A 54,839-nucleotide genomic window follows, 5' to 3' on the forward strand; every position below is an offset into this window, starting at 1 on the left:
AATGGAGGTAGATGATGCGTTGCGTGAGGCAAATTTTGATATCTACGAATGTTTTCGCGATGATCTGGTCGGTACGTCAGTCGGGTGAAGAATCCGAGGACCAGATTCTTCGACGAATACTCGCTGACTTTGTCAGTGATCCCAGAGCAAACTTGAAGAATGAGCAAACCGTAGGCATCATGGACCGAAGAAATGAAGTGCATTTCTCCGAAGGTTTTGAAGTTTTTCGGAACATGGCCGGAAAAGAAGTCTGTGCTGTTGTGCAAGGCGGGGAATGGTGGATCAAAGGGACCCAAACCAGAGCGGCTAGTCTAAACGGGTTAAGTCGAGCACTTTCTCGGAACAACGAAAATGCTTGGCAGGTATGGTTTTACCTAGACGACCACGGAAAGCGCGTTCCAGTTTCGTCGCTGCGGCCGAGGAAAAAAAGATCCTTAAGTAGGGGCGACCGTCCCATGATGGAAAAGTCGAGGCCTACACTTCCGACAGTCCGTTGGTGCGATGATGTTCGAGAAGCGCTTCGCGTCTTGGGTGGAACGGCTCGTTTGGATGACATATACGTGACTGTAGAAAAACAGCGTTCGCAAGCCGGGCGATCAACACCGACTTCACTGCCTGCCGTAGTTCGCAAAGAACTTGAGCAAAGATCCTCCGATTCAGAAGCCTTTTTAGGTGGAGATGATTGGTTCAAGATCGCCGGTGAAAAAGGGGAAGGAATCTGGTCTTTGCGGTTCCATTCAGATTAGAACAACCAAAGGCTGGTGCCTAATTCTTCCCGAACTTCCGGTCCCGCCCCGCCAAGAGCCTTAGCCGCAGCGCGTTCAGCTTGATGAAGCCTTCGGCATCTTTCTGGTCGTAGGCGCCGTGGTCGTCTTCGAAGGTGACAATGTCTTCCCGGTACAGAGAATAGGGGCTGGAGCGACCGGTGAGGTAGGCCTGACCCTTATAGAGTTTCAGCGTCACTTCGCCCGTCACCCAGCGCTGGGAATGGTCGATGGCGGCCTGCAGCATTTCGCGCTCCGGGCTCCACCAGAAGCCATTATAGATCAGCTCCGCATAGCGCGGCATCAGTTCGTCTTTCAGATGGGCCGCGCCCTTGTCGAGCGTGGCCTGTTCGATGCCGCGATGCGCGGTCAGCAGGATGGTGCCGCCGGGCGTCTCATAGATGCCGCGGGACTTCATGCCGACGAAACGGTTTTCGAGCAGGTCCAGCCGGCCAATGCCGTGCTTCTTGCCATAGGCGTTCAGCGCGGTGAGCAGCGTGGCGGGGGACATCTCTTCCCCATTGATGGAAACGGCGTCGCCGCGCTCAAAGCCGATCGTGATGATCTCGGCTTCGTCAGGGGCGTCTTCCGGGCTGATCGTCCGCATGTGGACGAATTCCGGCGCAGGCTCGGCCGGGTCTTCCAGCACTTTGCCTTCGGAGGAGGAGTGCAGCAGGTTCGCATCGACGGAGAAGGGGGCCTCGCCGCGCTTGTCCTTGGTGATCTCGATGCCGTGCTGTTCGGCGAAGGCGAGCAAATCTGTGCGGGATTTGAAATCCCAGTCGCGCCACGGAGCGATGACCTTGATGTCGGGGTTCAGGCCGTAATAGCCCAGCTCGAAGCGGACCTGGTCATTGCCCTTGCCGGTTGCGCCATGACAGACCGCGTCTGCGCCGACCATGTCGGCAATCTCGATCTGGCGTTTGGAGATCAGCGGGCGGGCAATCGAGGTGCCGAGCAGGTAGACGCCTTCATAGACGGCATTGGCGCGGAACATCGGGAAGACGAAGTCGCGGACGAATTCCTCGCGCACGTCTTCGATGAAGATGTTCTCCGGCTTCACCCCGGCGGCGAGCGCCTTGGCACGGGCCGGCTCCAGCTCCTCGCCCTGTCCGAGGTCTGCGGTGAAGGTGACGACTTCGGCGCCGAATTCCGTCTGCAGCCATTTCAGGATGATCGACGTGTCCAGTCCGCCGGAATAGGCGAGCACGACTTTTTTCGGAGCGGAAACGGACATGAATTTGTACCTTGTTCGGGGACCTGCTGATTGCGGGGATGCAATAGGAGGGAAAGCCCGCGATTACAAGCGTTGCGCCGGGACCGGGCGTTCACGAGAGTCTCACAAGACTCTTTGGCGGAAGGGATAGTTTGATCCCGGTTAACGCGATATAGTCGGGCCGTTAAGGTTAAGGTAGGCAGCTGGGGGTTAGATAGGGTCATGCTTGAGACGCACATGACAGATCGGCGCGAGCCCGTTTCCGTACTTCCCGAAGCCCTTCGCCGTGCCGTCCTGGACTGCACGGACACGCGCGCCGATGCGCCGCGCCAGAGTGTGGCGGAGGCCTCTTTCCGCGACCGGCTTGAAGCGCGCCGCGCGGTGCGGACCCAGTCCACGCTGGCCATCACATCCGGCATTCATTATCCAACACTGGACGCAGGCCGTAACCGCCCCGCGCCGATGCGGGCGGCCAAGCCGAAACGGCCTGTGAATGCGGTTGCCGAGCCGCAGATGCGTGTCACGCCGATATTGATGCGGGCCGTGTCGTCCATGGGCGGCGCATTGCCTGCGATCACGCTGTCGAATGGGCTGACCCTCGGCGGCGGAGACGGCGATGATGCGTCCGGCATGGGCGCGCGCATGGCCAAGCTGTCGCAGATCATGTTTGCGGGTCTTGCCGTGCTCGGCTTTGCGGGCCTGTCTTTCATGGCGGCTGACAATGCGCTGAACGGCGCTGACGGGGCCGATGGCGACGAGGATGCCGCCGCGGCTGCTGAAACACATGCCGCGCTGAAAGCGGCAACCAGCCAGCGGATCACGTCCAGCCAGGCGTCTGCACTCGCTATGGCGAGCGCCTCCGCGCCCGCCGATGGCACGGCCCAGCCCTGGTTCGACTACAAAGCCATCGCCTCTGACATTGCCGCACGCAATGAAGTGCATAGTGAAGCCCAGCGCGTTGCCGCTGTGGCCGCCTCTGCTGAAGCAGAACGCCGCGCGGCTGCGGCCATTGCCGAGGCGGAAGCGCAACAGCTTGCCGAAGAACAGCGCCTTGCGCGTCTTGCCGAAGCGACACGGCTTGCAGATGCCACTGCCGAGAAGCGCCGCCTTGCCGAGGAAGAAGCCGCACGGGTGGCGCGCATGGAAGCGATCCGCCAGGCCAAACTGGACGCAGAGCAAGCTGCAGCTGCGCGCGCCGAGGCGACGCGCCTTGCCGAACTGGAAGCGCGCCGCATCGCGCATGCCGAGACCGAAGCCCTGAGGCTCGCCAATATTGAAGCTGACCGTCTTGCCGAGGCGCGCCGGGTGGCTGCTGCGGAAGTGCAGGCGCTGCGCGCACCGGTTCAGTATGTGTCGATGGCGAATGCGGTCAGCTTGCCGGTGGCGCCAACGCCGCAGGTCAAGCCGCTGGTCCGCACACCCAAGGCCAAGCCCGTGGCGACCTGGGCAGCGTATAGTGGCCCAATGCCAACCACGGCCTCGCTGAAACTGTCAAAGCCCCTTGTCCTGGTTGCGCAGACACCCGTCGAGCGTGCTGCGCCGCCCGCCCTCAAGCCCAATGGCGCGCATGTTCGCGCCTTTGACCGTCCGCAACCGGTTCGACAAGCCTCTCAAAAGGTCGAAGCCTTCATGGCCGAGCGGGTGCAGCGCACCGCTGATGCGCCCGTATCCGCGGCGGCCCTCGAAACCTTGCAGGCTGAATTCCTGTCCATCGTGAACTCCGCGCAGGATGGCGCGGTTTCCACGATTGCGTTGCCACAAGGCGGCCAGATCGAGATTACGGTCGAGCAGACGACCATGCGCGAAGCGAGCCGGCCTGTGCTGAAGACGGTGAGTTATTCGGTCAGCGAATATAATGCTGTGCAGCGTTCGGTGACGGCGCAGGTGGATCGCAGTGTTGCCCTGACGTGCCGGGATATTTCCTATGTCATTCCGGGCAAGGAGCGCGGGCGGTTCGCGGCATGCGAGTCGGGCAAGGGCGAGTGGCTGATCTCGCGGGCGAGTGAAGAGTCCAAATCAAGCATCTAGGCGTTTGGCCATGTCCTTGTGATGGCGCTTGGCGCGCTTGATCAGGTGTTTCTCCACCACGCGGAAATTCTTGCGGTGTGACCGGAAGAAGAAGTCGAATACGTCGCCCGCCAGTGGGACAGAGCCGAGGACCACGTCGACGACCAGATTCCAGATAATGTGTATGTGCGCCGTGATGGGCAGTTTCAGCCGGGCCGCGGTGCCGAGGGCATAAAGGCCAGCTGCGCCAGTGACAGCATCGCCTGCGACGGGGATAATGCCGAGCAGGGAATCGAGACCAAACGGCACGCCGGCAATCCTGAAGCGCGTATCCATTAAGTCAGAGAACCGGTCGAAGCCGGCGATCTCGTCGGCGACAGTGCGCCCATTGGGCAGGTGCAGCGATTCTGCTTCTTCCTGGCTGATCCGTGATGGCATGTCATTTGTCCCCTTATTCCAGTGTCACAGTGACCCAATATTGCGCCGCGCGTCAAAGCCTGTTGAATGGCGCGTATGGATGATACGCATGTCTACAAATTGCTGACCGACGACCAATGGCGTGCTGCCGAGGCCTCCGGGGTGACCAATGTGCCGCTGGACCGTGACGATGGTTATGTGCATCTGTCCACGGCGGCGCAGGTCGGCGAAACGGCGGACAAGTATTTCAAGGGTCTCAAGGACGTGCGGCTGGTCCGCTTTCCCGTGGACCGTTTGCCGCCACTCAAATGGGAAACGAGCCGGGGTGGGCAATTGTTCCCGCACCTCTACGGGCGGTTGCAGATTGCCAAGGCCGATGCGGTTTGGCGGCTTGCGCGTGCAGAGAATGGCGCCCCGCTCATGCCAGAGGATTTGAATGATGAGCCTGACTGATCTTGGCGTTGCCGTAATCAAGCTGTTGCCGCCGGAAGCGGCGCACACAACAACGATCCGTCTTCTGAAGGAGCGCCTGGGCGTGCCGGTCAATCCGCCGGCAACCCATCCGACGCTCGCAGTTAAGCTGCCGAAATCAGGACTCGTCCTGTCCGGGCCGGTGGGTCTTGCCGCGGGATTCGACAAGAATTGCGACGTGCCGACCGCCATGTCGAAATTTGGCTTCGGCTTTGTAGAGTGCGGGACCGTCACGCCGAAGCCCCAGGCGGGAAATCCGAAGCCGCGCCTGTTTCGCCTAAGCGCTGACAAGGCCGTCATCAACCGGATGGGGTTCAACAATGCAGGTCTCGACAATTTCGTCGCGAACCTCAAAGTGTATTCCGGTGCCGTGCCACTCGGCGCGAATGTCGGGGCGAACAAGGAGAGTGACGACCGAATTGCGGATTATGTGCGCGGTGTCGAGTCCGTTGCGCCCCATGCGGACTATATCACGGTCAATATTTCCTCGCCCAATACACCGGGCCTGCGCGGCTTGCAGGACAAGGCATCGCTCGAAGCTTTGCTGATGGCGTGCGGTGCGGCTGAGCGTGCGGGCAAGCCAGTCTTCCTGAAAGTGGCGCCGGATCTCGACCCGGAAGCCATTACAGATATCTGCGGCGTTGTGCGCGGACCGGGCGCATGGCTGTCCGGCCTGATCGTTTCCAACACGACGATTGCGCGACCGGACAGCCTGAAGAGTGCTGACAAGGGTGAGGCGGGGGGCCTATCTGGCGCGCCCCTCATGAAGCCCTCCACGGACGTGCTGGCAAGTTTCGCGCGTGAACTGAAGGATGAGTTTGATCTGATCGGGGCAGGCGGCATAGCCAGCGGGGCCGATGCGTATCGCAAGATTCGGGCAGGGGCCCATGCGGTCCAGCTTTATTCTGCGATGATCTATGAAGGGCCCGGTCTGGCCGAACAGATCAATCGCGAACTTGTCCGCCTGTTACAGGCGGACGGTTTCACGACGCTGGCTGATGCGGTCGGGAAAGATCTCTGAACAGGCGCGGCACATAGGCGCCAAGCGCAGCCGCACGAAACACATACATTGTCAGAAAAGCTGCCCAGACACCGGTATTGCCCCAGGCCGGACGCAGCAGCATGTCGGCGCCGAGATAGAGCACAGCTGAGATGACTCCCGCATTCCGCAGGGCGCGGCCTTGGGTCGTGCCAAGGAAAAGCCCGTCCAGCTGCCACGCAGCGATGCCGAGCAGGGGGACAGCGGCGCACCACGGAAGATAGGCCAGCGTTGCGGCGCGCGCCTCTGGATCACGAATGAAGGTTTCGATCACCCAGCCGCCGCCGAAAAGATAAAGCAGCGAGATCGCTGCGCCGGAGATAAGGGCGAACTCTGTTGTCAGGCGCATGGCCCGGGCAAGCCGTTTGCCGTCGCGCGCGCCATAGGCTTCGCCAGCTTCTTTCTCCGCCACGAAGGCAAATCCGTCCAATACAAAGGCGGCGACGGTAATGAACTGGAGCAAGACTTCATTGCCGGCCGTCACCGCAGTGGAGATCAGCGTGCCGGAGCGGACAAACCAGGCAAAGCAGAAGACCAGCGCCAATGTGCGGATCATGATGTCGCGATTGGCCGCAAACGGCGCGGTGAGCTTGTCCCGGTCCAGCAGGCGGGCATGGCCGCGGAAGGCAGGCGCGACAAGGATAAGGCCGAAGATCAGCGCGACCCATTCAGCGATGGCTGTGCCTGCGCCAATCCCGGTCGGCCCCCAATCGAGGCCTGCGACGAACCAGGCATCCAGCCCGGCATTGGTGCCATTCATCACGATCTGGAAGGCGAGCATCTGGCCGGTCTTGCCAGTGCCGAGCATCCAGCCGGTGACGGCGAGGCCCATCAGATATGCGGGCGCGCCCCAGATGCGTGCATTGAAATAGCCCTTGGCAAGGGACTCGACGGTCTGAGTCCCTTCGAAGGCCGCGAACGTGCCTATCTTCAGAAGAGGAGAGAGCAGGAAAAGCGCCACTCCGATCGCGCCACCCAGCATGAGTGCGCGCAGGAGGATGGCGCGGGATTCGGCTGTGTCGTGCTGGCCATTGGCCTGCGCCGTCAGGCCTGTGGTCGACATGCGCAGGAAGCCGAAGCCCCAATAGATGAAACTGTAGGCCACAGCCGCGATGGCGACGGCAGCCAGATCTGCCTTGTCCCCGAACCGGCCCATGATGGCCGTATCAACGACGCCCGTCGTGGCGGTCGCGGCTTGCGCCAGAATGATCGGCACGGCGAGGGAAATGACTTTTCCGCGGGTCAGCATGACCGCCCGCTTAGCGTGATTGCCGGGTGGGGGCGAGGCCTATTCCGGGTGCAGCGCTGTATAGAGTTCACGCGCCTCAGGCAGCGCTATCAGGAGATAGAGCGGGAAGGCAGCGGTGATCAGGATCAATACAACAGGCACGAAGCGTGCGGCTTCGGGCAGGCGCAGCTCGTCCTGAATGGCCGACACGCATGTCAGCATCAGGCTTGCGAGGGCCAGCCCGGCAAGCGTGTCGCTCGGCCAGTGCGCACCAAGATAGATTCGAGAGACGGCGATCATGATGGCGAGCACACCAAAGGCCAAGGCGAGGAGACGGCCGGGAAGCTTGCGGAATACGGCCAGCGCGAGCAGGGCCAATGCGCCATAGATGAGCGCTGAATTGGTGGCATGCCCGCTCGGAAAGCTGAAGGATTCAACGCCGCCATAGAGATCGACTGTGGGTCGGGGACGGGCGATCGTCATCTTCAGAAATTTCACGATGAGCGGCATCAGTGTGAAGGCCGTGCCAAAGAGCAGGGCTTCGCGCCACGCCTTTGCAGCCAGCAGGGCCAACACGGTCGTGAAGGCCACGAAGACAAGAAAGCGAGTGTTCCCGAGCGCCGTGACGGCGAGCATCAGCAGGTTCAGTGTTTCGGTGCGAAGGGCGGGCACTGCGTCCGTGATGGCACGATCAAACGCCTCAAGCGGCCAGAGGCCGGCCTCGCCCAAGGCGAGACCGGCGAATACAAGCAGGCTGAGACTGGCGCACAGCCATTGCGTTCGGGAAAAATGCATGAGGCTTGAATGCCTCACACATCATCCGGTTCCAAGCCCTAGCGGCGGTTCATCACCATCTGGAATATATCGTCCACGGCATTGCCGTCGCCATCTGCATCGAGAAGGCCGCCGAGCATACCCATCGCGCCGGTCTGGGCCTGAGCCTTGGATTGTCCTCCCAGAAGGCCGCCCAGCAATCCGCCGATACCGCCTTGCGCAGGTTGAGGCTGCTGGCCGCTCAACATGCCGGCAAGTGCGCCCGCCATGTCAGGCTTCTTGGTCTGCTTGGAAAGCGAGGCCATTGCCATGGACGCAACCATGGGCAAGACGGATTTCAGGACCTGTTCGCTGAGGCCGGTTTTCTGGGCAGCCTGCGCGGCGACCGCTCGGCTGGTGTCCTTCGACCCGAGCAAATGGCCGAGAATGGCATTGCCATCGGCGATGGCGTTCGGTTGAGCCAGAGATTCCGGCTGGTCGAGATATTGCTCATGCTGGCCGTTCTGCAGCGCGCCGAGCAGGGATTGAAGCCCGCCGGGCTGTTGGACATTACGCTGAAGACCACCGGCGATGGCTGGCAACAGGGCCTTGATAGCCGCTTGCGCCATGTCCGGCTGCAGGCCAGTCTGCTGCCCTACCTGTTGTACGGCAGCGCCATTATTCGTTTGTGTCAGCATGTCAAAAAGGTTGATCCCAGCCATTCCCGTCTCCGTTCAGATTTAACTTGGGTTATACGTAACAATCGATTGTTGAACGCAAGATGACTGGACGGGTGGGAATGTCAGCTGGGTTGAAAAGCGCAGTCTATACCGGGTCACGGGCGCGGAATATTTCTTCGTCCAGTTCGCCCTCCCATTTCGCCACCGCCGTCGCAACGGTGAGATCGCCCGTCACATTGGTGACGGTGCGCATCATGTCGAGGATGCGGTCGAACGGGAACAGGACGGCGATGACGACCACAATCTGTTCCGGCGTGGCCCCGATCACGCTGAGCGTAGTGGCGGCAAGGAACAGGCTGACCGAGGGAATGCCGGCTGTGCCGATCGAGACGAGCGTCGCCATCAGGATGATGGTGAGATACATGCCGGCCGTCATGGGCGTGCCCATGGCCTGGGCCGCGAACAGGGCAATCACGCCCTGATAGAGTGCGGTGCCGTCCATGTTGATCGTCGCGCCGAGCGGCAGGACGGAAGAGGCGACCGGCTTGCCAATGCCCAGGTTTTCCCGCGCACAGGAAATCGTCATGGGCAGTGTGGCATTCGAGGAAGATGTCGAGAAGGCGACGGCCTGCGCGTCGACCGCGCCGCGGAAGAAGGGGATCAGGGGCAGGCGTAAGCCGCCCCGAATGATCAGGCCATATGTGATCAAGATGTGCAGGATACAGGCGAGATAATGGGTGAGCGTCAGCTTGCCGAGGAAGACAAGAATGTCGAGGCCGCGCTCGCCAAGCACCCAGGCCATCAGGGCGAAGACGCCGAATGGTGCTGTTTCCATGACGATCAGCGTCAGCTTCATGACGGCTTCAGCCGCGCTGTTGATGACATTTGCGAGTGGCTTGCCGGCTTCGCCCGTCATCAGGATGCCGATGCCGAGCATGATGGCGAAGAAGATGATCTGCAGCACGTCGCCATTGGTCAGGGCTGCGACCGGATTGGTCGGGATGATGGAGAGCAGCGTATTCATCAGCTGTTCGCCGATGCTGCCCGGTTGCGGGTTTGCATCGAGCCGGGCTTTGGCCTCGGCAATGTCAGCCGCTGAGGCAATCGAGAGATCAAAGCCCGCGCCGGGCTGGATCAACGTGCCCATGAGCAGGCCGAAACTGACGGCAATGACCGTGGTGCCCATATACATGAGCAGGGCGCGCCCGCCGAGGCTGCCGAGCTTTTTGGGATCACCCATGGCCAGCACGCCGGACAGCAGCGTGGTGAAGATCAGCGGGACAACCAGCATCTTGATGAGGTTGATGAAGGCATCGCCAATAGGCTTGGCCCAGGTGGAGACATTGGCGCTGGCGGCTTCCGGGCCGAGCCCATAGCGAAGGCCAAGGCCGACGAGCGCGCCCAGAACCAGACCTGCGATCACCCGTTTCCAGAGATCAATGCCAAACCACCATTTCATAAGCTGCTCCTGCCCCGTCTGTAGCGCCCGACGGTACGGCGCGCTGCCGGGGAAGGCAATCGCGCGGTGCGCATTCCTGCAGCTTGCCAGTCGGATGATGAAAAGCCTATCAGGCAGGATGCAGTCTTCCCTGCCCTACTTGCCGATTGATGATGTGCTGGCCGAAATCTGCGCGGGCCTGCGCGACCATGCGCGGCTTGTGCTCGCGGCGCCGCCCGGCGCAGGCAAGACGACGCGCGTGCCCCTGGCGCTGGCGGGCCTGCTCGGCGAAGCCCCCATCATTGAAGGCAAGATCATCATGCTGGAGCCACGGCGCATTGCGGCGCGCATGGCGGCGCAGCAAATGGCGAATTCTCTTGGAGAGAAGCTCGGCCAGTCGGTCGGCCTGACGACAAGGGTGGACCGAAAGGTGTCTGCGGCGACGCGGGTGGAGGTGATTACGGATGGCCTGTTCACGCGGCGCATCCTTTCCGACCCGGAATTGGCAGGCGTCGGCGCGGTGATTTTTGACGAATTCCACGAGCGTAGGCTGAATTCGGATTTGGGACTGACGCTGGCGATGGAAGCCCAGGGCGCTTTGCGCGACGATCTGAGAATCCTGATCATGTCGGCCACGCTCGATACGGAAAAGGTATCCAGCGTGCTCGGGGCTCCGGTCGTGGAGAGTCAGGGGCGGCAATATCCCGTGGAGTCGAAATATCTCGGCCGGTCGCAGGACCGGATCGAAGACCGTATGGCAGCTGCTGTGCGCAAGGCGCTGCGCGAAGAGGAGGGCTCGATCCTCGCCTTCCTGCCCGGCGCGCGGGAAATCCAGCGAACGGCCGAACAGCTAGAGACCGTGCCTGACAAAGTGCGCGTGGCCCCTCTGTTCGGCGCATTGAGCCCGGCAGAGCAGGATGCGGCCGTGTCACCGGCGCCGGAAGGAATGCGCAAGATTGTGCTGGCGACGGATATTGCGGAGAGCGCGCTGACCATTGAAGGCGTGCGGATCGTGATCGATTCCGGCCTCTCGCGCGTGGCGGAAGAGGCCGCCGGCGGGCTGGGGACGCGTTTGTCCACCGTGAAGGCCTCGCGTGCGTCAGTTGATCAGCGTCGCGGCCGGGCGGGGCGATTGTCGCCGGGTGTCTGTTATCGGTTATGGGATGAGGCGGCGACGCGGGGCCTGATGGCCGCGCCGGTTCCGGAAATTCTGAAAAGTGATCTCTCCGGGCTCGTTCTCACCCTCGCGGAATGGGGCGAGCGAGACGCAACGCGTCTGACCTGGATGGATGCGCCGCCTGCTGGACGGCTGAAGGCGGCGCAGGAACTGCTCTCGACGTTAGGTGCCATTGATGAAACGGGCGCGTTGACGGTGCTTGGCTCTGAAATGGCCCGCCTGCCCTTGCCACCCCGGCTGGGTGCCCTGGTGGCGAGCGCGCCGAACGCGGAAGCGCGCGCGCTGGCCGCGGAGATTGCCGCTCTTGCCGGGGAGCGGGGCATGGGCGGAAATTCACCGGATCTGCGCGACCGGCTGGCCGGGTTCCGCCGCGATGGCTCGCCGCGCGCCCGCAGCCTGAAGGCGCAGGCGAAAAGCTGGGGGAAGGGGGCTGCGCCGGGCGGGGATGTGGCGAAACTTCTGGCGCGCGCCTGGCCGGACCAGATTGCCCGCAAGCGCCCCGGCAGTGCGGGCAGCTACCTCATGGCGTCAGGGCGCGCAGCCATGCTGCCGGAGACCGAATCGCTGGCGAAGCAGGATTGGCTGGTGATTGCAGACCTTGGCGGCGCAGCGAAAGAGGCGCGGATTTCGCTGGCCGCGCCGATTTCAGAGGCGGACGCGCTGGAAATTGGCGGCATCGTCTCCGAAGACCGGGCCAGCTTCGACCCAAAGACCGGAAAATTTGCCGCGCGGCGGGTGAAGGCGCTCGGCGCGATCATCCTGTCGGAAAGTCCGCTGCCAAAGCCGAGCCCGACTGTGGCCGCCCGCGCGATGCTTGAGGCAATTGCGGAAGAGGGCTTCGAAGCCATCGGCGCAGGCGATGTGGTGCGCGAAACACTGGCCCGGATTGCAATGCTTGAAACAGCCGGGTGCTTGGATGAAACGGGTTGGAACACAGTGAAACTGGTTGAGACGGCAAGCGACTGGTTGTTCCCCCTGTTGAAACGGAAAGGTGCGCAGGTGCCTGCGCCCCATGCGGTGCGCGAAGCCCTGATCGCCTCGCTCGACTGGCAGGTGCAGGAAGCGCTGCGCAAGGAGGCGCCGCTCAGCCTGTCGCTGCCGTCCGGCCAGACGGCGCAGGTCGATTATCTCGATGATCGCGCGCCGCTCATATCTGCGCGGGCGCAGGCTTTTTATGGGTTGGGTGACCACCCGAAACTGGCTTCGGGGCGGGTGCCGGTAACCGTGGAAATGCTATCGCCGGGCATGAAGCCTGTCGCCACGACACAGGATCTCGGCCGGTTCTGGGGAGTGGGCTATCTGGACATGGCCAAGGACATGCGCGGGCGGTATCCGAAGCATGACTGGCCGTCCGATCCGGCCTCCGCAAAGGCCCATGAAGGGCGCACAAAGAAAAGATTGTAAGGAACCGGGCGGGGGAGGTGGCGTTTCTGTTTGCATAGTCACTTATGGAGACGACCATGAAAATCGCCAGCCTGACAATGATTTCTGCCGCAATGGCAGCCCTGGCGGCCCAAGCAGAATTGCCCGCTCCGCCGCAGGAGCCGGTCACGTATGAAACGGCCCCCGCTGCCTGCGCTGTCGAGGAATTCACGATCTATTTCGAGCGGGGTGTTACCCAGCTTGGCGATCAGGCTGAAGCGGTTCTGGATGCTGTGGCTGCGGATTCAGCTCAGTGTGAATACTTCCGGATTGAAGTCGCCGGCCATGCAGATGCGACCGGTCCGGAAGACGTCAATCAGCGTGTTTCCGAGGACCGTGCCGAAGCTGTCATGGCTGCTCTGGAAGCCCGCCGGATTTCTGCTGAGCAGATTGGTGTCATGCCGAAAGGCGAGGCCAGCGCCTATGCGGCCAATGGCCTGGTCGAGCCGTTGAACCGGAAAGCGACGGTCCGTCTCGTTCCGGTTTCCGCGAACTCGCGGGATTCCTAGAAGTTCCTAATGAGGGCGGCTCTCGGCTGAGTCGCCCCATTCCATGCCCATATTCTTCTTCATCCAGTCTGCAAATGTTGCAGGCTTTTCGAGTGTCTTGGGGTCGAGTGTTCCGTAAGCGACGAGCGGACCATCGCGACCCTCAAGCCGGACGCCTTTGACGCGCTGTGTGCCTTCGGTCCAGTCGGCATGAGTGGAGGGATCGAGCAACAGCATGACCTGCTGGCCGCCTTTGCCCTCTTCATCCCGGCCAAAGACCAGGCCGTATACTTTCTCCCGACCGAACAGCCCATGGCTGGATGCCTGGCGTTTGCCGTCCAGCAGGACTTCATCCCAGAGCAGGTTCCGTCGCCATTGAAGGACGTGCATCTGCTCATCTTTCACGATCTTGATATCGACATGGTGCAGGGACAGGCGAACGATCTCGGCGTGCATGGCTAATCTCCAAATTATCGAAAAACGATAATGTCAATTATGCGCAGCGTCAAGGCGTCTCGAATGGGCAGGGGGATTGGTAGGTTACTGCCGCGTCGGTGCCCGGATGGCGGAAGATCAACTCGGTCGCGTGCAAGTGCAGCCGGGAGGTCATGTACAAGGCATCATCATGGGCATAGAGGTCATCGCCCAGGATTGGATGCCCCAGCGCGGCAAGATGGACGCGGAGCTGGTGAGTGCGTCCGGTGAGGGGTGTCAGCTGAACCCGTGCAGCTTGTGCGTGGCGCGTCAGGACCTGAAATCTGGTCTGGCTCGGCTTTCCTGTTTCATGGTCCACTTTCTGGCGAGGCCGGTTGGGCCAGTCATTCACAAGCGGCAAGTCAATCAGGCCGGCATCCTCGACGGGCGGCTGCCAAACATCGGCGAGGTAGGTCTTGTGCACACGACCTTGTTCAAATTCAGCGGACAATGCGCGCTGCACATGCTTGGATCTGGCAAACAGCAACAAGCCACTCGTCGACATGTCCAGGCGGTGGACGGTCAGCGCGTCGGGATAGGTTTGCTGGATACGTATGCGCGCGCAGTCGGCCTTCTCCGGACCACGCCCTGGAACAGAGAGCAGTTCGGCCGGTTTCTCCGCGACGATCAGCCAGTCATCGACATGAAGGATCGTCGGCATTTCGGCCGGGGGTGTGTAGGGGGATGTCAAACCAATCCTGCTCCGTTGGAACCAGACCCCCACACATACGTTTGCAGGGGGACGCCTTCGCTCTGGGGGCTGACTGATAAAGGAGTTATGGAAATGAAAAAGCCACTTATTGCAATTCTGTTCGGTCTTGGCGCATTCGGTCTCGCAGCCTGCGACACCAATGAGGGCCCTGCTGAAGAACTCGGTGAAGAAATTGACGACGCTGCAGACGAACTCGAAGACGAAACCAACTAGTCCGGTTTCTCTCGACAAAGAAAAGCCAGCCTTTCGGGGCTGGCTTTTTTTATGGGGCTGTTTTGGGCGGACGTTTCTAGCTGGAGCGCGCAGATGCGGCTGTTACCTCGGCTTTCTGGTGATTGACATTCTTGGCTTCCGCAAAACTCTTCGCATCCAGATCCATCACGTCGACGATTTCGCGCGTGATCGGGTTAAAGAGCGCGATGCGGTGGCCGAATCGCACGGTCTGGAGGTTCGGCTCTTTCAGGGAACCCTCGAGAATGATTGGAAACTCAGCACTCGTCGCAGGGACTTTTACAGGCAGTATCATGCCGGGAACGATGGAATCTTCCAGCGGCGATGCGCTAAGGCAGATGCCACGTTTCTCAATGCCAATCTCGCAGTCGCGCCCCTGAAGGGAGAAGTCGCGATCATAGATGGCAAAGTCGGCTTCCTGAAAATGATCCACCGGCGTCACGTCAGGCCGGGGCAGGCTCGGCTGTAGCACAACAGCCAGTCCTGCAGCGGCCGCAGCGCCTGTTGAAAATAAAGTAGAAACAATGGTTTCGGGGGTCATGGTGTCCATCCAGCTATCTGGTGGACCAATGCATTCACCCCGGCTTGGTTCCAGCAAATGTGTCGGGACGTGTCATTCGTGCGGCGCAAGTGTGAGGCGAAAGACCGAGCCCGCGGGGCCAGTTTCAGCCAAGACCAATTCGCCGCCCATGGCTCGCGCCAGCTCTCTAGCGATGACAAGCCCAAGTCCGCTGCCCGTTTGCCGGGTCGTGCCGGCAAACGGGGTGAACAGGTTCGCTGCGGCCTTCTCCGGCATGCCAGGACCCGTGTCGGAAAAGACGATTTCATTGGTCTCTAAGCTGACGAAGATGCGGGAAGGGTCAGACCCGGCCGCTGACATGGCTTCGGCGGCATTTCGGAGCAGGTTTGCGGCGATGCGATGCAGGTGGTCAGGATCGGCCATCACATGTTCCAGCATATGAACATTGTTGACGAACTCGACCGATGGCCAGGCGGCGAGCGCTTCGTCGGCGGCCTCATCGAGCGCCTGTCGCAATTCAACCTGCTCCAGTTCTGCCGGCTGGGGCGTCGCCTTGCCATAGTCCAGCGTTTCGGTTGCCAGTGTGATTGCGCGGGTGAGCGCGCGCTCGAGTCGGGGGGCAGCCTTCTGTACACGCACGTCGTCCGAGCGGGCCAGGGAATCCGAAACCAGCTGGGCTGATGCCAGTGAGTTGCGGAGATCATGGTTGATCTTGGCCACTGCGGTGCCAAGTTCGGCCAAGTGAGAGCGCTGCCGGAAGCTTTCAGCCACGGCGCTCTCCATGTCGGCCAGCGCATTCTGGGCCCTGCCGATTTCGTCGCGCCGTTTGGTGTGAGGCAGGCGACGGGTCCATGAGCCGGGATCCATCCTGAATTGTTCGACGCTCAGCGTAACCCGCTGCATGGGACGCACGACGAGGAGGTGGAGTAAGACATAGATGATCGTGGCGGCGGCAAGTGCGATCAGCAGGGAAAGAGCGGCAATGCGGCGTGCATAGGCCAACAGCGCGGATTTCATCGGTGCGTGCGGCATCAGAACTTCGATGACCCGGTCTTCGTTCACGCCCTGCGCGGTGACTACCAGCACACGGTCATCCGGTGCGAAGAACGCGCCAAACGTATTGGCGACGCGGTTCGTGGATGTTGCCTCTCGCAGGTCGAGCATATGCATGTCGCCATCCAGAGGCATTTGGGCTGGCAATAGCTGGAAACGCATGTCGTCTTCCATTTCGGTGACGGCCCAGACTTCGGCATATTTGAGGAGCTCTGCCGACAATTCTTCGGAAACCGATCGGTCCGGCGCAGCTTCGAGGGCGAGGGATGCGATCCGGGCGGCTTGAACGCGTTCGGTCAGCCAGCTCGTACGGAAACCGGATGCACTCGGCACAAAGATGAAGGCTTCGACGACCAGAATGGCGAGTATGGTCAGGCCAAACAATCGAAATGAGAGGCTGTCGAACCAGCGCGCCCCGGCGCGGGTTTTCGTCAGAGCCGGCGGGGGCAGGTCGGCGGTGTCGTTCACACCGCCTGAACTAGCCTAGGGGATACGTTGGAGCAAGCCGACGAGTCGCTTTGCGCTCTTTCCGAACACAACATCGGCATAGTGCGCATTGGCAGCGCGTTTCACCCCTTCGGCCCGGGTAGGGTAAGGAGAGATGAAATTGGTCAGTTCCTTCACGCCAAGTCCATTGGACATGGCCACAGAAACCAGTTGAAGCAAGTCTCCGGCCTCCTTGCCGACGATTGACGCACCGAGCAGTTTGCCTTTGCGCACAATCAGTTTCACTTCGCCGTCTGTGTCAGCTTCGGCAATGGCGCGGTCGCTCTCCTCGAATTGGAAGCTCGGCGTCGTGATATCGTCTCCATGCTTTTCGCGGGCTTCGGCTTCTGTCAGACCCAGCTGGGCGACTTCCGGCGATGTGTAGGTGACGGCGGGCACCGGCAGGCTGTCTGCTTTTGTCCGCTGCTTGAAGAAGGCGCGGCGGGCAAAAACCGAGGCGTGCCAGCCAGCGATATGCGTGAATTGTTCGCGGCCGGCGGCATCGCCCAGCGCCCAGACCCGGCGGTTTGAGGCTGACCGTAAATTGTCGCCGACAATAATGCCCTTTCGGTCATGATCGACGTCGCCCTTGTCGAGATCCATGCCGTCAAAAACGGTCTGGCGACCGACGGCGACGAGCAGGTGTGATCCTTCGACCGTCCAGGCCTCGCCGTCCTTTGGCTCTGTGTGGACGCGGATGGTCTTTCCGTCCTGTTCAACCTTCGTAGCCTTGTAACCTTCCAGAAGAGTGACGCCTTCGGCGCGCAGGGCTTCGATGGCGATCTCGGCGTGGGCACGGTCGGATCGACCGAGTGCCTTGCCCATCTCGATCACGGTGACCTTGGCACCGAGCCGGACAAAGGCTTGCGCCATTTCCATCCCGATTGGACCGCCGCCGAGGATGACAAGGTGTTCGGGAAAGTCCGGCAGGTCGAAAATGGTTTCATTGGTCAGGTAGGGTGTGTTGGCGAGTCCTTCGATTGGCGGAATGAAGGCACGAGACCCTGTGGCGATGATGATGCGCCGGGCCTTTACCCGCGTGGTCGGGGAGATGACGGTGTCTGGGCTGGCAAACTTTGCATGTTCGCGGATAACCGTGCAGCCAAGGCCTTCAAATCGTTCCTGACTATCGACCGGCGCAATGGTCGCGATGGACGTGCGCACGTGCAGCTTCACCTTTTCCCAATCGATTCTTGGCGGTGTGGTCTCGATACCGAACTTGCCAGCCTCGCGCACTTGGGCGGCGGCCTTGGCAGCGCTGAGCAGGGCTTTCGACGGGACACAGCCGGAATTCAGGCAATCACCTCCCATCTCGCCTTTTTCATACAGCACGACCGAGAGCCCGAACTGGGCTGCACCAGCCGCAGCCGACAGGCCAGCTGACCCAGCGCCGATAACGACAAGATCGGCTTTCATCTCGCGCATCGGGGCGGCGCCCGGCGAATGCGGCGCAGGGGAGGTCGCGACCTTGTCTGGATCCGCCGATCCGGCGAGCGGTGCACGGGCATTTTGGTCGGCATTGTCGGACATCAGGCAGCCTCTTCAATCTGGTTGGCCTTCTTGGGAAAGAACTTCTTCCACGCGACGGGTAACAGGGACACAACGCCCAGGGCGATCGCGGCGGGAAGCAGGTTCTGGAAAACGGAGGCAAGATCGGGATCTTCGCCCTTGGCGAACGTCGCGCCGAGCCCTGCGCCGACCCAAGTATAGGCGATCACACCCGGTATGATGCCGAGCGCCGTCGTGATGGCATAATCTCGATACTTGGCGCCGAGGATGGCAGGCAGGATATTGGCGACAGGGAACGGCATGGCCGGAATGAAGCGCATGGCAAACATATAGGCCATGGGGCTGTTCTGGAATTCGGTCCGGACCTTGTCGGCATAGCCGCTTGCGATCTTCCGCATGAAGCTGCCCAGCGAAGTCTTTGCTGCCAGGAAGAGCAGGCTGGCGCCGAGGGTTGCGCCCACCACGGTGGCGAGCGTGCCGCCGGCGAGGCCGAACAGGAAGCCCCCACTGATCGTGATCCACAGTGCGCCAGGCAGCATGAAGACTGTGCTGGCTGCATAGACGCCCACATAGGCGGCAATGGCCAGGATCAGGTTGTCTTCAACGAACGCGCGTAGCGAGGCCTGCTGCTGGCGCAGTGTCTCAAGCGAAAGATAGTCGAACAGGCCGAAGAACCATGCGGCGATCAGGCCACCCGCAATCAGGTAGAGGGGCCACAGGCGCAACCAGAGCGGGCGCGAAGCGTGTTGGGTTTCTTCGGTCATTTGGCAGGGTCCGTCCGGGTATCATTGAGCGACCAGTCATAGGTGTAGCCGCGGATTTTGGGCGTAGCGCGGATATTCTCGGCGAGCGCCGGCTCGGCATATTGAAGCAGGTGTTTGATAACGCCATCTTTCGATCCGCCGAAGTCGACCTCAAACCATTTGTAGATAGACGATACAGTAAGTCCGCGGTTTCCGACCGTTACACCACGAGGGTGATTGATGTAAGCACGCGCAGCGGCGTCGAGGTCTGCATCAAGTGTGTTCGCCGTCCAGGCGCGAGTGAGCAGGTTCGGGCAGCCATAAGAGGCGCAATTGATGGCGTAATGGACGCGCGAGTCCCCGAAGCGGGGGCGCAAGATGTCGTGCTCAATGGCATCGAGCGAGACTTCGCGGCCGCCAGCCATTACGGTCACTTTCTTCCAGGGCCCCCCGAACAGGAAACCGTCGCGGATCGAATCCAGCGGGTACTTCTCCGCGATGTAGCGAACCGTCACAGCATTGTAGAGATTGGTCCATGCAGCGAAGGTGGCATCGTCCGTGCCTGCCAGGTCACGCGCCTCAAAGCTGGCAATATAAGTGTCGAGCGTCGCGCGGTCGGCGGTACTGGCAGAAAGCGCGGCATAGTCCACGCGGTTCACGCCGTCCGTGCTTTCATGGACATAGGTTTCAAGAAGCTGGGTCCATGCGTCATTTCCCTGCGCCACACCGGGCAGGGCGAGGCAGCTGGCCAGAGCCAGGCCAACGAGCGGGCGAACAAGAAAGTGGAGATCAGGCATAAGCATCGGGTCTGAAGTATGGGGCGAAAGATGCCCCCGCATAGCCTGATGCCTGGAAAAGATCGCGTCACGACTGCGTGCGCCGGGCTAACGCCCTCGTGAGGGAGATGTCAGCGACTGCCTGCGCTGGCGTGCGCGTCCAACTCCATCCAGTCCCGGAAGGGTAGGTTGTAGACCATATCCATGACCTCGAACCCTATCCCATTGGGGCGGCGAGAGCTCGAGTTCCAGAGAATGACGACTCCGGTGTCGCGGTCCGGATCGAACAGGATATAGGATCGGTAGCCTTCCACCGCGCCGCGATGGCCAACCACCCGGTCGCCCGCCTCTCCGTATTTGTAGACGCGCCAGCCAAGCGCGTAGCGGGCATCCCGGACTGTACCCCGATAGCGTCGGGACATGCCCGATTGTTCGCGCCGCGTGTAAATGCGCGGGGTCTGGAGCAGTTCGAGGGCGGAATCACTGAGGATATCCGGCAGCAATCCCATATGCGCCCGGGCATAGAGCGCAAGATCGCGGATCGAACCGTTCACGCCGCCGGCTGCAGGGACGTTGTAATAATCGTCATTCACGATCTTCTTGCGCGGTGGGCCGGCCGCGCGGCTGTTTTTTGAATGCGGACGGGCCCAGGACCGGGAGTTTTCAAGCCCGGCGCGACCGATGCTGGCCGTTACCATGCCGATGGGTTTGAATATTGAGGTCTCTACGGCATCAGCATAGCGCGACTGGGTCACGTCCTCGATCACTTCGGCGATGCTGTCATAGGCAACATTCTGATAGGTGTGACAGTCACCAATCGGACAGATGGGCTTCAGCGATTTCAGGCTGTTGCGAATCTCGGCTGGGTCCCAACCATCTTCCAGCCGCGTATCATAGGCATTTGGCAGGATACCCAGTCGGTGCGAAAGCACATCTTCGAGCGTCGCCGTGGTTTCACCGCCATTGGGAAGTCGCAGCGTGGTTGCGTATTTCGATACCGGGTCGGTGATGTTCAGGCGCGCTTCTGTCGCAAGGATCGCGACTTCGGTCGCGGCCACGCCTTTGGACAAGGATGCCCAACGAAACACCGTCTCGTCTGTAACGGGCTCTCCGCCCGACTGGGTGATGCCATACCCTTTGGCAAAGGCGACCTCGCCCCGGTCGATCACGGCAACAGAGAGGCCGACAATGTCTTCATCTGCGGCGAGCCGCGTCAGCCGGGCATCCAGACGGTCATAGTCTATGAACTGTGCGTGCGCTGTGATGGGAAGCGCGATCATGGCCAACAGGCACGGGATGGCAAAGCGTGGAAACCGCATTGGACCTCTTCGAACTCTTTTGCCCAGCCTCAGCGTGCAGAGTTCACAAGACTCTCTGGCCATGTAAAGAGTCTTGGGCGCGGAGAGACAGATTTATTCGGTTCTGGCTGTCGGTTCGGCTTGACTTCGAACCTCTGCTGCCTGTATTGGCCCCTCTTTCCGAGATTCTTAGCTTTCAGAGCAGACCCATGAAACGCACTTTCCAGCCAAGCAACCTTCGCCGCAGCCGCACCCATGGTTTCCGCGAGCGCATGTCGACTAAAAACGGCCGCAAGGTGCTGGCACGTCGCCGCGCCAAGGGCCGCAAGTCACTGTCCGCTTAAGGCGGCAGGCCACGGACCGTCTCACGCAGGCGGCAACAGGCCATGACCAGCAAAACAGATAAAACCGAATTTGAGGTCGCCCGTCTTCGCGTGCGACCTCAATTTCTTTATGTGCGTCACGGAAAAACCGAGCGGCGCAAAGCCCTTTTGGTGCAGGCGCGACGCCGTAAAGGGGCCAGTCCGGGCGCGCATGCCGGCGCTGGATTTACCGCCACCAAGAAGATCGGGAATGCGGTCATTCGCAACCGGGCGAAACGGCGCTTGCGCGAAGCGGCGCGTGTTCTCTTGCCGCAGCATGGAAAACCGGGGTGGGATTATGTCTTCATTGCACGTATGGACACCGCTGACATTGCGTGGCCGCGTTTGCTTGACGATATGGAAAGCGCGCTGATAAGCCTCGCCGCTGATTAACCCCTGCCGCCGATTCCGGCGTGCTCACAAGATTTGCCGGGATCCCGCCAGATGGAAAAACCTGACCAGCGCAATTTTCTGATCGCCATGGTCGCGATGATCGCGTTCGTTTTTGCCTACCAGGCCTTCATCATGAAGCCCGCCCAGGAAGAATTCGAAGCCAATCAGGCCGTGCGCGAGGCCGAGCAGCAAACCGGCCCGACAGTGGCCTCTGATGCGCCGGCGATTGCTGAAATCAAGCCGGTCGAGGAAGCGCTGCAGGATGATGCCCGCGTGCCGTTTGATGCCGCCTCTGTGGATGGGTCGATCCGCCTTGCTGGCTCGCGCATCGACGATCTCAGCCTGAAAAAGCACTACCTCACTGTCGACAAGGAACAGGAAGTTCGCCTGTTTCGTCCGGAAAACACCGAGTTTGGATATTTCGCCACCTGGTATTGGGCGGATGGATCGAAATTGGTCGCAGGACGCAATTCGCCCTGGAGCCAAGTCGGGGAAGGGCAGCTGACGCCCGGCAATCCGTTGATACTGCGGCTCGAGACAGAAGGCCTCGTCATCGACCGGGTGATCTCTGTTGATGAGGACTATCTCTTCACCTTCACGGATACGGTCACCAATAATTCCGGCGAAGCGCGCCAGCTTCGCGCGATTGGCTCGATCGAGCGGCATGGGGATTACAAGGAATTCCTTGAGACAACCGATCCGGGCTCCTCGGCCAAGAACGGCCTTGCACATATGGGTCTGATGGGCGTCGTGAACGGCGAACTGCGCCTGAAGAAATACAAGCCCTTGTTCCAGTTGAAGGACATCAAGGGCGAGACCAGTGAAGGCACGTTCCCATCTGACCAGGGCGGTTGGTGGGGCCTGTCGGACATGTATTGGCTGGGCGCGCTCGTGCCCCAACAGGACCAGTTCTTTGCGGGCCTTGTTGACAAGCGCAAGCTGTCACGTGGCCAGCCGCTGGAAGTGCGCACGGAATCCGCGCCACTGACGATTGCGCCCGGCGAAAGCCAGACCATGGCCAACAGCCTTTATGCCGGTGCGAAACGGTTTGACGTGTTGCAACAGTATCAGAACGAACTGGGTATTCCCCGAATGGTGGATGCCATCGACTGGGGCTGGGCCTTCTTCCTGACCAAGCCCTTCTTCTATGCGCTGGAATGGCTGTCCGGCATTGTGGGCTCGTTTGGCTGGGCGATTCTGGCCTTCACGGTTCTGATCAAGCTCCCGCTCGTGCCGCTCTACAATCAGAGCTACAAGTCCATGGCGAAAATGAAGAAGCTGCAAGAGCCGATGCAGGAAATCCGCGAGCGCTTCAAAGCCGATCCGCAGCGCCAGCAGCAGGAAGTCATGAAGCTGTACAAACAGGAAGGCGCGAACCCAGTCGGCGGCTGTTTGCCGATCCTGTTCACGATTCCCATCTTCTATGCGCTCTACAAGACGCTTTATGTGACCATCGAGATGCGCCATGCCTCTTTCGGCTTCCTGAAGGATTTGTCGGCACCTGATCCCACGGCCATCGGCAACCTGTTCGGTCTCATCCCGTGGTGGTCAGCCGCGGACATCAAGGCGATTCCGATCATCGGCATCATCATTGGTATTGGCATCCTGCCAATTCTCTATGGCGTGACCATGGCGGCCATCCAGACTCTCAGCCCGCCACCTCCAGACCCGACACAGCGCCGGATCATTCAGGCCATGCCGCTGGTCTTCATGTTCGTGTTCGGCGGATTTGCGGCAGGCCTTGTGATGTACTGGGTATGGTCAAACCTGCTCTCCTTCGCGCAGCAATATTTCATCATGCGGCGGAACGGTGTCGACACCGAGATTGGCAAATTTGTCAGCCGACTTGTGCGCGGCAAGAAGAAAGCGGCGGACTAGTCTGATGGAAACCGGAGACGCCTTCAGTGAAGACGCGCTCGAAGCGGGCCGCGTCCTGTTCGCCGGGTCGGTCGTGTTTGTCAAAGGCGTGGTGGACCTGAAGGGCCTGCCCACAGCGGATCGTCCGGAAGTCTGCTTTGCGGGGCGGTCCAATGTCGGCAAGTCATCGCTCATCAACGCGCTGACCAATCGCGCCAAGCTGGCGCGGTCTTCTGCGGAACCCGGCCGCACGCGCGAGATCAATTATTTTGACCTCGGCGAAGGCCGCATGTTCCTCGTCGATCTGCCGGGCTTTGGCTATGCCAAGGTCAGCCGGACACAGGCCGAGGGCTGGATGCGGCTGACACGCTCCTATCTTCGGGGCCGTCCGTCGTTGCGCCGGGTGTTCCTGTTGGTCGATTCTCGCCGGGGCCTGATGGACACTGACGAGGAGGTTATGACCATGCTCGACAAGTCGGCGGTCACCTATCAGATCGTCCTGACCAAGGTCGACAAGATGCAGAAGTCCGAAGTCGAAAAGCTCGTTGAAGAGATCGCCGGCAAGCTGAAAAAACGCGGCGCGGCGCATCCAGTTGTTCGCCAGACTTCGTCTGAGAAGGGGTGGGGCATCCCCGAACTTCGCGCCGAAATCGCCGGACTGGAATAGCGCCACGAATTGAGATTACATGTGCGCCGGAGAATAATCTGGAGCCGTGCATTCATGCCAATCGAGATCAAAGTTGATGACGTGACCAGCCCTGCCATGCTGGCCCTTCTCCAGACGCACGCGAATTTGATGTTGGCATTATCCCCTCCGGGCAGTTGCCACTTCCTGCCTGCGGAAGGATTGCGGGCACCGGACGTGACAGTCTGGTCAATGTGGGACGAGGAAGTTCTCGTTGGGTGCGGGGCACTGAAGGAGTTGCCAGGCGGTGTGGGCGAAGTGAAATCCATGCATACGCGTTCGGACCTGCGCGGGCAGGGGCATGGCCGCCGCATGTTGGAACACATCATGGCCGAAGCAGAGCAGCGCAACTATTCGGCGCTGTATCTGGAAACCGGGTCCATGGTCGGATTCCTGCCAGCACGGCGCATCTATGAGGCGTATGGCTTTGTCTATTGTTCGCCATTTGGTGACTACACGCTTGATCCGAACAGCGTGTACATGCATCGGGCCCTCTAGAATTCGAGTTTGTCACGGCGGCGATCCGCGCTAAAGGGGCCCGCATGACAGACCAGATTTCCGCTGCGCAATTCACCGCCCAGACGCTCTCAGAAGCGCTGCCCTATATCCAGCGCTATGCTGGCAAGACAATTGTCGTGAAGTATGGCGGTCACGCCATGGTGGACGAGCGCCTGTCGGCAATCTTTGCGCGCGACGTGGTTTTGCTGAAAACACTGGGAATTCATCCCGTCATCGTGCATGGCGGCGGGCCTCAGATTGGCAAATTGCTGGACCGGCTGGGCATCGTGTCCGAATTCAAGGGCGGCCTGCGGGTAACCGATGAAGCGACGATGGAAGTGGTCGAGATGGTCCTGTCGGGGCCTATCAACAAATCCATTGTGCGGGCGATCAATCAGGCGGGCGGCAAGGCCGTTGGCCTGTCCGGGTCGGACGGCAATCTGATCCAGGCCGAGAAGGCCAAGAAAACCGAACGCGATCCGGACAGCCATATCGAACAGGTTCTGGACCTTGGATTTGTGGGTGAGCCGACTGCAGTGGATACAAGCGTGATCGATGCGCTCCTGAAGTCCGACTCCCAGTTGATTCCGGTGGTTGCCCCGGTCGGAGTCGGCAAGGATGGCCATCGTTACAATGTGAATGCAGACACATCTGCCGGCGCGCTGGCCTCGGCACTGGGCGCCAGCCGCCTGTTCCTGCTGACAGATGTCGCTGGCGTGCTCGACAAGCAGAAGAATTTGATGCGCGAGATTGCCGTGGACGCCATTCCTGACCTGATCGCGGACGGCACAGCTGCAGGTGGCATGATACCGAAGCTTGAAACTGCGGCCCAATCCGTAAAACATGGGGTCGGGGCGGCAGTGATCCTCGATGGGCGTGCCCCGCACGCCCTGCTCATGGAGCTATTTACCGAACATGGCGCAGGTACGCTCATTTCTTAAAGGTCTTGCTTTTGTTGCAGCAGCGGCGGTTTTGCCCGCAATAGCGCACGCACAAGGGACGGGCGATGGTTGGAAGCTGTGTAACGAGACCAGCTTTATCATCGAAACAGCGGTTGGCCGCCCTGTAGGCGGCTCCGTCAATGTGGATGGCTGGACCAAATTGCAGCCAGGCTCCTGTCAGGTCGCCGTGCGGGCGCCGCTCGATCCGAAAATCCATTATGTCTATGGGCGTACATCGACTGCCCATCGGGGTGGCCTGAGAGAGTGGGGCGGCGAGCGCGAACTCTGCGTGGACCCCACCGGTGGGTTCTCGTTGGAAAGCCCGCCCAATTGCAATGCAATGGGTCTGGAAGCGCGAGGTTTCCGGGCGGTCGACATTTCCAGCCGCTCCCGCTGGACGACAACTTTCACCGAAATCGAAAATTATGACCGCGCGACCGCGCAGGCAGCCGGGATTCAGCGCCTGCTGGAAGAGGCGGGCGTATTGTCAGGCGCGATTGATGGCCGGATCGGATACAAGACCCGCACCGCCATCGGCAAATTTCTGGAAGAGAACAATCTGCCTGACTCGACGTCGGATTCAGACCTCATCGACTTCCTGGAGCAGGTGGCGAAGGAGAATGGCCGCAATGTCGGGTTTACCCTGTGCAACCGCACCGACAAACGGATCTGGAGCGCCATCGGACGCCGCGGCACCGAGGGCTGGGAGAGCCGTGGCTGGTGGATGCTCGAGGCGGGAGGTTGCGCGCGAGTGATCGACAAGGCCCTTCGCGGCACCGAGCACTATGTCTTTGGCGAGATGGAAGATGGGACGCGCATCCGAACGCTGGCAAAGGCATCGGATCCGTTCTGTGTGGGCCGGGCAAAGTTTGCGATCGTTGGCCGGGATGACTGCGAAGCGTCCGCCTATCGCACTGCGCTGTTCGCTGCCGCACCGGAGCCAGTTGACCAGCGTCTCGTGTTTGAGTTCTTCGAGCGGGACTTCGCCAAGGCCGGTAGTCAATGACCTCTCCAAAGGCGGGTGTACACCTCGCACCGTTCGGCAATTTCGGACATGTTACGGATTGGGTGTTCGACCTCGACAACACGCTCTATCCAGCAGAGTGCGACCTGTTCGCCGAGATCGACACGCGCATGACGGATTTCGTCTCGCGCCTGCTGGAATTGCCGCCGCTGGAGGCGCGCAAGGTGCAGAAACATTATTATGCAACCTATGGGACGACGCTGTCCGGCCTGATGAAGGTGCACAAGATCGATCCTGCCGATTTTCTGCATCATGTGCATGACATAGACTTGTCGCCACTGCCGGACTTGCCGGTTTTGCGCCAGGCAATCAGCGCGCTGCCGGGTCGGAAATTCGTTTACACGAATGGCTCGCGTCGCCATGCCGAGCGGGTTGTTGGCAAGATGGGGCTGGAAGACCTGTTCCACGGGAGCTTCGGTATCGAGGACGCTGAGTACACTCCCAAGCCGAACCAGAGCTCCTATGATCGGTTTTGTGCGCTGCATGATGTGGCCCCGCGCAAGGCAATCTTCTTCGAGGATCTCGCGCGCAATCTCCTTCCAGCCAAGGATATGGGCTTCACGACGGTTCTGGTGCACTCCGAAAAGGATTGGAGCCACGAGCCGATTGAGGCGCGTCCTGCCAATCTGGACGATCTGTTGGGGGATGACGGGCCTGACCACATAGACTATGTGACGGGCGACCTTGCTGCCTTCCTTGAGGCGGCGATTGAAACACTCGACTAAGACCTGCCCCCGGAGAGACAGATGACACAAGCCCTGGCCAATGCGATTGAACAGGCGTGGGAAAGCCGCGACACCCTGAACACACAGACACGGGGTGAGGTGCGCGAAGCCGTCGAGGCGGCCATTGACCTGCTCGACTCCGGTGAGGCCCGCGTGGCCAGCCCAAATGGCGACGGCAACTGGACTGTCCATCAATGGCTGAAAAAGGCTGTTCTGCTGTCCTTCCGCTTGAATGCCAATGGCATGATTTCCGGCGTGCCCGGCGGCGGCAACTGGTGGGACAAGGTTCCATCGAAATTTCAGGGCTGGGGCTCATCCGAATTCGAGGCCGCGGGCTTTCGTGCGGTGCCCCCGGCCGCTGTGCGCCGCGGCGCCTTCATTGCGAAGAATGCGGTCCTGATGCCGTCCTATGTGAACATCGGCGCCTATGTCGGCGAAGGCACAATGATCGACACCTGGGCCTCCGTCGGCTCGTGCGCGCAGGTCGGCAAGAATTGCCATATCTCGGCCGGCACCGGCATTGGAGGCGTCCTTGAACCGCTGCAGGCGAACCCGACCATCATCGAAGACAATTGCTTCATCGGCGCACGGTCCGAAGTGGTCGAGGGCGTGGTCGTCGGAGAAGGCTCGGTGATTGCCATGGGCGTCTTCATCACCCAGTCCACCAAGATCGTGGATCGCCACAGCGGCGAGATCACCTATGGCAAGGTGCCGCCTTATTCCGTCGTCGTGCCGGGCACGCTGCCCGACAAGAATGGCGGCCCGAGCCTCGCCTGCGCCGTCGTCGTCAAGACCGTCGACGCCCAGACCCGCTCAAAGACCGGTGTCAACGAACTGCTGCGGGACTGATCTAATGCCAAGGGTCTGTCCTGTGCTGCCGTGGCGGCACGGTTTGACAGGTCGTTCGGTGCGCTTCCATCCTGCCTGAAATCAGGAAGAGGGGAGGGCTGAATGGCCAAGTCACTGAAACAGCACAAGCCGGTCGGCGAAGACTATCTCGCGACGGTGAGTCCGAAACTGCGGGTCGCACATGCATTCCCATTTCCGGCGTCCGCCGTCTGGGCCGCCTTGCTGGACGCAGAGGCATGGACGGAATGGCTGCCGATTACGAACGTGGTCTGGACGAGCCCGGAGCCGTTCGGGGTCGGGACCACGCGCACCGTCGAGATCGGGGACCAGAAAGTCGAGGAAACCTTCTTTGCCTGGGAAGAGGGCAAGCGGATGGCTTTCCGGTTTGAAAAGTCGACGCTGCCGGTCTCGGCCGCGGTTGAGGACTATGTCGTCGTTGAAACGCCGGAAGGCTGCGAGCTGCGCTGGGCGGGCAAGGCCAGTGCGCCGCTGATCCTGGGCGGAATTGTCTCCAAACAGCTTGCCAAGGGCCTGAAAGACGGCATGCCGAAACTCGAAGCCCTGATCCGGGACAATCCGGGCCGGTTCGGACTCTAGCCTGATTCCTTCTTGAGGATCAGCCAGCGGTAGATGCCGATGAAGTTGATCACGGTCAGGACAATGTTCTGGTACATGAGCGGGGCCTCGTCATCCGAGAGGCCGATCATGACCCAGCATGTGGAAGAGACTGCAAACACGATAAAGGCGAAGCCGGTAATGCGTCGCCCAAGATCGGCCGACACCATGATGGCCGCGACAATGCCGGTGCCCATTGCGATCCATTCCAAACTCTCCGACATCAAGGCCCGCTTTCTGCTGTGATCATGCTCAGTGATCACAACAATGCCGGGCGAGCCGGGCAGTTCCGAAGCCTAGTCGAACACGACCACCTGCCGCGCGACCGTGCCCTTGTTGTCCTTGAGGTTCTGGAGGGCGCCGGTGATCCCCTCAAGACCGATCCGGTCAGAGACAAGATCATCAAGGTGCAGCTTGCCCTGTCTGTACAGTTCGATCAGGCGCGGGAAATCCACCCGGAACCGGTTAGACCCCATGATCGCCCCCTGCAGGCGTTTTTCTGTCGCAAGCAATTCAATGCCGGGGATCTCGATGTTAACGCCGGGCGAAATCATGCCGATCACGGTTGCCACGCCGCGTGGTCGCAGCATGTGGTAGGCCTGTTCAGCCGTCTGTTTCAGGCCGACGCATTCGAAGGAGTAGTGGACGCCGCCCTTGGTGAGTTCCTTGACGGCCTCGATCGCATTGACCTTGCCTGGATTGACGGTGTCGGTCGCGCCGAAACGGACAGCCATCTGGAGTTTCTCGTCTGACAGGTCTACCGCGATGATACGGCTGGCGCCTGCGATGGCTGCGCCATTGATCGCGGCAAGCCCGACGCCGCCACAGCCGAGGACGGCAACCGTGGAACCCGGCTCGACCTTGGCGGAATGAAAGACTGACCCGACACCGGTAATGACGCCGCACCCGATCAGGCAGGCCTTGTCCATTGGCATATCCTTGTCGACTGCGCATAGCGCGTTCTCATGGACGAGGATCTGTTCGGCGAAGGAAGAGAGGTTCAGGAACTGGCCGACCTTTTCACCCTTGATGGAGAGGCGGGGGGCTTCTGTGGGCTGGCGCTGGAAGTGTTCCTTGTTCACCGTATGGCAGACGGACATGTGGCCTGTCAGGCAGTACTCGCAGGTGCCGCAGAAGGGCGACAGGATCGAGATTACATGGTCGCCCGGCTTGACCGCTGAGACCATGGAGCCGATTTCTTCCACGATGCCGGCGCTTTCATGCCCGAGGATGACCGGCAATTCGGCGGGGAAGTTCCCGTCCCAGAAATGCACGTCCGAATGGCAGACGCCGACCGCCTTCAGCCGGACCAGCACTTCGCGCGGTCCGGGCTTGGAAATCGTGACATCTTCGATGGATAGCGGCGCATTGGGCGCGCGCATGACAGCAGCCTTCATGGGTCTTCCTCCTTTGGCCCGGTCTCCGCGCTCTTGCTGGCGCAGATGACCGAATATGGGAGGAAGTGTCCCTCAGAATGCGCTACCTGAACAGGCCCTACGCAGGGGCAGGGGTTATTCGGTGGGCGCGGCCACAAGACCGGAAGCGCGACCCATGACGTGGAAGATCTCGTTCTGCTCCATCACACCGGAGACCAGTTCCGACCCAGGGCCGGTTGCGAAGATGGCCACATCATCACCCCCATGCGTTTCCGACGGCATGAAGACGAGGGAGGGTTGCTGGAAGTTCTTTTCGGTCGTGTCGATCTCGGAGAGGTCTTCTCGGGTGCAATCCGGTTCGCCGTCGACCAAATGACACGCGGTCATGCCGCTGGCATAGGAGAGCGTTGTGTAGGGTTTGCCGTCCTGTGCCTTCATCGGCGCGTTATCCAGCCCGCTGACGACTTTGCCGAGGATCGGATTGCCGCGCTTTGGATAGCCAGAAATCGTCATCGTGTGTGAATGGTCCGCGGTCACGATGATCAGCGTCTCGTCCGCATCGGTCATTTCCAGTGCTGCGGCGAGGGCCTGGTCCAGTTCATCGGTTTCCGACAGGGCCCGGGCGGCACTGACGCCATGATGGCCATGGTCAATTCGGCCGCCTTCGACCATCAGTACAAAACCGTCCTCATCCTGGGACAGGCGCGTGATAGCCGCCTTTGTCAGATCGACCAGAGAAGGTTCGCCAGCTGGGTCTTCATCCCGATCGAGCGCGAATTTCATGTGCGAGCCTTCAAACAGGCCGAGTACTTTTGCATTCGAGGCGAAGTCGATGGTCTCGAAACCAGCCTTGTCGGTGACATAGACATGGTCGGCGGACTTTGCGGTCCATTCGGCGGTCAGGTCGCGACCATCCGTGCGGCTTCCGGTGCGATTGGCGTCCTCGGCATCTGACTGTTCGGTCGTTGTGAAGGGCGCGCGGCCTCCGGCCATTGCCACTTCAAATCCGTCGCCTTCCGACCACTCGATGAATTGGCGGGCAATATCCTTGCAGTCGCCTGCGTCTCCGCCTTTCAGATCGCTGTCAGCTTCCCAGTCGCGGCTGGGAGTCTTGGCGAAGGTGGACGCCGGTGTTGCATGGGTCAGGCGGGCGGTGGAAACGAGACCCGTTGCGAGGCCTGACCGTTCGGCCAGTTCGAAAATTGACTCTGTCGTGCGCCCTTCGACGCTGGCGCAATTGCCGAAGCCGGCTTCCTTGAGGATGCCGAGCGTTCGTGAATTTACCTTGGCACCGGTCACCATCGCAGTTGCCGTCGAGGCGGAGTCGGAAACCTGATAGTCGTGACTGTAGGTTTTGGACAGGGCCATGTACGGCAGCGTGTCCATGGCCAGCGTATAGGACTCGCCGTCGAGTCCACGCTGTTGGCCAGCATAGATGCGGGCGGCGGTGATGGTCGGAATGCTCATACCATCGCCAACGAAGAGGATGATGTTCTTCGCCGATTTTACGCCGCGCTCCTGAATGCGTGTTTCTACGGCTTCAGCGGCAGATTGATAATAGGAATCACTTGCCTGGATGGGTGTCGTGCCTTCGCGTAGCGGCGCCGATGAAGCTTCGCTTTGTGCCACGGCGGTATCAGACGGCGCTGAACAGCCTGCGACAGCAAGGACGGTGAGTGAAGCAAGGGATAGAGCAGTGCGGCGCATGATTAGTCTCCGGAATATCAGGTCTGGGGCGGGCATAGACTGAGTTCGTGACACTATTGCTGCACTCAGTCGATTGGATCCACCTTGTGGCCGCGCTGGGCCAGCCAGACCGCGACAAGAATGAGCATACCGCCGCCTGCCTGCAAGGTTGTGAGAGGTTCCTGAAAGAGATGCCAAGAAATCGCGGCAGCCATGACGGGCTGGATCAGGATGATGACACCCGCGATGGAGGTTGGCGTGCTGCCAAGCCCGGTGATGATCAAACCCTGACCGACGACGTGGATCACGATCCCAAGGAACAGGGGCACGGCGAAACCCGACAATTTCTCCGGCAGGAAGTTTTCACCGAAAGCCATGACCATGATGGCTCCGACAATCACTTCCACAAGTGTCAGCCAGAACAAAGTCTCCAGACCGTTCAGTGTTCGCCGGGCGAGCTTCGAGCAGAGGAAATAGCCCGATACGCTGATCGCCGCGATGATCGCAATCCGATCCCCGACAAAACTGGCTCCCCCTTCGGCGGTACCGCCGAGTGACAGGGCAGATGCGCCGCCAATCGCCAGGATTACGGCGAAGAACCACATCGGCGCAGGGCGCTCCTTCAGGAACAGCCATGCGAGGAAGCCGACGCAGACGTTTCCGAGATTCACGATGAAGGTGGCATTGGACACGCTGGTCAGGGTGAGGGACCAGTGCCAGAAGCCAATGTCCACAGCGAAACAGATCCCGGCCAGGATGACATATATGTTCGGTTTGCGCGGAGCGCGCCGCTCGACCAGCAAGACGAGCGCAGTCAGCACGGGCAGGGCAAATGTGTAGCGCCAGAAGGCAATGGCCTGCGGGCCGAGGTCGTCGAGACCCAAGCGCAAGCCAATCGGCGCAAATCCGATGGCAACCGCGCCGCCAACCAGCATAAGCACGCCGAGCCATTCCCGGCGTGCCGGCGCTGTCATTTCTGTTGATGTCATTAAAAGAGGCCCGTCATGGCGCGAATGTCTTCAGGCGTCTTGCCGTCTTCACGCCATGCGCGCAATCCCCGGTCCCCGGCGCGCTTGGACAATTTCTTGCCATCTGCCCCCAAAACGAGCGGATGAAACGTATAAAGAGGCTGTGGCCAGTCCATCAGCGCCTGCAGCAGGACATGTACCGATGTCATCTCCCGGATGTCTTCGCCGCGTATGACATGCGTGATCCCCTGCAAGGCATCGTCGTGGCAGCAGGCGAGATGATAGCTTGTTGGCGTATCCTTGCGCGCCAGCACCACGTCGCCAAAGGGTGCGGGGTCAGCTTTCACCCTGTGCTGGCCGCACTTTGAGAAGACTGTATAGCTCAACGCATCATATACAGGGCCGAGTTGGGCGCGGGCAGCCGAGAGGGATAGCCGCCACGCATAGGCGTGTCCCCGGTCCAGCAGTTCCCGCTCCTTGTCCGCAGGGAGCGACTTGCCAGTGAAGCCTGCCGTATCGGGACTGGCCCCGGCAGGCAGCGCGGCGGCAATTTCCCGACGGGTCTTGAAGCACCGATAAACCAGCCCGCGCGCCTTCAGGGAGTTGAGCGCGGACTCATATTCAGCGAAGTGGTCCGACTGGCGTCGCACGGGGCCATCCCAGTCCAGTCCGAGCCATTCAAGATCGGCGAGAATGGAGGTTTCGTACTCCGGACGGCATCGGGTCTGGTCAATGTCTTCAATCCGCAACAGCACCTTTCCATCATGGGCGCGGGCAGTGTCCCAGACATGGAAAGCCGAGAGCGCGTGACCGAGATGCAAATGCCCGGTGGGGGACGGTGCGAACCGCGTGACAAATTCCCCGGCACCCATGCGACCCCCTGAATCAGCTTGTCTCTCAGGCAATCTAACCATCCCCCGCACAGGCTGAACAGCGTTTAGCTGTTGCAAGCACAGGGCAGGAACCGTATCGCACAGACATACAGGAGGTCATCTCGAATGCCTGTGGATACTTGGTTCACAACAGCCGAGCGCTGGTTCGAAACGAATGTGGTGGATGCGACAGAGCTCGCCACGTTTGGATTCGTGATGCTGTGTGTCCTGCTCGTTGCACTGGTCGTCCTGATGTTCAGCCTGCTGGGTTCGCTGTTGAAGACTTTGCGCAATGCGTCCGGGGCCCGGGCTGCGCGCAATGACAAGTCGCCCGGATACCGCGTGCTTGTCGCCCGCCCGGCTGGCAAAGGCGCGGGTCGCGCATGGAAATGGCTGCTCTCGGCGCTCAATTCCCACCTCTCCGAATTCAATTTCGGTGCACCCCTGAAAGTGTTCCGCACGGGCACTATTCGCGGCGGCATCGAAACGCGCGCGGTCCAGCGTGCCCGTCGGCGACTGGAAGTGGCAGATGCGGACATGCTGGTCTGGGCAGACAGGACCGGTCGGCGCGAAGATGGCTTTGTCATTCACGGCCTAAGCCGCGGTGGTGGCCTGACAGCCACGGAAGCGAAGCTGTTCACGCTGCCAATGCCCGGAAAGATGATCGACCTTGAGGGGCAGATGCCACGCGTGGCCGCTTACTTCCTTGCGCGGGAATTGCAGCCTGCGCTGGCCAATCCGCAATCCTTCCGGCCCGAAAAGATAAAGATCCTGTCTAATGCGCTGGCTGAAATCCTTGAGGACTCGCCTACGCTTCCGGTCGCTCTGCGCAGCCGTATCGAAGCCGATTTTTGCGCGTCTCTGGTGCACGTTGCCGAACAGTCTGGAGATATGGATGCGCTCGACCACGTGATCACGCTTCGGAGAATCCATCTCCAGGATATCAAGAGTGATGGCGACACATCGCGGGCCGTTCAGGCGCACATGGATCTCGGCCGGGCCCTGCTGGCGCGCGCGACAAACCAGTTCGATCGCAAGACCGTCGAGGAGGCGATCAGTCACCTCACCAAAGTGATTGAGGCCTTGCAGGCAGACCCGACCATAAAGCGCGCCCAAGCCGCTTCTGACGCCATGTACAAGGCGCAGAACCTGCTTGAGACACGCAAAAGGTTTGCCGTGAATTTCGGCGGCTAGCGCCAGCTTTCGCGATCAGGTCGACACACCCAGGCCGATTGGGCAGGACACGCCCGTGCCTCCAATCCCGCAATACCCGTTCGGGTTTTTTGCAAGGTATTGCTGATGGTATTCCTCGGCGAGATAAACCTTGTCCAGCGGCGCAAGCTCCGTTGTGATCTGGCTGGCATGACCGCTCTGGGCAAGCGACTTCTCATATACTGCGATCATCTCACGCGCAGTTTCGGCTTGTGCCTCGGATGTCGTGTATATTGCCGAGCGGTATTGCGTGCCGATGTCATTTCCCTGACGCATTCCCTGGGTTGGGTCATGGCTTTCGAGGAACAGTTTCACGAGTGCGGCGAAGGTCACTTCGGCAGGGTTGAAAACCACTTCAACGATTTCCGTGTGCCCGGTCCCGCCTGAGCAGACTTCTTCATAGGTCGGGTTCGGGGTCGATCCGCCAGCATAACCTACCCGGGTCAGCCAAACGCCATCCTGCTGCCAGAATACACGCTCAGCGCCCCAGAAGCAGCCGAGGGCGAATACGGCCGTTTCGTATCCCGCCGGAACGGGGCCCTGCAGGTCACGGTCGAATACATAATGCGTGGTGGCGGTCGGGATCGGATCGGGGCGGCCGGGCAGGGCGCTCTCGGCATCCGGGATGGTCAGTTTTTTCTTCGAGAACAACATGAGGGGTCTCCCTTTCTGTGTCTCATATGGGTTTGTCTGCCGGGAACGGCAATCACAGTCTTGCGATCTTGCAGGCCTTCGGTTATTGGCTCCCCTCTGCTGAGTACGGTGAGGTGGCCGAGTGGTCGAAGGCGCACGCCTGGAAAGTGTGTAGGCTAGCAATAGTCTCCAGGGTTCGAATCCCTGTCTCACCGCCAGCATTTCCCAGGTCCAAACGATGCGTTCGTCAAGGCTGAGGGCGTTCAGGACTCTACTGTCGTCGGCGATATGCTGAGCGCACAAGAATCCAATAAGTAGATTGTAATCCCTTTTGAATTGTCTTCATATCCGGTTGCTTTCAGGAGACATCAACATTGTTAGAATTAAGCTTGGAGCCAGCCGGGAAAGATTACCTGAACATCGGGGTTGCTGCCGGTGCCAACGTTATCATACGGTCGCCTACCTTTTCGGAAGAGAAGGCGGCGTGGGAATGTGAATTTTCAATCAAGGGATCGGAAAGTGAATTCCATTCGAGCTTATTCGGAGTCTCTGAACTGCAAGCCGTCGAATTGGTTATAGGTTTCATCAACAAGATGTTCCCTTAAGGCCCTGAATCCACCAACTGTCGTTCCCGCGCGTCGCCGAGGTGAAGTTGCGGCAGTCTACCGTGCAGGCCGTGCGTCCTGCTTTTCCTTTTGAGCCGTCGGATGTTCTACCTTCTTTGAAGGGGACGCTTCAGGCTCGTGCGTCTGGTGACTGTCAGGTTTGGCGGATGCTTTCTGCGTTGGCCGGTCCGCTGTTTGCTTTTTTGCCGCCTTCACCGGTTGGGGTTTGTTGTCCTGCAGAAGTGGCGCGTAAATCCATTTCTCCGGCTGACCCGGCCCAGAGATCCGCGCCCAGTCACCTTTGGTGACATACATGGACACTTCCGCACCAAGGTTCAGTACAGTGATGATAGGGTTACTGACTCCAGGGCCGCCGCGCACGTTTACAGCTTCCGCTTTCACATAGCGGATGCCATGATGGCTGGCGGCGCTTTGCGGGTTTTCGCGCGGGGCCTGGGCAGAGGCGATGGGCCCGAATGCGGCTGCGCTGGATACGAGGCCGATAGCGAGGAGGGTTTTCAACTTTTTATTCAGCATGGGATGAGTCCTGATCCTGAGAATGCGTGGTTCACCATGATTAGGCGATCCCTATGCCGAGGGTTTGTCAGCTCCCCGGGAAATGGTGTCGGTGTGCAACATCGGTGTCCCCGGATTGGCGCCTCTGTGGCGACACTAAGGCGCGTGTTGAGGATCTGGCAATGTCAGACTGGAAACTCTGCAAATGCTTTATGGATTTTGAGCGAATGTTAACTAATTGTCGCAATTCTTGACGCTGAACCTTTAACCGTCCCTGCCAAGGATTAACGCCATGCTGATACGCGCAGCTGCCACTCTTGCCGGAACTCTCCTCATCGGACTTCCGGCGTTCGCCCAGGAACTCATCGTCGAGCAACAGGTTGAACGTGTGATCGTCATCGAAGACGAAGAGGGCGGATTGGAAATGGAGCTGCTGCCTGCTGAGGAAGTGAAGCCGGGTGAGCAGTTGTTTTATTCCGTGACATATTCAAACCCGGGCGAAACCCCGGCAAGGGACGCTGTTCTGACCTTGCCAGTGCCGGCAGATGTGAGCCTGCTCGAAGATTCTGCCATGGCCGAATATGATCAGGCCTCTGTTGATTTCTCCATGGACGGTGGGGCGACATACGTGCCGCGTGAAAAACTGATCGCGGAATCCGGTCTCGATGAGATCCAGCCGGTGAGCGTGTCCATGCCGGAAGAGATCACGCATATGCGCTGGACCTTCAATCGTGAGATTGGTCCGAAAGATTCAGGCAAGATTTTCTTTGCGGCGGTCCTCAAGGAAAATACGCGTCCCGTCAGCCCCTGAATTGACGGACGCAAGGCCGTTAGCGTAACGCCTGCGGCATGACACTCGTAAAAATCTGCGGCCTGACCGATCCCGACCTCGTGCGCTATACCGCGCAAGCCGGGGCAGACTGGATTGGGTTCGTGTTTGCCGAGGCCAGCCCGCGGCACGTAACGGAAGCAGCGGCGGCCAACCTTTTGATGCAGGTAGGGTCCGCCACGCCGGTGGCCTTGCTGGTTGACCCGGACGACGCGCAGATCGACCGGATCGTGGCGCTGGGGTTTCCGATATTGCAATTGCACGGTTCGGAATCCCCTGAGCGCGTCGCCGAAGTCAAGGCGCGGACGCGTCTGGAGATCTGGAAAGCCGTGGGAATTGACGATTCAGACGATCTGAAGCGGGCTGAGGCCTACACGGCAGCCGATCGGCTTCTGGTGGACGCGAAACCGCCTAAGGGCGCTGATCGGACAGGCGGGCACGGATTGTCATTTGACTGGAATTTGCTGAAAGGCTGGCAGAGACCGGCACCCTGGATTCTTGCTGGGGGGCTGACACCGGACAATGTCTCCGATGCCGTGCGTCTGACCGGTGCGCCAGCAGTGGATGTCTCTTCAGGCGTAGAGCGTGTTCGCGGCCTGAAGGACCGGGTACTGGTAAAGACATTCATCGACGCCTCAAAAAATTCATAACAAACCGATTGTTCCGTTTTTGTTCTGTGCTAATATGGCTCCTATTGGCAATGGGAGGACGTGTCATGTTTCCAGAAGAACTGACGAGTGTCGCTGGCAAGTTGGCGGAATGCTGCAATTCTGGCCGCGAGGCCGAAGCGCTGGAGACACTTTACGCACAAGATTGTGTGTCGGTCGAAGCGCTTGCAATGGGCGATGCGGGCCGCGAAGCTCAGGGGCTCGACGCCATCAAGGGCAAGCACGACTGGTGGTATGGTGCGCACGATGTGCACCAGGTCAGCGCCGAGGGGCCGTTCCTGTTTGGGGATGACCAATTTTCTCTCGTCTTCGACATGGATGTCACCAACAAGGAGTCCGGCGAGCGGATGCAAGCCAAGGAGGTTGGCGTGTATACGGTCAAGGACGGGAAGATCGTTCGAGAGGAATTTTTCTATTCCCCCATGGGCTGACGCGTCACGGGGCCGGGCGCATCGTCGCGCTTTCCTTGGCACGTCCTTCGGTCTAGATACGGGCCGGTAGTGCAAGGAAAGCAGGACGATGGATTTGCGGAACACATGGGATCAATGGCCAGATGCGAATGGCCGCTTTGGAGACTTTGGTGGGCGCTATGTCGCCGAGACATTGATGCCATTGATCCTCGAACTTGAGGCCGAATACCGCAAGGCCAAGGAAGATCCAGCTTTCAAGGCGGAAATGGACGATTTGTGGGCCCATTATGTCGGGCGTCCATCGCCTCTATATTTTGCGGAGCGGCTGACCGAGCATTTCGATGGCGCGAAAATCTATTTCAAGCGCGATGAGCTGAACCATACGGGCGCGCACAAGATCAATAATTGCCTCGGCCAGGTCCTGCTCGCCAGGCGTATGGGCAAGACCCGCATCATCGCCGAAACGGGCGCCGGTCAGCATGGTGTTGCCACGGCGACAATCTGCGCGCGCTTCGGACTGGATTGCGTTGTCTTCATGGGCGAGACGGATGTCGAGCGCCAGAAGCCGAACGTTTTCCGCATGAAACTGCTCGGCGCAGAGATCGTCCCGGTCTCTTCCGGCACAGGCACCCTGAAAGACGCAATGAATGAAGCACTGCGTGACTGGGTCACCAATGTCGAAGACACCTTCTACTGCATTGGCACGGCTGCGGGGCCCCATCCGTATCCGGAGCTTGTCCGCGACTTCCAGAGCATTATCGGCAAGGAGGCTCGCGCCCAGATGCTTGAGCGGGAAGGGCGCCTGCCCGACGCGGTCATGGCCTGTATCGGCGGTGGTTCGAACGCGATTGGCCTGTTTCACCCTTTCCTTGAAGATGAGGGCGTTCGCCTGATCGGCGTCGAGGCCGCTGGCCACGGAATTGAGACAGGAGAGCATGCTGCCGCGCTGAATGGCGGCAAGCCGGGCATCCTGCATGGGAACAAGACCTACCTCCTTCAAACCGATGACGGCCAGATCATCGATGCGCATTCGATCTCGGCGGGACTGGACTATCCGGGCATCGGGCCAGAACACGCTTTCCTGAGAGATTCCGGTCGCGCTGAATACTTGTCGTGCACGGATAAGGAGGCGCTTGCAGCTTTCCAGCTGTGCACGCGGCTTGAGGGAATTATTCCGGCGCTCGAGCCCTCACACGCCATCGCGCGCGTAGGTGAGGTCGCTCAGGCACTCGGCAAGGATGGGCTGATGATCCTGAACATGTGTGGTCGCGGCGACAAGGACGTTTTCTCGGTCGCCAAGGCCCTCGGCGTCGATATGTAGGGAAGAGGCCGATGATCTCGCATGTGACCTTGGGCACGAATGATCTGGAAAATGCAGCTGCCTTTTACGAGCCGATCATGCAGGCGCTTGGGAATCCGCGTGTACCATTCGAGCGGTCTGATCCGTTTATCATGTGGCGGCGTCCGGGCGATGACCGCCCGCTGGTCGCTTTGGTGCGGCCGTTCAATGACCAGCGACACGAGCCGGGCAATGGCCAGATGCTCGCCCTGCTCGCACCCGACCGGCCCAGCGTAGATGAGGCGCACGCAATTGCCATCTCTCGCGGCGCTCAGGATGAGGGTACCCCGTGCCTGCGCCCGCAATATCACGCGAACTATTACGGGGCATATTTCCGAGATCTCGATGGAAACAAGATTTGCATCGTTTACCACGATCCCGATGGACGAGGCGGTTAGAAAATGTTCCCCTGCGCCTTCACTTTATCTTTTGTCGAGAGAGTAAATTGACTGATCTCCTTCTCATTCGCATTACCTGTCCGTCGCGCCGTGTGGCCGAGGAAATTGGCGACGCGGCCATCGAGCACCGTCTCGCTGCCTGCGCCAATCTCGAAGGGCCGGTCTCGTCCACCTATCGCTGGAAGAGTGTGGTGGAGCAGGCCTTCGAATTCGTGTTGTGGCTGAAAGCGCCGAAAGCGAATTGGGATCGGATCGAAGCCCTCGTCCTGACGCACCATCCCTATGAAGTACCCGCTATGGTCGCATTGCCTTGCATTCAGGCGAATGCGCCTTATGAGGCATGGGTTCACGAGAATACGGACACCTGATGCCAACTTCCCGCATTACAGACACCTTCGCGCGCGCAAGCGGCGAATCCCGCGCCGTTCTGGTTTCCTACCTTATGGCCGGCGACCCTGACCTTGAGACGAGCTATGCTGCCATGTGCGCGCTGCGCGACAACGGCGCCGATATCATTGAGCTTGGCGCGCCCTTTACCGACCCGATGGCCGATGGGGCATCCATTCAGAAGGCGGGCTTGCGCGCGCTCGCCAATAAAACAAAGCTCGCTGACACGCTGGCGCTGGCGGCCCGGTTTCGCGCCGAGGACCAGACAACGCCTGTCATTATCATGGGATATGCCAATCCTGTGTTCCGTATGGGATATGTTGAGTTTGCCAAGGCGGCTCATGCGGCCGGTGTCGACGGAACGATCCTGGTAGATTTGCCGCCGGAAGAAGATGGCGAACTGCGCGAGGCCTATGCGCAATACGATCTATCCGTGATTCGGCTTGCGACACCCACCACCCATGAAAACCGCATGAAAAAAGTTGCCGAAGGCGCCAGCGGATTCCTCTATTTCGTCGCTGTGACAGGCGTTACAGGCGCTGGCAGCGCGGATCCGCAGGCGATTGCCGGGAACATTGAAATGGCCAAACGTGTTTCAGGATTGCCGGTCTGTGTGGGTTTTGGCGTCAAAACTGGCGCTCAAGCTGCAGAAATGGCTAAAATTGCCGATGGGGTTGTCGTAGGCTCCGCTTTCGTGGAGCATGCAGAAAAGGCCCACGAATCGGGGGATTTTGCCAGTGCACCGCGGGGAATGGGCGCGTTGGCGAAGGAGTTGAGCTCGGCGATCAGAACGATCACCAAGCCTTAAGTGTTGATTGCCGCCGAGGAGGTTCTGGCATGAACTGGATTACCAAGGTCACCCCGCCGGGCCTGAAGACCATGCTCGCGAAGAAGGACACGCCCGACGATTTGTGGGTGAAATGTCCTCTGTCCGGCGAACTGGTCTACAAGACCGATCTGGAAGAAAACTGGCATGTCACACCTGCTGGCGCGCATCTGCGGATCAGCCCGCGCACCCGCCTGCGCCTCCTGTTCGATGATGAGCGCTGGGAGCCTTTGGCCCTGCCATCGGTTCCGCATGACCCCCTGAAATTCAAGGATGACAAGCCTTATCCGTCGCGCCTGAAGGCTGCGAAGGCCAAGATTGCGGCCCGGGACAAGAAAGAGTCCGAAAATGGTGGCGCACCGATCATCCAGGAAGACTGTATGGTGGCGGCCTATGGAAAGATCGGCGGCGTGCCCACGGTCGTATTGGTTCAGGATTTTGCCTTTATGGGCGGATCCTTGGGCATGGCGGCAGGGGAAGGCTTTGTAGCGGCTGCGCAGATGGCGTTGGCCCGCAAGGCGGGCTTTGTTGTGTGCACGGCGTCCGGTGGCGCTCGCATGCAGGAGGGCACGCTGAGCCTGATGCAGATGCCGCGCACGACGCTCGCGATCAATGAACTGGCCGAAGCCAAACTACCTTATATTGTGCTGCTGACTGATCCGACGTCGGGCGGCGTGTCGGCATCTTATGCGATGCTTGGCGATATCCATATTGCCGAACCTGGCGCAATGATCGCCTTTTCCGGCCCGCGTGTGATTGAACAAACCATTCGCGAAAGCCTGCCGAAAGGGTTCCAGCGATCCGAATTCCTGCGCGAAAAGGGCCAGGTGGACATTGTCTGCGACCGGCGCAAACTGAAGGACACGATCTCAAATGTCCTGTCGATGCTGATGCCAAATGTGCGGCGCGCTGAAGATCGCCTGCCGGTTTCTCTGACGCCACCCAAAACGCATGCCGCCAAGACCCCAAACAAGAGTAAGGGCAGCTCTGCTTGATCGGTGACAGTTCGGCCCTGGCCGAGGCGCTGGGGCGGTTCGAAGGGCTATATCCAGACACGATTGAACTATCGCTCGGGCGCGTCTTGAATGCGCTTGAGTTGCTTGGGCGGCCGCAAGACAGGCTGCCGCCCGTGATACATGTGGCCGGAACCAACGGCAAAGGGTCCACCTGCGCCTTCATGCGGGCCATGATGGAAGCAGCGGGCCTTAGCGTTCATGTCTTTACCAGTCCGCACCTCGTGCGTTTCAACGAGCGTATCCGGCTCGCCGGTGAGATCGTGGATGATGCGCGCCTGATCGACTGGCTGGAGCGAACCCATGACGCGATCAAGGGGCAGGAGATCACACAATTCGAGGCGACCACGGCCACGGCCCTGCTCGCCTTCTCGGAAGTGCCCGCCGATGTACTGATTCTCGAAGTCGGCCTCGGCGGCAGTTATGACGCGACCAATGTGATCGACCAGCCCGCGCTCAGCGTGATCACGCCAATCGACTTCGACCACAAGGCCTTTCTCGGCTCGGATATTCGCAAGATTGCGGGTGAGAAGGCGGGGATCATCAAGTCCGGCCGCCCGGCGCTGACCGCGATCCAGCGCAAGATCTGTGACGATGTCATCGCAAAACGGGCCGAAGATGTCGGCGCGCCGCTCTATCGGCTGAAAGCGCACTTCATTGATGCAATGCCGGAAGACCTTGGCCTGTTGGGCGAGCACCAGCGGGCCAATGCGGCTCTGGCCGCCATGGCCGTGCAGCTGTTCGGAAATTCCACAATCATCGACCAGAATGCGATCTTCGAGGGCGCCCGCAACGTGGTGTGGCCTGCGCGTATGCAGCGCCTGAAAGACGGGCCGCTTACGGCGCTCGCCCCCAATCAGGAAATCTGGCTGGATGGCGGGCACAATCCGCATGCGGCCCGCGCCATTGCGAGACAGCTGAACAATATGCCCGGGCGTACCGCACTGGTCGCAGCCATGCTCGCCTCCAAGGATGCGACCGGTTATTTCATGCCGTTCCGGCAGGTGCGACCTGAGGTCTTCACCTTGCCGAATGCGCCGGGTCATCAGGGCGCCGAGCCTCAGGCCTTGGCGGAAGCGGCCACCAATGCGGGGCTGAAAGCTGCCGCGTACGACAGTCTCGAAGCGGCGCTCAAGGCTGCGGCGACAACCGGCGTCGACCGGATCCTGATTTGCGGATCTCTGTATCTGGCAGGGGAGGTGCTCGCGCAGAATGGTGAGCCGCCCGCCTAATCCCTATTCTGCGGCGAGTTTCAGCCCGTCGCCTTCATCATTCAGCGTTTCAGCGACCTTGTGCGCCAGTCGGCGCGCCACTTCGGTCTTGCCCATGCGGGGCCAGCGTTCGGATCCGTTCCGGGTGATCAGGGCAATCTCGTTTTCCGAGCCGCCCATCACATCCCCGGAGACATCATTGGCGACGATCCAGTCACAATTCTTGCGGGCGAGCTTCGCTTCAGCGTGTTCCTCGACATCATGCGTCTCTGCGGCGAAGCCGATCACCAGGGCGGGTCGGTTCTTGCGTTTGTTGGCCAGCGTCTTGAGGATATCCGGGTTTTCGGTCAGTTCCATGGACGGATGTTCGCTGCCTGCGCCCTTGATCTTCAGCTTCTTGGTTGCGGCCCGTGCCGGGCGCCAGTCAGCAACCGCGGCCACAGAAACGAATACATCAGCAGGCAGAGCGTCCTCGCAGGCCTTCAACATCTGGCGGGCAGTCTCGACCGGTACGAAATTCACTCCCCGTGGTGCGGGCAGGGCGACCGGACCGGAGACCAAAGTGACCTGCGCACCCAGACGCGCGAGCGCTTCGGCAATCGCATAGCCTTGCTTGCCGGAAGAATGGTTGGACAAGAACCGAACAGGATCCAGCGGTTCGCGTGTCGGGCCTGCTGTGACAAGCGCGTGGGTTCCCGCCAGTGCGCCGGTGGCGTCTCCTGCCAGCATGCGTTCGATTTCTTCGGCGATGACCGGAAGTTCCGGAAGGCGGCCAGGACCGAATTCACCGCAGGCCATCGCGCCTTCGTCCGGCTCCATCACCGTCACGCCATCCGCGCGGAGCGTTTCGACATTCCGCACCGTGGCTGGGTGCTGCCACATGCGCACATTCATGGCGGGCACGACCAGGACAGGTTTGTCAGTCGCCAGAAGTGTGGTGGAGGCAAGATCATTGGCGAGGCCACCTGCGGCCTTGGCCATCAGGTCTGCGGTAGCCGGGCAGACAACGACGAGATCGGCCGAGCGGGAAAGCTCAATATGGCCCATTTCCGCTTCGTCACTGAGGTTGAACAGCTCGGTATAGACCTTGTCGCCGGACAGGGCGGAGACCGAGAGAGGGGTGACGAATTCCTGGCCGCCCTTCGTCACGATGCACCGACAGGCAATGTCGCGCCGGCGCAACTCCCGGATCAGTTCCAGGCTCTTATAGGCGGCAATACCGCCGGAAATGATCAAAAGGATGCGTTTTTGCGTCATGGGCCGGGCTCTGTTTGTTACGCGTGTCTTATCGCAAATTTCTTGCCGTTACCCCATGAAATCCCTGTGAACTTGGCGGCTCGGTTAAGGTTTTCGCGGGTTTCAGCAGGGAAATGCCCGAAACTCGCTATTTCGCTGCCCAGATGCCCAGCGCAACCAAGACCGCGATGAAGCCAAACCAGCCCCACCAAGGCGCAAACCGGCGTGGAAGCGGCGGGGGCGAAACCGGTTCGAGTAGTGAGGCCTCAAATCTGTCCATGACTTCTGGCAGACGCTTCAACCGGTTGGTGATCTCTTTCACATTGCCTGCGACAAGTTTTGCGGCGCCCTCTGGACCAAAGCTGCGCCGGATCCACGTGCCGACCACGGGTTCGGACGCAAACCATATATTGTGCGACGGGTCGATCGCGCGGGCGACGCCTTCCACTTGGACCATGGTCTTCTGGAGCAGGACAAGTTCCGGACGCAGGGACATTCCGAATGTGTGCGTATAGTCGAACAATTGAAGCAGGACGCGACCCATCGAGACTTCTTCGGCCGGTTTGCCATGTACGGGTTCGCCGATGGAACGGAGAGCTTGTGCGAACTCCCCGATGGACTGGTTGGCCGGTACATAACCGGCCTCGAAATGGACTTCGGCAACACGGCGGTAATCGCGCTTCAGGAAGCCCCAAAGGATTTCGGCGAGGAAGCGGCGCTCGACCAGGCCGATCCGGCCAATGATTCCGAAATCCACCAGGGCCACCTTGCCTTCCGGCGTGATGATGAGATTGCCTTCATGCATGTCCGCATGGAACACGCCGTATTCGATCGCATGGGTCAGGAAGCCCTGCGTGATGTCGTTCGCCAATTTCTTGCGGTCGATGCCGGGACGGTCCAGCGCTTTTGGATCGGTGAGAGAAACTCCGTCGATCCAGTCGATGGTAAGAACCCGGCGACCGGTGCGGTCCCAATCGACGGAGGGAATGACGAAATGGCCGGATTTCTGGCTGATTTCGTGCATTTCGTCTGCGCCGCCTGCTTCGAGGCGCAGGTCGGTTTCGCGCATCATGGCATTCGCAATGGTTTCAGTGAAAGCCACAGGTTTCAGACGCTGGCTCTCGGCTGAGATGCCTTCGATGGTGCGCGCAGCGCGTTTCATGGCAGAAAGCTCCACCATCAATTTGTGCTCAATTCCCGGCCGCAGGATTTTCACGGCGCGTTCGCCTTCCGGCAGGGACATCTTGTGGACCTGCGCGATGGACGCGGCCGCAACCGGGTCTGACAATTCGGCAAACAGGCGCGCGGCGTCAGCCTCACCAAACTCTTCCGCAAGGGCGGCGCGCGCCGCTTTCATCGAAAAGGGCGGCAGCTTGTCCTTCAGACGGCCCAGATCCTGGGTGACTTCAGCGCCGAACACATCCGGGCGCGTGGCCAGAAACTGCCCAAGCTTGATATAGGCCGGTCCCAGCTTTTCCAACGCGCGGGCGAGGCGCTCGCCGGGGCGTCCCCGCGCGCCGCCACCAAAGACACGTAGCACCCGCCCGGCGATGCGGGCAGGCAGAGGCAGGCGGGTCTGGTAAGCGCCCGGCAGGATCACATCGTGTCGCGCGAGTGCTATGCCAGCGCGCATCAGGCGGCGATAATCTCCAATCAGTCCCATGCCATGCTCCGCGCGCCAACGGGAACCGGCAGGCCCGGACGGCGTTTGATGAGGGAAGATATGTTTACAGAGGAGGCTGTCATGGCCACTAAAAAAGCACCAAAAAACAAAGGAACTCTATACTTTGTGACGAGTGGACTGCTTGTGGCTGCAATGATTGCTGCGGCGATCTATTATGCCGAGCCGAGCCAAGCCCCAGACCAGCTGTTGCTGGACCCTGCACAGCGCTCCAGTCTGACGCCGGATTCGAGCCCAAGCTGACCCGCATCAGACCGCCCAGCCGAAGTGCAGGGCGGCGATGCCTCCCGAATAATTCGTGACACTCACACGAGAAAAGCCTGAATCTTCGATTTCTTTGCGGAAGGCGTCCTGTGTGGGAAATTTCCGTATTGATTCAACAAGATACTGATAACTATCGGCATCTCCCGCAATCAGGCTGCCGAGGCGCGGGATCACATTGAAACTGTATGTGTCGTATGCGGCCTGCAGGGCAGGGACCGTCATATGACTGAACTCCAGAACGGCCAATCTGCCGCCCGGTTTCAACACGCGGCGGAACTCCCGTAATCCTTCCAGACGATCCGCAAAATTGCGAATTCCGAACGACACGGTGACGGCATCGAATACTCGGTCGGGATAGGGCAAATTCTGGCCGTCGGCGCAAATCCAGTCTAGCCGACCTTCCCATTTAGCATTGTCCGCACGGGCTTTGCCTGCGTCCAGCATGGCATCATTGATGTCGGACACGATTGCGGTGGCGGGCGTGTCGATGCTCCTGCGCTTGCCCGCCTTGTCAGCCAAGGTGAGGAAGGCGCGTGCCAATTCGCCGGTGCCGCCAGCAACATCCAGATGGCGCTCGCCGGGCTGTGGGTTCACCTGATTCATCGCATCATGCTTCCAGAGGCGGTGGACGCCTGCGGACATGAGATCGTTCATCAGGTCGTAGCGGGACGCGACAGAGCGGAAGACGCCTTTCACGCGGGCGACCTTCTCCGTCTCGGTGACCTCTTCGAAGCCGAACGACACCTTGCGTTCCGTATCTCTATCTGCAGACATGCGCGCCACCATAGTTGCCTCGATCACCCTAGGCTATATGCCATAGCCATGCCTGAATTACCCGAAGTCGAGACAGTTCGCCGCGGACTTGCGCCAGTCATGGAGGGCCAGCGTATTGAGCGTCTTGTCCACAACCGGGCTGATCTACGGTTTCCCTTCCCCGACCGGTTCGCCGAACGCCTCAGCGGTGCGCGTATCACCCATCTGGGCCGCAAGGCGAAGTTCCTGACGCTTGCCCTGTCGACGGATGAGGTCCTCGTCATGCATCTCGGCATGACTGGACGGTTCACGGTGGCGGACGACAAACTCGGTGCGTTCCATCACGAGACCGGCACAGACCCACGCCATGACCATGTTGTCTTCCAGCTCGAAAGCGGCGCGCGCGTAACCTATAATGATCCGCGTCGATTTGGTTTCATGGAACTCTGGCCCGCGCAGCAGTTTCAGGCGTATCCAAGGTTAATGGCGATGGGGCCGGAGCCACTTTCCAATGGGTTTTCCGAGGCGTATCTGAATACAGTTCTGCGGGGGCGCAAGACGCCGATCAAATCGGCGCTGCTCGACCAGTCGGTGATTGCCGGGCTCGGTAATATCTATGTGTGCGAAGCGTTGTGGCGTGCGGGTGTATCCCCGCGCCGGAGTGCAGCGACCGTGCCGGGCCAGCGCGCCGCACGCCTCGTGCCAGCGATCAATGACGTTATAGCCGAAGCTATAGCGGCAGGCGGCTCATCCATCTCAGATTTCGCCAGCGCGAGTGGGGAGCTTGGCTATTTCCAGCACACTTTCGCCGTCTATGACCGGGAAGGGGACTCTTGCCGCAACTGCACCAAGCCGATCCAACGCATCGTCCAATCAGGTAGGTCGAGTTTCTTCTGTAGTGCCTGCCAACGCTAGGGACGAGATGGCCCCAGCGCGGCCAGAATCTGAATGGCTGTTTCCAGATCATCTGCCCGTACAAGGGAGTCGACGAGTTTTTTCGCCTCCCGCTTCAGCAAACCTATCTTTGCATGCTCAAGGTCGCGGACCTCGGGTGCCGCAGGAAATGGCTCGTAGAAATAGTTGATCGGCTTACCGAGGGCGATGGCCACGTCCCTCAACCTGCCAGCTGACAAACGACTGCGGCCGGCCTCATACTTCTGAACCTGCTGAAAAGTAAGGCCCAGCTTTTCGGACAACGCCTCTTGCGTCATCCCCACTTCACGACGCGCTTGTCGGACTTGCCGACCGATAAAGCGGTCTGCATCTGTGGGTTTTCTTACGTCCTGGGGAGATGGGGCATGCGGCATCCTGGGTCCCTGAGGCCGGGTGTCTGACGCAATGCGCCGCGCACCCATTGAAATCAGGAGCTGACAATATTCAATCCTGAGTGGTTTTCAAGCCCAAAGAATGCCCGCACGCAACTTGCGATTGTGTGTCGAGTTTTGCTTTATCTTTCGAGGCGGCCAGAGCCAACATCCTCATGCAGGATGATCAATTGGGCCGACGACTATTTCGGATCAAGCCGAATGACGTCGTCTTCTGACGATGCCGGCTCTGCAGTATCGTCAGGAAGGGACAGGCCAAGCGACGGAGCATCCTCGAACTGGCCTCCGCCAAAACCGCCGGACCCGATCAGCAGACCATCATCTTCGTCCGACTGCCCAATTCGCAAATTCAGCGTACCGCTGCCAGTGTCCTGAGCCGCCGATGAACTTGGCAGGTTCAGATTGAGGGAGCCCGTATATTCGTCCTCGACCTGGGCGGTCTCGGTAGCGACGACAGCTGCGTCTTCACTGCTGGAATTTTCAGAACAGGCCGTCCCTGCCAGACAGAAAGACACGATGGCGATAGACGTTGTCAGTTTCATGATCATGTCCCCATTCTTGCCGGGAGCTTCAGCGGCTCGCAAGCTTGTCTTGCACAACGTTCCAGAAATCGGCAGCGATATCAATGCCGCTGAGTTTCTTGATGGCCTGAACACCGGTGGGGGAGGTGACATTCACCTCGGTAAGACGCCCGCCAATCACGTCGATGCCCGTCAGGACGAGTCCGCGACGTTTCAATTCCGGCCCGATGGCTTCGCAAATCCGCATATCCGCGTCGCTCATATCTGTCTCCTCGGCCGTACCGCCGACAACGAGGTTCGATCGGACCTGACCTTCCTTGGGGCGCCGGTTGAGCGCGCCGGCGGCTTTGCCATCGATCAAGATGATGCGCTTGTCGCCCTCACTGACGGCCGGCAGAAATGCCTGAACCATGACCGGTTCACGCGAGCGACTGAAGAAGAGCTCAGTCAACGAGTCGAAATTGGAATCGTCCTGCTTCAGGCGAAACACGCCTGCGCCGCCATGCCCATAGAGCGGCTTGATGATGATGTCCTTGTGCTCTGCGCGGAAGGCTTCGATGACAGACAAGTCGCGCGACACAAGGGTTGGCGGCATCAGGTCTGGATACATTAGCGGGAAAATCTTTTCTGGACTGGATCGGACGCCAGCCGGGTCGTTCACGACGAGGGTTTCATCTGCGATTTCCTCAAGCAGATGGCAGGCCGTGATATAGCTCATGTCAAAGGGTGGGTCCTGACGCATCAAGATGACGGCAACGTCTTTTGCAAGATCCAGCCGAACGGGCGCATCAAACAGGCCGGGTGCGTCCTTCACACGTTGAACGCGCGCGGGTCGAACCAAGGCCGTTACGCGGCCTTGCTCGATGCTCATGTCATCGGGACCGTAGACGAAAAGCTCCATGCCGCGCGCTTGTGCGACTTCGGCCAGGGCAAAAGTGGTGTCTCCGTCGATATTGACGGATTCGAGCGGATCCATCTGGATCGCAACGCGAAGGCTCATGAGGCGGCTCCCTTCATGGGCCGCCGCCCGCGCGACCTGACCCGGCTAGTAATTGGCGCCGATCAGTTCCCCGTCGGCCTGATAGTCATATGAGGCATCGGGTGCTGTTTGATAAGGGGGCGTGCCCTGCGTCGTCGGCGCGGCTTGTTGGGTGCGGGTATTGTCACGAATGCGGACATAGGAAACCACCTGTTTCACGCCGCCCACCACACTGGCCTCCTCGGCTGCGCGCTTCAACTCCTCGGCCGACCGCGCGATGCCCATAAGGTAGACAACGCCATTATAGGTTTCGATGTTGAAGTTGAGGCTTTTGACCGTGCTGGACCCAACCAGGCGTGCGCGGACCCGACCCGTGATGACTTCATCGGAGACATTTGCGAGGAAACCGCCCGGAGGCTGGATACGAATTTCATTGGCGACATCGCGCGTGAGGTGAGAGGTCCAGGCGATACCTTCGGCTTTCACACGCTCTTCCGGAGTGTTTACGCGGCCGGAGAGCAGGACGAGTCCCCCGGTGACCTCCACATCGACCTCTCCAAACTTGTTTGCGCTTTCAGACAGGAGCTTACTCTTGATCTCATTCGACGCGGTGGCATCGTCCACAGCTTCACCGAGCGATTTCTCCTGGGCGGCGGCAACGCCAACGGCCCCGGCGGTGCCAAGCGCTGCAACGGCGCAACCCCCGAGCGGCAAAGCAAACAAAACGGCGGCAGCAGCAAATTGCATGCGCATGAAACTCTACTCCATCAGCAACAAGAATGACGTCGGAATATGCCCTGAACATGCGGCGAAAATCTGGCAAACTGCGCATAAGGTGCAATTTGGTGCGAATTGAGACTCGATATGACGGCGACAGACCTTTAATGGCTGGTTGTTCGGCCCCGTAGATGCTATTATCTGAAGAGGACGTAACAAGAAGGAACCGGACCCCTGACCCCCAGCGCCCCGCGGCTCCAGCCCGCCCAGCAGGCCACGCTCGAAGAAATCCGTAATGTGGCCGAAGCCCTCGCCAAGGCCCTTGAGGATGACAAGGCTGAAGACATTCTCTTCATTGACCTTGATGGAAGATCTTCGCTCGCAGATTTCATGATCATCGCATCCGGTCGTTCCGGCCGGCATGTTGCGGCTCTCGCAGACCATCTTGCACAAGACGTAAAGAAACTGACCGGTCGCCCGGCCAGTGTCGAAGGTATGCCGAATGCAGATTGGGTGCTGATCGATACCGGGGATGTCATCGTCCACCTGTTCCGCCCGGAAGTCCGGGAACTCTATAATCTCGAAAAGATCTGGGCATCTGACAATGCCCATCGTGCGCCAGCCAATTAGCGGGCGACCATGCGGATCATCTTTCTGGTCGTCGGGCGGCTAAAGGCCGGGCCGGAACGCGAACTTGTCGATGAATACATCAAGCGTGCAGGGCCGATCGCACGATCCCTCGGCTTTCGCGGCATTGAAGAGATCGAAGTGCCCAGTGGCGGCGGACTGGACGCTGAAGCGGACCGGATTCTCGCCAAACTACCGTCAGGTGCCAAATGTATCCGACTGGACGAGTTCGGACGGGCACAAAGATCTCGCGAATTTTCTGAAAATCTCGCCAAATGGCGCGATCAGGGCGTGCCTGACCTCGTTTTCCTGATTGGGGGAGCCGAGGGCTATGGCGACGCGGTGAAGTCAGCCGTTCCGGATACTCTGGCTTTTGGACCCCAGACCTGGCCACATCGTTTTGTCAGGGTGATGGTGACAGAGCAGGTTTACCGCGCTGTATCGATCCTCGCCGGGACGCCCTATCACAAGGATTAAGGCTCAACCTGCGTAGAGTGAAGGCTGTGGCATCAGGACCATGGCAAATGTTACGGCCGCGATTACCCCTAAAACGGCAACAGACAATAGTCGTGTGATGGATATGGGATGGCTCACGGGATCGTCCTTTCTGGTCGCTTGGGCTCCAGATGGTGCCTCGATACATTGATGAACACTCTTGTAACGGAATAGGTTCCATGCGCGGCACGCATGAGGCGATTTCAGGGCAGAGCCTTACACTTTGTTGATCCTTGCAATTTCCCGGCCTAGAGCAGTAGTCGACCGAACTAGCGCGGTGGGAGGCGGTTACCATGTCGGGATTGAGGGACTTCCTGAAAGTCTATTGGCCTCTGGTCGTCGTTGCCTTTGCGGGCGTGCTCCTGGCTCTGGTGCTGATGGACCCTGCGCCACCGAAAACGATCCGGTTCGCCGCTGGCAGCCCGGGCGGTGCCTATCATGCCTTTGCAGAACGCTATCAGCGTCTTCTCGCGGAAGAGGGGGTGGAGGTTGTGCTGGTGGAGACGCAGGGCTCAATCGACAATCTGCGCCTGCTGGATGATTCCGAGGTTGATGTCGGCCTTGTGCAGGGCGGACTCTCAACTGTGTCCGATGAGGAAGAGTTGCGCTCAATTGGAGGACTGTTTCCGGAGCCTTTCTGGGTGTTTGTCCGGAATGATGTTCCCGTTGACACGTTGGGCGATCTTCACGATGCTCGAATGGCAGTTGGCGGCACCGGGTCGGGCACGCGCATGCTCGCCCTGGAGCTAGAGGCCGATTATGGGGGCGAATGGGATGAAACGTCTCGGCTGCCGCTTTCGGGCAATGCGGCGGCGGACGCCCTGCTGTCCGGGAGTCTGGACGCTGCTGCTTTCTCTGCCTCGGTGGAGGCATCTTATGTGGACCGATTGCTGAACAGTCCGGATGTTGTCCGCCTGCTTCCGTTTGACCGCGCTCCGGCCCTGGCGCGCCGACACGAGGCGCTGTCAGATATTGTCCTTCTGAGAGGCGTTGTGGATATCGGCAAGAATCTGCCAGCAACAGACATCCCCCTGGTCGCACCTGTCGCTCAACTCGTCGTCCGCAAGGACTTGCACCCGGCCATCGAAGCGCTTCTCATAGATGCTGCAACGGCGATTCATTCCCAAGGTACGCTGCTGGCCCCGGCGGGGGAGTATCCTGATCCGGACCTGATCGATCTGCCCATCAGCGAACAAGCACGTCGATACTACAAGGACGGCCCGTCATTCCTGCGCCGTTACTTTTCGTTCGACGTCGCGAATTTTCTGGACAGGGCCTGGGTGCTTGCAATCCCGTTGCTGACCTTGCTCTTCCCGTTGGTCCGGGTCGCACCTCCCATCTATCGCTGGCGTGTGCGCCGGAAAATCTATGTCTGGTATGAAGACTTGCGTGCGCTCGAAGAGCGTGGACGTTCGACCGACAACAAGGCGGAACGTGACAAGGTGCAGGAGGAACTCGAAACCCTGCAGGCAGAAATCGGTGCCGTTGAAGTGCCGCTTTCCTATACGGACGATCTTTACCGGCTTCGCAGTCATGTCGAGTTCGTCAAGCAACTGGTGCGTGAGCGAAATCCGGTGAAGGTTGCCGGCTGACATGACTTCATTGCGAAAGATAGCCATTGCCGGTGCCGGCATTGGGGGACTGGCCGCGGCAGCCCTGCTTGCCCAAGCCGGCCATGACGTCACCGTCTATGACCAGTTCGATGCGCCAGGACCTGTCGGGTCTGGCCTGATCCTGCAAGAAACGGGGTTGACGATATTGGGCGAGCTCGGCTTGCGTGAGCGAGCCGAAACGCTGGGCGCGCCTATTCGGCGCCTGCATGGCCAGGCGGTCAATTCCGGGCGCACCGTGTTGGATGTCCGATATGATGCCATCCGGCCCAGCCTTCGGGGCATATCCATCCAGCGTCCCGTCCTGTTTGACCTGGTGTATCAAGCAGCCAGAGAGGCAGGCGCGAATATTGTCCCGTCCACACGGATCATCGCGGCTCAGGCCGTGGGAGGTTACCTGACCACAGGGGACGGAAAGACGTTGGGGCCGTTTGATCTTGTGGTTGATGCACTCGGTGTGCGCTCCCCGCTCTCATCTCGTCCGCGCAGCCAGCTCGCATATGGCGCGCTCTGGGCAACCCTTCCGTGGCAGGAGGGACATGGGTTTGAGCGGAACGCCTTGGCACAACGCTACCGGCAGGCCCGTCAGATGGCGGGGGTTATGCCATCAGGCCGCTCAGAAGAAGAGGGCGTGGACACGCTCACCTATTTCTGGTCCATTCGAACGGATCAGTATCAGGCATGGAAGCAGGCTCCCTTGTCAGCTTGGAAAGCAGAGGCGGTCGCGCTCTGGCCGGAAACGGCTGTCTTCCTGGACCAGTTGAAGAGCCACGCTCAGCTAACCTATGCAGAATATGACCATCGCACACACGCCCCTGCCGTAAACCAGCG

General features: G+C 60.1%; 62 protein-coding genes and 1 tRNA gene (1 of these 63 only partly in view). 35 read left to right on the top strand and 28 right to left on the bottom strand.

Going from position 1 to position 54,839, the window contains the following annotated elements:
- Window positions 1-59: 59 nt before the first annotated feature.
- Entirely contained in the window at window positions 60-746 is a 687-nt protein-coding gene (locus B3527_RS14935; protein WP_290480377.1) for a hypothetical protein, read from the top strand.
- A 19-nt stretch (window positions 747-765) separates the two neighbouring features.
- On the opposite strand, the gene B3527_RS14940 is transcribed toward B3527_RS14935, so the two are convergent.
- Window positions 766-2,001 (bottom strand): argininosuccinate synthase, encoded by a 1,236-nt coding sequence (locus B3527_RS14940; protein WP_290480378.1) that lies wholly within the window; start codon window positions 1,999-2,001, stop codon window positions 766-768.
- A gap of 216 nt (window positions 2,002-2,217) precedes the next feature.
- Between B3527_RS14940 and B3527_RS14945 the strand changes: the two genes are divergently transcribed.
- Window positions 2,218-4,008, top strand: a complete 1,791-nt coding sequence (locus B3527_RS14945) for a hypothetical protein (RefSeq protein WP_290480379.1) — start codon at window positions 2,218-2,220, stop codon at window positions 4,006-4,008.
- Here B3527_RS14945 and B3527_RS14950 read toward each other — a convergent pair.
- A complete protein-coding gene (locus tag B3527_RS14950) occupies window positions 3,997-4,425 on the bottom strand; it encodes a DUF4112 domain-containing protein (protein WP_084333537.1) in 429 nt (142 codons plus the stop codon). The two genes, B3527_RS14945 and B3527_RS14950, sit on opposite strands and share 12 nt — an antisense overlap.
- A 66-nt stretch (window positions 4,426-4,491) precedes the next feature.
- On the opposite strand from B3527_RS14950, the gene B3527_RS14955 reads away from it, so the two are divergent.
- Together B3527_RS14955 and B3527_RS14960 are read left to right on the top strand one after the other, a co-directional pair.
- Window positions 4,492-4,857, top strand: a complete 366-nt coding sequence (locus tag B3527_RS14955; protein WP_233347876.1) for a DUF952 domain-containing protein — start codon at window positions 4,492-4,494, stop codon at window positions 4,855-4,857.
- Window positions 4,844-5,896 (top strand): quinone-dependent dihydroorotate dehydrogenase, encoded by a 1,053-nt coding sequence (locus B3527_RS14960; protein WP_290481253.1) that lies wholly within the window; start codon window positions 4,844-4,846, stop codon window positions 5,894-5,896. Before B3527_RS14955 ends, B3527_RS14960 begins: the two co-directional genes overlap by 14 nt.
- Here B3527_RS14960 and B3527_RS14965 read toward each other — a convergent pair.
- The 4 genes from B3527_RS14965 to B3527_RS14980 all read right to left on the bottom strand — a co-directional run bounded on the left by B3527_RS14965 (window position 5,859) and on the right by B3527_RS14980 (window position 10,034).
- Window positions 5,859-7,163 carry an MATE family efflux transporter gene (locus B3527_RS14965; protein WP_290480381.1) on the bottom strand — a complete coding sequence of 435 codons (1,305 nt, stop codon included), beginning with the start codon at window positions 7,161-7,163 and terminating at the stop codon, window positions 5,859-5,861. The two genes, B3527_RS14960 and B3527_RS14965, sit on opposite strands and share 38 nt — an antisense overlap.
- Before the next feature lie 39 nt (window positions 7,164-7,202).
- Entirely contained in the window at window positions 7,203-7,937 is a 735-nt protein-coding gene (locus B3527_RS14970; protein WP_206991885.1) for a phosphatase PAP2 family protein, read from the bottom strand.
- A gap of 38 nt (window positions 7,938-7,975) precedes the next feature.
- On the bottom strand, window positions 7,976-8,617 hold the full coding sequence (locus B3527_RS14975) for a DUF937 domain-containing protein (protein ID WP_206991886.1): 642 nt from the start codon (window positions 8,615-8,617) through the stop codon (window positions 7,976-7,978).
- A 103-nt stretch (window positions 8,618-8,720) separates the two neighbouring features.
- On the bottom strand, window positions 8,721-10,034 hold the full coding sequence (locus B3527_RS14980; protein WP_290480382.1) for a dicarboxylate/amino acid:cation symporter: 1,314 nt from the start codon (window positions 10,032-10,034) through the stop codon (window positions 8,721-8,723).
- Between the two features lie 118 nt (window positions 10,035-10,152).
- Here B3527_RS14980 and hrpB point away from each other — a divergent pair, with 118 nt between their 5' ends.
- Together hrpB and B3527_RS14990 are read left to right on the top strand one after the other, a co-directional pair.
- Entirely contained in the window at window positions 10,153-12,594 is a 2,442-nt protein-coding gene (gene hrpB / locus B3527_RS14985; RefSeq protein WP_290480383.1) for an ATP-dependent helicase HrpB, read from the top strand.
- Window positions 12,595-12,650: 56 nt separating this feature from the next.
- Entirely contained in the window at window positions 12,651-13,121 is a 471-nt protein-coding gene (locus B3527_RS14990; RefSeq protein ID WP_290480384.1) for an OmpA family protein, read from the top strand.
- Window positions 13,122-13,127: 6 nt separating this feature from the next.
- Here the strand turns inward: B3527_RS14990 and B3527_RS14995 are convergent, their stop codons facing one another.
- Window positions 13,128-13,556: a hypothetical protein gene (locus B3527_RS14995; RefSeq protein ID WP_206991890.1), complete on the bottom strand. Its 429-nt coding sequence runs from the start codon at window positions 13,554-13,556 to the stop codon at window positions 13,128-13,130.
- A gap of 49 nt (window positions 13,557-13,605) precedes the next feature.
- Entirely contained in the window at window positions 13,606-14,235 is a 630-nt protein-coding gene (locus tag B3527_RS15000) for a pseudouridine synthase (RefSeq protein ID WP_290480385.1), read from the bottom strand.
- Window positions 14,236-14,358: 123 nt separating this feature from the next.
- On the opposite strand from B3527_RS15000, the gene B3527_RS15005 reads away from it, so the two are divergent.
- On the top strand, window positions 14,359-14,499 hold the full coding sequence (locus B3527_RS15005) for a hypothetical protein (protein ID WP_198019834.1): 141 nt from the start codon (window positions 14,359-14,361) through the stop codon (window positions 14,497-14,499).
- Window positions 14,500-14,575: 76 nt separating this feature from the next.
- Here B3527_RS15005 and B3527_RS15010 read toward each other — a convergent pair whose 3' ends face one another.
- From B3527_RS15010 to B3527_RS15035, 6 genes are all read right to left on the bottom strand, one after another.
- On the bottom strand, window positions 14,576-15,058 hold the full coding sequence (locus B3527_RS15010) for a hypothetical protein (protein WP_290480386.1): 483 nt from the start codon (window positions 15,056-15,058) through the stop codon (window positions 14,576-14,578).
- Window positions 15,059-15,130: 72 nt separating this feature from the next.
- The gene (locus tag B3527_RS15015; RefSeq protein ID WP_290480387.1) at window positions 15,131-16,558 is read right to left on the bottom strand and encodes a sensor histidine kinase; all 1,428 of its coding nucleotides are present in this window, start codon (window positions 16,556-16,558) and stop codon (window positions 15,131-15,133) included.
- 15 nt (window positions 16,559-16,573) lie between these two features.
- On the bottom strand, window positions 16,574-18,106 hold the full coding sequence (locus B3527_RS15020) for a dihydrolipoyl dehydrogenase family protein (protein WP_290480388.1): 1,533 nt from the start codon (window positions 18,104-18,106) through the stop codon (window positions 16,574-16,576).
- Window positions 18,106-18,849 (bottom strand): TVP38/TMEM64 family protein, encoded by a 744-nt coding sequence (locus tag B3527_RS15025; protein ID WP_206991893.1) that lies wholly within the window; start codon window positions 18,847-18,849, stop codon window positions 18,106-18,108. Before B3527_RS15025 ends, B3527_RS15020 begins: the two co-directional genes overlap by 1 nt.
- On the bottom strand, window positions 18,846-19,625 hold the full coding sequence (locus B3527_RS15030; RefSeq protein WP_290480389.1) for a DUF547 domain-containing protein: 780 nt from the start codon (window positions 19,623-19,625) through the stop codon (window positions 18,846-18,848). Before B3527_RS15030 ends, B3527_RS15025 begins: the two co-directional genes overlap by 4 nt.
- Before the next feature lie 110 nt (window positions 19,626-19,735).
- Window positions 19,736-20,923: a serine hydrolase domain-containing protein gene (locus B3527_RS15035; protein WP_206991895.1), complete on the bottom strand. Its 1,188-nt coding sequence runs from the start codon at window positions 20,921-20,923 to the stop codon at window positions 19,736-19,738.
- Between the two features lie 188 nt (window positions 20,924-21,111).
- Between B3527_RS15035 and rpmH the strand changes: the two genes are divergently transcribed.
- The 10 genes from rpmH (at window position 21,112) to B3527_RS15085 (ending at window position 28,833) form a co-directional block, all read left to right on the top strand.
- The gene (gene rpmH / locus B3527_RS15040) at window positions 21,112-21,246 is read left to right on the top strand and encodes a 50S ribosomal protein L34 (RefSeq protein ID WP_034817532.1); all 135 of its coding nucleotides are present in this window, start codon (window positions 21,112-21,114) and stop codon (window positions 21,244-21,246) included.
- Window positions 21,247-21,288: 42 nt separating this feature from the next.
- A complete protein-coding gene (gene rnpA / locus B3527_RS15045; RefSeq protein ID WP_206991896.1) occupies window positions 21,289-21,657 on the top strand; it encodes a ribonuclease P protein component in 369 nt (122 codons plus the stop codon).
- A 51-nt stretch (window positions 21,658-21,708) separates the two neighbouring features.
- Window positions 21,709-23,535, top strand: coding sequence for a membrane protein insertase YidC (gene yidC / locus B3527_RS15050; protein WP_290480390.1), 1,827 nt, complete (start codon window positions 21,709-21,711; stop codon window positions 23,533-23,535).
- A gap of 4 nt (window positions 23,536-23,539) precedes the next feature.
- The gene (yihA, locus tag B3527_RS15055) at window positions 23,540-24,181 is read left to right on the top strand and encodes a ribosome biogenesis GTP-binding protein YihA/YsxC (protein ID WP_206991898.1); all 642 of its coding nucleotides are present in this window, start codon (window positions 23,540-23,542) and stop codon (window positions 24,179-24,181) included.
- Window positions 24,182-24,235: 54 nt separating this feature from the next.
- Window positions 24,236-24,697, top strand: a complete 462-nt coding sequence (locus B3527_RS15060; protein WP_198019835.1) for a GNAT family N-acetyltransferase — start codon at window positions 24,236-24,238, stop codon at window positions 24,695-24,697.
- A 44-nt stretch (window positions 24,698-24,741) separates the two neighbouring features.
- Window positions 24,742-25,638, top strand: coding sequence for an acetylglutamate kinase (gene argB / locus B3527_RS15065; RefSeq protein ID WP_206991899.1), 897 nt, complete (start codon window positions 24,742-24,744; stop codon window positions 25,636-25,638).
- Window positions 25,613-26,644: a DUF1036 domain-containing protein gene (locus B3527_RS15070; protein WP_290480391.1), complete on the top strand. Its 1,032-nt coding sequence runs from the start codon at window positions 25,613-25,615 to the stop codon at window positions 26,642-26,644. The genes argB and B3527_RS15070 overlap by 26 nt, the downstream gene beginning before the upstream one ends.
- Complete coding sequence (locus B3527_RS15075; RefSeq protein WP_206991901.1) at window positions 26,641-27,387, top strand: pyrimidine 5'-nucleotidase; 747 nt, start codon at window positions 26,641-26,643, stop codon at window positions 27,385-27,387. The genes B3527_RS15070 and B3527_RS15075 overlap by 4 nt, the downstream gene beginning before the upstream one ends.
- 21 nt (window positions 27,388-27,408) lie before the next feature.
- A complete protein-coding gene (gene dapD, locus B3527_RS15080; RefSeq protein WP_290480392.1) occupies window positions 27,409-28,236 on the top strand; it encodes a 2,3,4,5-tetrahydropyridine-2,6-dicarboxylate N-succinyltransferase in 828 nt (275 codons plus the stop codon).
- A 102-nt stretch (window positions 28,237-28,338) separates the two neighbouring features.
- Window positions 28,339-28,833 (top strand): SRPBCC family protein, encoded by a 495-nt coding sequence (locus B3527_RS15085; protein WP_290480393.1) that lies wholly within the window; start codon window positions 28,339-28,341, stop codon window positions 28,831-28,833.
- Here B3527_RS15085 and B3527_RS15090 read toward each other — a convergent pair.
- The 5 genes from B3527_RS15090 to gluQRS form a co-directional block, all read right to left on the bottom strand.
- Window positions 28,830-29,075, bottom strand: a complete 246-nt coding sequence (locus B3527_RS15090; RefSeq protein WP_290480394.1) for a hypothetical protein — start codon at window positions 29,073-29,075, stop codon at window positions 28,830-28,832. The two genes, B3527_RS15085 and B3527_RS15090, sit on opposite strands and share 4 nt — an antisense overlap.
- A 72-nt stretch (window positions 29,076-29,147) precedes the next feature.
- Entirely contained in the window at window positions 29,148-30,248 is a 1,101-nt protein-coding gene (locus tag B3527_RS15095; RefSeq protein WP_290480395.1) for a Zn-dependent alcohol dehydrogenase, read from the bottom strand.
- A gap of 114 nt (window positions 30,249-30,362) precedes the next feature.
- A complete protein-coding gene (locus B3527_RS15100; RefSeq protein WP_290480396.1) occupies window positions 30,363-31,934 on the bottom strand; it encodes an alkaline phosphatase in 1,572 nt (523 codons plus the stop codon).
- 65 nt (window positions 31,935-31,999) lie between these two features.
- A complete protein-coding gene (locus B3527_RS15105) occupies window positions 32,000-32,887 on the bottom strand; it encodes a DMT family transporter (protein ID WP_034817743.1) in 888 nt (295 codons plus the stop codon).
- Between the two features lie 14 nt (window positions 32,888-32,901).
- Window positions 32,902-33,753 carry a tRNA glutamyl-Q(34) synthetase GluQRS gene (gene gluQRS / locus B3527_RS15110; protein WP_290480398.1) on the bottom strand — a complete coding sequence of 284 codons (852 nt, stop codon included), beginning with the start codon at window positions 33,751-33,753 and terminating at the stop codon, window positions 32,902-32,904.
- Window positions 33,754-33,879: 126 nt separating this feature from the next.
- Between gluQRS and B3527_RS15115 the strand changes: the two genes are divergently transcribed.
- Window positions 33,880-34,947 (top strand): hypothetical protein, encoded by a 1,068-nt coding sequence (locus B3527_RS15115; protein ID WP_290480399.1) that lies wholly within the window; start codon window positions 33,880-33,882, stop codon window positions 34,945-34,947.
- 15 nt (window positions 34,948-34,962) lie between these two features.
- Here the strand turns inward: B3527_RS15115 and msrA are convergent, their stop codons facing one another.
- Window positions 34,963-35,619 carry a peptide-methionine (S)-S-oxide reductase MsrA gene (gene msrA / locus B3527_RS15120; protein WP_290480400.1) on the bottom strand — a complete coding sequence of 219 codons (657 nt, stop codon included), beginning with the start codon at window positions 35,617-35,619 and terminating at the stop codon, window positions 34,963-34,965.
- Window positions 35,620-35,726: 107 nt separating this feature from the next.
- Between msrA and B3527_RS15125 the strand changes: the two genes are divergently transcribed.
- Together B3527_RS15125 and B3527_RS16950 are read left to right on the top strand one after the other, a co-directional pair.
- Window positions 35,727-35,816 (top strand) — tRNA-Ser (locus B3527_RS15125).
- 171 nt (window positions 35,817-35,987) lie between these two features.
- Window positions 35,988-36,203, top strand: coding sequence for a DUF6968 family protein (locus B3527_RS16950; RefSeq protein ID WP_414651602.1), 216 nt, complete (start codon window positions 35,988-35,990; stop codon window positions 36,201-36,203).
- Between the two features lie 57 nt (window positions 36,204-36,260).
- Here the strand turns inward: B3527_RS16950 and B3527_RS15130 are convergent, their stop codons facing one another.
- The gene (locus B3527_RS15130) at window positions 36,261-36,740 is read right to left on the bottom strand and encodes an SH3 domain-containing protein (protein WP_206991912.1); all 480 of its coding nucleotides are present in this window, start codon (window positions 36,738-36,740) and stop codon (window positions 36,261-36,263) included.
- Between the two features lie 271 nt (window positions 36,741-37,011).
- On the opposite strand from B3527_RS15130, the gene B3527_RS15135 reads away from it, so the two are divergent.
- From B3527_RS15135 to B3527_RS15175, 9 genes are all read left to right on the top strand, one after another.
- Window positions 37,012-37,530, top strand: a complete 519-nt coding sequence (locus B3527_RS15135) for a DUF11 domain-containing protein (protein ID WP_206991913.1) — start codon at window positions 37,012-37,014, stop codon at window positions 37,528-37,530.
- 38 nt (window positions 37,531-37,568) lie between these two features.
- Window positions 37,569-38,198, top strand: coding sequence for a phosphoribosylanthranilate isomerase (locus B3527_RS15140; protein ID WP_290480401.1), 630 nt, complete (start codon window positions 37,569-37,571; stop codon window positions 38,196-38,198).
- A 65-nt stretch (window positions 38,199-38,263) separates the two neighbouring features.
- A complete protein-coding gene (locus tag B3527_RS15145; protein WP_206991915.1) occupies window positions 38,264-38,647 on the top strand; it encodes a nuclear transport factor 2 family protein in 384 nt (127 codons plus the stop codon).
- Between the two features lie 88 nt (window positions 38,648-38,735).
- A complete protein-coding gene (trpB, locus tag B3527_RS15150) occupies window positions 38,736-39,947 on the top strand; it encodes a tryptophan synthase subunit beta (protein WP_290480402.1) in 1,212 nt (403 codons plus the stop codon).
- A gap of 11 nt (window positions 39,948-39,958) precedes the next feature.
- Complete coding sequence (locus B3527_RS15155) at window positions 39,959-40,363, top strand: VOC family protein (protein ID WP_290480403.1); 405 nt, start codon at window positions 39,959-39,961, stop codon at window positions 40,361-40,363.
- 92 nt (window positions 40,364-40,455) lie between these two features.
- A complete protein-coding gene (gene cutA / locus B3527_RS15160) occupies window positions 40,456-40,731 on the top strand; it encodes a divalent-cation tolerance protein CutA (protein WP_371822966.1) in 276 nt (91 codons plus the stop codon).
- Window positions 40,731-41,558: a tryptophan synthase subunit alpha gene (gene trpA / locus B3527_RS15165; RefSeq protein WP_206991918.1), complete on the top strand. Its 828-nt coding sequence runs from the start codon at window positions 40,731-40,733 to the stop codon at window positions 41,556-41,558. The genes cutA and trpA overlap by 1 nt, the downstream gene beginning before the upstream one ends.
- Window positions 41,559-41,587: 29 nt before the next feature.
- Window positions 41,588-42,571, top strand: a complete 984-nt coding sequence (locus tag B3527_RS15170) for an acetyl-CoA carboxylase carboxyltransferase subunit beta (protein ID WP_034817593.1) — start codon at window positions 41,588-41,590, stop codon at window positions 42,569-42,571.
- The gene (locus tag B3527_RS15175; RefSeq protein WP_290480404.1) at window positions 42,568-43,821 is read left to right on the top strand and encodes a bifunctional folylpolyglutamate synthase/dihydrofolate synthase; all 1,254 of its coding nucleotides are present in this window, start codon (window positions 42,568-42,570) and stop codon (window positions 43,819-43,821) included. The genes B3527_RS15170 and B3527_RS15175 overlap by 4 nt, the downstream gene beginning before the upstream one ends.
- Window positions 43,822-43,824: 3 nt before the next feature.
- Here the strand turns inward: B3527_RS15175 and coaBC are convergent, their stop codons facing one another.
- Both coaBC and ubiB read right to left on the bottom strand, forming a co-directional pair.
- Entirely contained in the window at window positions 43,825-45,057 is a 1,233-nt protein-coding gene (gene coaBC / locus B3527_RS15180; protein WP_206991921.1) for a bifunctional phosphopantothenoylcysteine decarboxylase/phosphopantothenate--cysteine ligase CoaBC, read from the bottom strand.
- Between the two features lie 127 nt (window positions 45,058-45,184).
- A complete protein-coding gene (ubiB, locus tag B3527_RS15185) occupies window positions 45,185-46,699 on the bottom strand; it encodes a 2-polyprenylphenol 6-hydroxylase (protein WP_290480405.1) in 1,515 nt (504 codons plus the stop codon).
- An 81-nt stretch (window positions 46,700-46,780) separates the two neighbouring features.
- Here ubiB and B3527_RS15190 point away from each other — a divergent pair, with 81 nt between their 5' ends.
- Window positions 46,781-46,960, top strand: a complete 180-nt coding sequence (locus tag B3527_RS15190) for a hypothetical protein (RefSeq protein ID WP_206991923.1) — start codon at window positions 46,781-46,783, stop codon at window positions 46,958-46,960.
- Window positions 46,961-46,966: 6 nt separating this feature from the next.
- Here the strand turns inward: B3527_RS15190 and B3527_RS15195 are convergent, their stop codons facing one another.
- Window positions 46,967-47,755: a class I SAM-dependent methyltransferase gene (locus B3527_RS15195; protein WP_290480406.1), complete on the bottom strand. Its 789-nt coding sequence runs from the start codon at window positions 47,753-47,755 to the stop codon at window positions 46,967-46,969.
- Between the two features lie 48 nt (window positions 47,756-47,803).
- On the opposite strand from B3527_RS15195, the gene mutM reads away from it, so the two are divergent.
- Window positions 47,804-48,649 carry a bifunctional DNA-formamidopyrimidine glycosylase/DNA-(apurinic or apyrimidinic site) lyase gene (gene mutM, locus B3527_RS15200; protein WP_067327313.1) on the top strand — a complete coding sequence of 282 codons (846 nt, stop codon included), beginning with the start codon at window positions 47,804-47,806 and terminating at the stop codon, window positions 48,647-48,649.
- On the opposite strand, the gene B3527_RS15205 is transcribed toward mutM, so the two are convergent.
- The 4 genes from B3527_RS15205 to B3527_RS15220 form a co-directional block, all read right to left on the bottom strand.
- Window positions 48,646-49,089, bottom strand: a complete 444-nt coding sequence (locus B3527_RS15205) for a helix-turn-helix domain-containing protein (RefSeq protein WP_067327316.1) — start codon at window positions 49,087-49,089, stop codon at window positions 48,646-48,648. The genes mutM and B3527_RS15205 overlap by 4 nt on opposite strands.
- Before the next feature lie 152 nt (window positions 49,090-49,241).
- On the bottom strand, window positions 49,242-49,601 hold the full coding sequence (locus tag B3527_RS15210; protein ID WP_156486770.1) for a hypothetical protein: 360 nt from the start codon (window positions 49,599-49,601) through the stop codon (window positions 49,242-49,244).
- Between the two features lie 28 nt (window positions 49,602-49,629).
- Window positions 49,630-50,580: a glutathione synthase gene (gshB, locus tag B3527_RS15215; protein ID WP_290480407.1), complete on the bottom strand. Its 951-nt coding sequence runs from the start codon at window positions 50,578-50,580 to the stop codon at window positions 49,630-49,632.
- A gap of 45 nt (window positions 50,581-50,625) precedes the next feature.
- Window positions 50,626-51,312 carry a BON domain-containing protein gene (locus B3527_RS15220; RefSeq protein ID WP_051608048.1) on the bottom strand — a complete coding sequence of 229 codons (687 nt, stop codon included), beginning with the start codon at window positions 51,310-51,312 and terminating at the stop codon, window positions 50,626-50,628.
- Between the two features lie 261 nt (window positions 51,313-51,573).
- On the opposite strand from B3527_RS15220, the gene rsfS reads away from it, so the two are divergent.
- The 4 genes from rsfS to B3527_RS15240 all read left to right on the top strand — a co-directional run.
- Entirely contained in the window at window positions 51,574-51,906 is a 333-nt protein-coding gene (rsfS, locus tag B3527_RS15225) for a ribosome silencing factor (protein ID WP_290480408.1), read from the top strand.
- Window positions 51,907-51,915: 9 nt separating this feature from the next.
- Window positions 51,916-52,380: a 23S rRNA (pseudouridine(1915)-N(3))-methyltransferase RlmH gene (locus B3527_RS15230; protein WP_067327323.1), complete on the top strand. Its 465-nt coding sequence runs from the start codon at window positions 51,916-51,918 to the stop codon at window positions 52,378-52,380.
- 311 nt (window positions 52,381-52,691) lie between these two features.
- Entirely contained in the window at window positions 52,692-53,990 is a 1,299-nt protein-coding gene (locus B3527_RS15235; protein ID WP_290480409.1) for a TAXI family TRAP transporter solute-binding subunit, read from the top strand.
- A 1-nt stretch (window position 53,991) separates the two neighbouring features.
- On the top strand, window positions 53,992-54,839 hold the 5' portion of the coding sequence (locus B3527_RS15240) for an FAD-dependent oxidoreductase (protein ID WP_290480410.1). 373 nt of this gene lie beyond the right edge of the window; only the first 848 of its 1,221 coding nucleotides appear in the window; it begins with the start codon at window positions 53,992-53,994; its stop codon lies beyond the right edge, outside the window.

The organism is Hyphomonas sp. UBA4505 (assembly GCF_002388685.1).
Lineage (GTDB): Bacteria > Pseudomonadota > Alphaproteobacteria > Caulobacterales > Hyphomonadaceae > Hyphomonas.

Coding starts and splice junctions, on each gene's coding strand:
- gshB (WP_290480407.1), bottom strand. CDS start 50,580: ATGAGCCTTCGCGTTGCGATCCAGATGGATCCGCTCGAATCCGTCAAT.
- B3527_RS15145 (WP_206991915.1), top strand. CDS start 38,264: ATGTTTCCAGAAGAACTGACGAGTGTCGCTGGCAAGTTGGCGGAATGC.
- B3527_RS15030 (WP_290480389.1), bottom strand. CDS start 19,625: ATGCCTGATCTCCACTTTCTTGTTCGCCCGCTCGTTGGCCTGGCTCTG.
- B3527_RS15010 (WP_290480386.1), bottom strand. CDS start 15,058: ATGACCCCCGAAACCATTGTTTCTACTTTATTTTCAACAGGCGCTGCG.
- msrA (WP_290480400.1), bottom strand. CDS start 35,619: ATGTTGTTCTCGAAGAAAAAACTGACCATCCCGGATGCCGAGAGCGCC.
- B3527_RS15090 (WP_290480394.1), bottom strand. CDS start 29,075: ATGTCGGAGAGTTTGGAATGGATCGCAATGGGCACCGGCATTGTCGCG.
- B3527_RS14940 (WP_290480378.1), bottom strand. CDS start 2,001: ATGTCCGTTTCCGCTCCGAAAAAAGTCGTGCTCGCCTATTCCGGCGGA.
- B3527_RS15000 (WP_290480385.1), bottom strand. CDS start 14,235: ATGCCGACGATCCTTCATGTCGATGACTGGCTGATCGTCGCGGAGAAA.
- B3527_RS15235 (WP_290480409.1), top strand. CDS start 52,692: ATGTCGGGATTGAGGGACTTCCTGAAAGTCTATTGGCCTCTGGTCGTC.
- coaBC (WP_206991921.1), bottom strand. CDS start 45,057: ATGACGCAAAAACGCATCCTTTTGATCATTTCCGGCGGTATTGCCGCC.
- trpA (WP_206991918.1), top strand. CDS start 40,731: ATGCCAACTTCCCGCATTACAGACACCTTCGCGCGCGCAAGCGGCGAA.
- hrpB (WP_290480383.1), top strand. CDS start 10,153: ATGCAGTCTTCCCTGCCCTACTTGCCGATTGATGATGTGCTGGCCGAA.
- mutM (WP_067327313.1), top strand. CDS start 47,804: ATGCCTGAATTACCCGAAGTCGAGACAGTTCGCCGCGGACTTGCGCCA.
- B3527_RS14995 (WP_206991890.1), bottom strand. CDS start 13,556: ATGCACGCCGAGATCGTTCGCCTGTCCCTGCACCATGTCGATATCAAG.
- B3527_RS14955 (WP_233347876.1), top strand. CDS start 4,492: ATGGCGCGTATGGATGATACGCATGTCTACAAATTGCTGACCGACGAC.
- B3527_RS15230 (WP_067327323.1), top strand. CDS start 51,916: ATGCGGATCATCTTTCTGGTCGTCGGGCGGCTAAAGGCCGGGCCGGAA.
- B3527_RS15170 (WP_034817593.1), top strand. CDS start 41,588: ATGAACTGGATTACCAAGGTCACCCCGCCGGGCCTGAAGACCATGCTC.
- B3527_RS15140 (WP_290480401.1), top strand. CDS start 37,569: ATGACACTCGTAAAAATCTGCGGCCTGACCGATCCCGACCTCGTGCGC.
- yihA (WP_206991898.1), top strand. CDS start 23,540: ATGGAAACCGGAGACGCCTTCAGTGAAGACGCGCTCGAAGCGGGCCGC.
- yidC (WP_290480390.1), top strand. CDS start 21,709: ATGGAAAAACCTGACCAGCGCAATTTTCTGATCGCCATGGTCGCGATG.
- B3527_RS15100 (WP_290480396.1), bottom strand. CDS start 31,934: ATGCGCCGCACTGCTCTATCCCTTGCTTCACTCACCGTCCTTGCTGTC.
- rpmH (WP_034817532.1), top strand. CDS start 21,112: ATGAAACGCACTTTCCAGCCAAGCAACCTTCGCCGCAGCCGCACCCAT.
- dapD (WP_290480392.1), top strand. CDS start 27,409: ATGACACAAGCCCTGGCCAATGCGATTGAACAGGCGTGGGAAAGCCGC.
- rnpA (WP_206991896.1), top strand. CDS start 21,289: ATGACCAGCAAAACAGATAAAACCGAATTTGAGGTCGCCCGTCTTCGC.
- B3527_RS14975 (WP_206991886.1), bottom strand. CDS start 8,617: ATGGCTGGGATCAACCTTTTTGACATGCTGACACAAACGAATAATGGC.
- B3527_RS15005 (WP_198019834.1), top strand. CDS start 14,359: ATGAAAAAGCCACTTATTGCAATTCTGTTCGGTCTTGGCGCATTCGGT.
- B3527_RS14935 (WP_290480377.1), top strand. CDS start 60: ATGATCTGGTCGGTACGTCAGTCGGGTGAAGAATCCGAGGACCAGATT.
- B3527_RS15220 (WP_051608048.1), bottom strand. CDS start 51,312: ATGCGCATGCAATTTGCTGCTGCCGCCGTTTTGTTTGCTTTGCCGCTC.
- B3527_RS14965 (WP_290480381.1), bottom strand. CDS start 7,163: ATGCTGACCCGCGGAAAAGTCATTTCCCTCGCCGTGCCGATCATTCTG.
- B3527_RS15115 (WP_290480399.1), top strand. CDS start 33,880: ATGCCTGTGGATACTTGGTTCACAACAGCCGAGCGCTGGTTCGAAACG.
- B3527_RS15135 (WP_206991913.1), top strand. CDS start 37,012: ATGCTGATACGCGCAGCTGCCACTCTTGCCGGAACTCTCCTCATCGGA.
- B3527_RS15195 (WP_290480406.1), bottom strand. CDS start 47,755: ATGTCTGCAGATAGAGATACGGAACGCAAGGTGTCGTTCGGCTTCGAA.
- B3527_RS15025 (WP_206991893.1), bottom strand. CDS start 18,849: ATGACCGAAGAAACCCAACACGCTTCGCGCCCGCTCTGGTTGCGCCTG.
- trpB (WP_290480402.1), top strand. CDS start 38,736: ATGGATTTGCGGAACACATGGGATCAATGGCCAGATGCGAATGGCCGC.
- B3527_RS15155 (WP_290480403.1), top strand. CDS start 39,959: ATGATCTCGCATGTGACCTTGGGCACGAATGATCTGGAAAATGCAGCT.
- B3527_RS15060 (WP_198019835.1), top strand. CDS start 24,236: ATGCCAATCGAGATCAAAGTTGATGACGTGACCAGCCCTGCCATGCTG.
- B3527_RS15070 (WP_290480391.1), top strand. CDS start 25,613: ATGGCGCAGGTACGCTCATTTCTTAAAGGTCTTGCTTTTGTTGCAGCA.
- ubiB (WP_290480405.1), bottom strand. CDS start 46,699: ATGGGACTGATTGGAGATTATCGCCGCCTGATGCGCGCTGGCATAGCA.
- B3527_RS15020 (WP_290480388.1), bottom strand. CDS start 18,106: ATGTCCGACAATGCCGACCAAAATGCCCGTGCACCGCTCGCCGGATCG.
- B3527_RS15210 (WP_156486770.1), bottom strand. CDS start 49,601: ATGAAACTGACAACGTCTATCGCCATCGTGTCTTTCTGTCTGGCAGGG.
- B3527_RS15095 (WP_290480395.1), bottom strand. CDS start 30,248: ATGAAGGCTGCTGTCATGCGCGCGCCCAATGCGCCGCTATCCATCGAA.
- B3527_RS14970 (WP_206991885.1), bottom strand. CDS start 7,937: ATGCATTTTTCCCGAACGCAATGGCTGTGCGCCAGTCTCAGCCTGCTT.
- B3527_RS15190 (WP_206991923.1), top strand. CDS start 46,781: ATGGCCACTAAAAAAGCACCAAAAAACAAAGGAACTCTATACTTTGTG.
- B3527_RS14960 (WP_290481253.1), top strand. CDS start 4,844: ATGAGCCTGACTGATCTTGGCGTTGCCGTAATCAAGCTGTTGCCGCCG.
- B3527_RS15205 (WP_067327316.1), bottom strand. CDS start 49,089: ATGGGTGCGCGGCGCATTGCGTCAGACACCCGGCCTCAGGGACCCAGG.
- B3527_RS14950 (WP_084333537.1), bottom strand. CDS start 4,425: ATGCCATCACGGATCAGCCAGGAAGAAGCAGAATCGCTGCACCTGCCC.
- argB (WP_206991899.1), top strand. CDS start 24,742: ATGACAGACCAGATTTCCGCTGCGCAATTCACCGCCCAGACGCTCTCA.
- B3527_RS14945 (WP_290480379.1), top strand. CDS start 2,218: ATGACAGATCGGCGCGAGCCCGTTTCCGTACTTCCCGAAGCCCTTCGC.
- B3527_RS15105 (WP_034817743.1), bottom strand. CDS start 32,887: ATGACAGCGCCGGCACGCCGGGAATGGCTCGGCGTGCTTATGCTGGTT.
- gluQRS (WP_290480398.1), bottom strand. CDS start 33,753: ATGGGTGCCGGGGAATTTGTCACGCGGTTCGCACCGTCCCCCACCGGG.
- B3527_RS15075 (WP_206991901.1), top strand. CDS start 26,641: ATGACCTCTCCAAAGGCGGGTGTACACCTCGCACCGTTCGGCAATTTC.
- B3527_RS14980 (WP_290480382.1), bottom strand. CDS start 10,034: ATGAAATGGTGGTTTGGCATTGATCTCTGGAAACGGGTGATCGCAGGT.
- B3527_RS15035 (WP_206991895.1), bottom strand. CDS start 20,923: ATGCGGTTTCCACGCTTTGCCATCCCGTGCCTGTTGGCCATGATCGCG.
- B3527_RS15085 (WP_290480393.1), top strand. CDS start 28,339: ATGGCCAAGTCACTGAAACAGCACAAGCCGGTCGGCGAAGACTATCTC.
- B3527_RS14990 (WP_290480384.1), top strand. CDS start 12,651: ATGAAAATCGCCAGCCTGACAATGATTTCTGCCGCAATGGCAGCCCTG.
- B3527_RS15130 (WP_206991912.1), bottom strand. CDS start 36,740: ATGCTGAATAAAAAGTTGAAAACCCTCCTCGCTATCGGCCTCGTATCC.